28 protein-coding genes are annotated in these 41,361 nt (G+C 71.5%); 14 read left to right on the top strand and 14 right to left on the bottom strand.

Annotated features, from left to right (window positions below; translation table 11 throughout):
* Positions 1 to 1,334 (bottom strand): IclR family transcriptional regulator domain-containing protein (locus IEJ02_RS43935; protein ID WP_191069908.1); only part of this gene is annotated, 1,334 nt, incomplete at its 3' end.
* 185 nt (positions 1,335 to 1,519) lie between these two features.
* On the opposite strand from IEJ02_RS43935, the gene IEJ02_RS43930 reads away from it, so the two are divergent.
* The 4 genes from IEJ02_RS43930 to IEJ02_RS43915 all read left to right on the top strand — a co-directional run bounded on the left by IEJ02_RS43930 (position 1,520) and on the right by IEJ02_RS43915 (position 6,547).
* The gene (locus IEJ02_RS43930) at positions 1,520 to 2,701 is read left to right on the top strand and encodes a 4-hydroxybenzoate 3-monooxygenase (RefSeq protein ID WP_191069907.1); all 1,182 of its coding nucleotides are present in this window, start codon (positions 1,520 to 1,522) and stop codon (positions 2,699 to 2,701) included.
* Complete coding sequence (locus IEJ02_RS43925) at positions 2,698 to 3,537, top strand: IclR family transcriptional regulator (protein ID WP_223865425.1); 840 nt, start codon at positions 2,698 to 2,700, stop codon at positions 3,535 to 3,537. Before IEJ02_RS43930 ends, IEJ02_RS43925 begins: the two co-directional genes overlap by 4 nt.
* Positions 3,538 to 3,661: 124 nt before the next feature.
* Complete coding sequence (locus IEJ02_RS43920; RefSeq protein WP_191069906.1) at positions 3,662 to 5,113, top strand: MFS transporter; 1,452 nt, start codon at positions 3,662 to 3,664, stop codon at positions 5,111 to 5,113.
* Positions 5,114 to 5,155: 42 nt separating this feature from the next.
* The gene (locus tag IEJ02_RS43915) at positions 5,156 to 6,547 is read left to right on the top strand and encodes an FAD-dependent oxidoreductase (protein WP_191069905.1); all 1,392 of its coding nucleotides are present in this window, start codon (positions 5,156 to 5,158) and stop codon (positions 6,545 to 6,547) included.
* 567 nt (positions 6,548 to 7,114) lie between these two features.
* Here IEJ02_RS43915 and IEJ02_RS43910 read toward each other — a convergent pair.
* Both IEJ02_RS43910 and hemE read right to left on the bottom strand, forming a co-directional pair.
* Positions 7,115 to 8,650: a hypothetical protein gene (locus tag IEJ02_RS43910; RefSeq protein WP_223865424.1), complete on the bottom strand. Its 1,536-nt coding sequence runs from the start codon at positions 8,648 to 8,650 to the stop codon at positions 7,115 to 7,117.
* Positions 8,651 to 8,693: 43 nt separating this feature from the next.
* Positions 8,694 to 9,800 (bottom strand): uroporphyrinogen decarboxylase, encoded by a 1,107-nt coding sequence (hemE, locus tag IEJ02_RS43905; protein WP_191069904.1) that lies wholly within the window; start codon positions 9,798 to 9,800, stop codon positions 8,694 to 8,696.
* A gap of 91 nt (positions 9,801 to 9,891) precedes the next feature.
* On the opposite strand from hemE, the gene IEJ02_RS43900 reads away from it, so the two are divergent.
* From IEJ02_RS43900 to IEJ02_RS43880, 5 genes are all read left to right on the top strand, one after another.
* Positions 9,892 to 10,623, top strand: a complete 732-nt coding sequence (locus IEJ02_RS43900) for a DUF3000 domain-containing protein (RefSeq protein WP_191069903.1) — start codon at positions 9,892 to 9,894, stop codon at positions 10,621 to 10,623.
* Between the two features lie 193 nt (positions 10,624 to 10,816).
* Positions 10,817 to 11,476: a response regulator transcription factor gene (locus tag IEJ02_RS43895; protein ID WP_014175686.1), complete on the top strand. Its 660-nt coding sequence runs from the start codon at positions 10,817 to 10,819 to the stop codon at positions 11,474 to 11,476.
* A 114-nt stretch (positions 11,477 to 11,590) separates the two neighbouring features.
* Complete coding sequence (locus tag IEJ02_RS43890) at positions 11,591 to 12,868, top strand: ribonuclease D (protein ID WP_191069902.1); 1,278 nt, start codon at positions 11,591 to 11,593, stop codon at positions 12,866 to 12,868.
* A gap of 169 nt (positions 12,869 to 13,037) precedes the next feature.
* Positions 13,038 to 14,255, top strand: coding sequence for a thiolase family protein (locus IEJ02_RS43885; RefSeq protein ID WP_191069901.1), 1,218 nt, complete (start codon positions 13,038 to 13,040; stop codon positions 14,253 to 14,255).
* Positions 14,252 to 16,381, top strand: a complete 2,130-nt coding sequence (locus tag IEJ02_RS43880) for a 3-hydroxyacyl-CoA dehydrogenase NAD-binding domain-containing protein (RefSeq protein ID WP_191069900.1) — start codon at positions 14,252 to 14,254, stop codon at positions 16,379 to 16,381. The genes IEJ02_RS43885 and IEJ02_RS43880 overlap by 4 nt, the downstream gene beginning before the upstream one ends.
* Positions 16,382 to 16,805: 424 nt before the next feature.
* On the opposite strand, the gene IEJ02_RS43875 is transcribed toward IEJ02_RS43880, so the two are convergent.
* Entirely contained in the window at positions 16,806 to 17,861 is a 1,056-nt protein-coding gene (locus IEJ02_RS43875; protein WP_191069899.1) for a PLL family lectin, read from the bottom strand.
* Positions 17,862 to 17,931: 70 nt separating this feature from the next.
* Here IEJ02_RS43875 and IEJ02_RS43870 point away from each other — a divergent pair, with 70 nt between their 5' ends.
* A complete protein-coding gene (locus tag IEJ02_RS43870; RefSeq protein ID WP_191069898.1) occupies positions 17,932 to 18,339 on the top strand; it encodes a PIN domain-containing protein in 408 nt (135 codons plus the stop codon).
* A 560-nt stretch (positions 18,340 to 18,899) separates the two neighbouring features.
* Here IEJ02_RS43870 and IEJ02_RS43865 read toward each other — a convergent pair.
* The 9 genes from IEJ02_RS43865 to ngcE all read right to left on the bottom strand — a co-directional run bounded on the left by IEJ02_RS43865 (position 18,900) and on the right by ngcE (position 31,204).
* Positions 18,900 to 20,372 (bottom strand): amino acid permease, encoded by a 1,473-nt coding sequence (locus IEJ02_RS43865; protein WP_223865427.1) that lies wholly within the window; start codon positions 20,370 to 20,372, stop codon positions 18,900 to 18,902.
* Between the two features lie 231 nt (positions 20,373 to 20,603).
* Positions 20,604 to 22,568, bottom strand: a complete 1,965-nt coding sequence (gene dxs / locus IEJ02_RS43860; protein WP_191069896.1) for a 1-deoxy-D-xylulose-5-phosphate synthase — start codon at positions 22,566 to 22,568, stop codon at positions 20,604 to 20,606.
* Between the two features lie 180 nt (positions 22,569 to 22,748).
* Positions 22,749 to 24,065, bottom strand: coding sequence for a sugar ABC transporter permease (locus IEJ02_RS43855; RefSeq protein ID WP_191069895.1), 1,317 nt, complete (start codon positions 24,063 to 24,065; stop codon positions 22,749 to 22,751).
* Positions 24,062 to 24,850 carry an ATP-binding cassette domain-containing protein gene (locus tag IEJ02_RS43850; RefSeq protein ID WP_137979915.1) on the bottom strand — a complete coding sequence of 263 codons (789 nt, stop codon included), beginning with the start codon at positions 24,848 to 24,850 and terminating at the stop codon, positions 24,062 to 24,064. The genes IEJ02_RS43855 and IEJ02_RS43850 overlap by 4 nt, the downstream gene beginning before the upstream one ends.
* A 139-nt stretch (positions 24,851 to 24,989) precedes the next feature.
* Positions 24,990 to 26,090, bottom strand: a complete 1,101-nt coding sequence (locus tag IEJ02_RS43845; protein ID WP_191069894.1) for a substrate-binding domain-containing protein — start codon at positions 26,088 to 26,090, stop codon at positions 24,990 to 24,992.
* 249 nt (positions 26,091 to 26,339) lie between these two features.
* Positions 26,340 to 27,539: an ROK family transcriptional regulator gene (locus tag IEJ02_RS43840; RefSeq protein ID WP_137980979.1), complete on the bottom strand. Its 1,200-nt coding sequence runs from the start codon at positions 27,537 to 27,539 to the stop codon at positions 26,340 to 26,342.
* A 243-nt stretch (positions 27,540 to 27,782) separates the two neighbouring features.
* Complete coding sequence (locus IEJ02_RS43835) at positions 27,783 to 28,730, bottom strand: carbohydrate ABC transporter permease (protein WP_174890214.1); 948 nt, start codon at positions 28,728 to 28,730, stop codon at positions 27,783 to 27,785.
* A 61-nt stretch (positions 28,731 to 28,791) separates the two neighbouring features.
* On the bottom strand, positions 28,792 to 29,709 hold the full coding sequence (locus tag IEJ02_RS43830; protein WP_191069893.1) for a carbohydrate ABC transporter permease: 918 nt from the start codon (positions 29,707 to 29,709) through the stop codon (positions 28,792 to 28,794).
* A gap of 58 nt (positions 29,710 to 29,767) precedes the next feature.
* The gene (ngcE, locus tag IEJ02_RS43825) at positions 29,768 to 31,204 is read right to left on the bottom strand and encodes an N-acetylglucosamine/diacetylchitobiose ABC transporter substrate-binding protein (RefSeq protein WP_191069892.1); all 1,437 of its coding nucleotides are present in this window, start codon (positions 31,202 to 31,204) and stop codon (positions 29,768 to 29,770) included.
* Positions 31,205 to 31,546: 342 nt separating this feature from the next.
* On the opposite strand from ngcE, the gene IEJ02_RS43820 reads away from it, so the two are divergent.
* From IEJ02_RS43820 to IEJ02_RS43810, 3 genes are all read left to right on the top strand, one after another.
* Complete coding sequence (locus tag IEJ02_RS43820) at positions 31,547 to 32,080, top strand: hypothetical protein (RefSeq protein WP_191069891.1); 534 nt, start codon at positions 31,547 to 31,549, stop codon at positions 32,078 to 32,080.
* A 213-nt stretch (positions 32,081 to 32,293) separates the two neighbouring features.
* Entirely contained in the window at positions 32,294 to 36,151 is a 3,858-nt protein-coding gene (locus IEJ02_RS43815) for a GH92 family glycosyl hydrolase (RefSeq protein WP_191069890.1), read from the top strand.
* A gap of 18 nt (positions 36,152 to 36,169) precedes the next feature.
* A complete protein-coding gene (locus tag IEJ02_RS43810) occupies positions 36,170 to 36,733 on the top strand; it encodes a PIG-L deacetylase family protein (protein ID WP_223865422.1) in 564 nt (187 codons plus the stop codon).
* An 86-nt stretch (positions 36,734 to 36,819) separates the two neighbouring features.
* Here the strand turns inward: IEJ02_RS43810 and IEJ02_RS43805 are convergent, their stop codons facing one another.
* Positions 36,820 to 40,101: a GH92 family glycosyl hydrolase gene (locus tag IEJ02_RS43805; RefSeq protein WP_191069889.1), complete on the bottom strand. Its 3,282-nt coding sequence runs from the start codon at positions 40,099 to 40,101 to the stop codon at positions 36,820 to 36,822.
* Positions 40,102 to 40,332: 231 nt separating this feature from the next.
* Between IEJ02_RS43805 and IEJ02_RS43800 the strand changes: the two genes are divergently transcribed.
* Positions 40,333 to 41,214, top strand: coding sequence for a GNAT family N-acetyltransferase (locus IEJ02_RS43800; protein ID WP_191069888.1), 882 nt, complete (start codon positions 40,333 to 40,335; stop codon positions 41,212 to 41,214).
* The last annotated feature ends 147 nt before the right edge of the window (positions 41,215 to 41,361 follow it).

Here is a 41,361-nt window from a genome sequence, read left to right as displayed (position 1 = left end):
GCCCCGCCCGGGGCCGCCCCGCCCGGGGCCGCGCCGCCCGGCGTCGCCCCGCCCAGGGCCCGCAGCACGGCCAGTCCGCGCGCGAGGGATTGGAGAAAGCCCGCTCCCAGCTCGCGCTTGGCCATCCGCGCGGGGTCCTCGCCGACGGCCGACGTCCCGCCCACGGCCGCCGAGGCCGCGCCCGCGGCGCCCCACGCCCGGCCGCCGACCGGGACCCGGGCCGACGGGCCCGATGACGGCGCACCCAGGGCCGACTCCGTGCGGGTTTCACCCACCACGGGCGGCCCTCCCTCGGCGGCCGCCGCGGCCGGGCCGGGCGGTGTGGTGCCCGCCGCACCCGCGCCACCGCCCGCACCGGCTCCCCCACTCGGCGCGCCCGGAGCCGATCCGGGCACGCCGAACGCCCCCACGGCCCGCGGGACCGGAACAGCCGAAGCGGCCGAAGCGGCTGGAACAGCCGAAGCGGCCGAAGCCGTTGAAGCAGCCGATACCGCAGGCCGCCGCCGCGGAGCCGCCAAAGCCGCCTCCATCGCGGGAACTTCCGCGCCCAGCGGCCCCAGCACCGCCGCCCGCAGCGAGTCCACGTCATGGCGGCTGGTGTGGCTGACCACGTTGACCGCGCAGACGATGCGGCCCGAGGCGTCCCGCACCGGAACGGACACCGCCACCAGGCCCGGTTCTATCAGCTGGTCGTCGACGGCCCAGCCGTCGCGGGCGGCCTCCTTGACGCGGGCCTCGAAGTCCTCGCCGTCCTCGCCGGTGGCGGGCCGGTGGCGGGCCGGTACGGCCGGGAAGGCGGTGTCCAGGGGGTCGTCGGCGCGGCGGGCGCGCCAGGCGGCCCAGTCGGCCCCGGACCACTCGGTGGCGAAGAGCGCGCCGGGCGAGCAGCGCTCGGCGGGGAGCAGATCGCCGATCCGGAAGGCGAGGGACATGGTGCGGCGGCGGGTGACCTGGACGACGAAGCGCACCCCGACGCCGTCGGGGACGGCGACCGAGACCGACTCGTCCAGCCCGTCCGCGAGCCGCTCGGCGAACGGGCCGAGCGCGGCGGGCAGTCCGCTCGCGGCCAGATACGCGTTGCCCAGCTCCATCAGCCGGACCGCCAGACCGATGTCGCGGCCGTCGAGCGTGACGTAACCGAGCTGTTCGAGCGTGCCCACGACGCGGTCGACCACGGACCGGGCGAGCCCGGTGCCGCGCACGAGATCGCCGGGCCGGACCGTCGTCCGTCCCTCGTGCGCGGCCAGCCGGGTCAGCTCACGCAGCACGGCGAGACCGCGCTCGAGAGGCCCGACGGGGCCATTGACAGGTGGTGACACCGGGCTGAAACTCATCACCAGCCGATTATGAACGAAGTTTCACTCAGCGAACAAGCGGGCGGAGAAGTACCGAAGAAGTAGCCGACCGCAGACACCACCACCGCCCTCGGACCGCAGCCACCACCGCCGCCATCGGGCCGCAGGCGCCACCACCGCGATATGGACCAGCAGACGGACCACCACAGCAAGGGGACGATGTGATGCGCACGACCGTCGGCATCATCGGCGGCGGGCCCGCCGGGCTGCTGCTCGCCCGGCTGCTGCACCGCGCCGGGATCGACTGCGTGGTGCTGGAGAGCCGGGACCGGGCGTATGTCGAGCGGCGCCAGCGGGCCGGGATCCTGGAGCAGGGCACCGTGGATGTGCTGCGGGAGTGCGGCGCCGGTGGGCGGCTGGACCGCGAGGGGCTGCCGCACCGCGGCATCGAGCTGCGCTTCGAGGGCCGCGGCCACCGCGTGGACTTCCCCTCCGCCACCGGCGGCAAGTCGGTGATGGTCTACGCCCAGACCGAGATCGTCAAGGATCTGATCGCGCTCCAGCTGGAGGAGCCGGGCGGTCCCCCGCTGCTGTTCGAGGCCGAGGCGCTGGCCATCGAGAAGCCGGACTCCGCCGCGCCCGTCATCCGCTTCCGCCACGAGGGCCGCGAGCAGACCCTGAGCTGCGACTACGTGGCGGGCTGCGACGGCTTCCACGGCATCGCCCGGCGCACGATCCCCGCCGACCGGGTGCGCACCTTCGAGCACGCCTACCCCTACTCCTGGCTCGGAGTGCTGGCCGATGTGGCGCCGTCCTGCGAGGAGCTGATCTACGCCCGCCATCGGCGCGGCTTCGCCCTGCACAGCATGCGCTCCCCGCACGTCTCCCGGCTCTACCTCCAGGTGCCGGGCGGCACCGACCCCGGCGACTGGTCCCATGAGCGGATCTGGGACGAGCTGTCGGCCCGCTTCGCGCTCGACGGGGACTGGACGCTGGAGCGCGGCCCGATCACCGCCACCTCGGTCACCCCGATGCGCAGCTTCGTCCAGGAGCCGATGCGCCACGGCCGGCTCTTCCTGGCGGGCGACGCGGCGCACATCGTGCCGCCCACCGGCGCCAAGGGGCTCAATCTGGCCGTCAGCGACGTGATCACGCTGGCCCGGGCGCTCATCCACCACCAGGAGACCGGCTCGCCCGAACTGCTGGACGGCTATTCGCGGACCTGTCTGCGCCGGGTGTGGCAGGCCGAGCGGTTCTCCTACTTCATGACGGACACGCTCCACCGCCGCCCGGACGAGAGCCCGTTCGAGGAGCGGGAGCGGATCGCGCGGCTGGAGCGGATCGCCTCCTCCCCCACCGCCTCCGCCGAGCTCGCCGAGAACTACGTCGGGCTCCCGCTCTCATGACCGCCTCCGGCCCCCTCACCCCCATCAGCCCACCGGGCACCCGCGCCACCGGCGACCGGGACGGCGGCCGCTCGGTCGCGGGCCGGATGCTGGCGGTCCTCGACGCCTTCGACGCCTCGCACCGCTCGCTGTCCCTCACCGCCCTCGCCCGGCGCGCCGGGCTGCCGCTGGCCACCGCGCACCGGCTGGTCGCCTCGCTCACCCGCTGGGGCGCCCTGGAGCGCGACGCCACCGGGGCGTACCACATCGGGCTGCGGCTGTGGGAGGTGGCGACGCTCTCGCCGCGCGGGGTCGGGGTGCGCGAGGCGGCCCTGCCGTTCATGGAGGACCTGTACGAGGCCACCCACGAGAACGTCCAGCTCGCCGTGCGGGACGGCCTGGAGGTGGTCTACGTCGAGCTGATCTCGGGGCACTCGGCGGTCCAGGTGCGCACCCGGGTCGGCAGCCGCTGGCCGCTGCACGCGACCGGCGTCGGTCTGGTGCTGCTCGCGTACGGGCCGCCACGGCTGTACGAGCGGGTGTGCGCCCGCCCGCTGCGCCGCTATACGGAGCTGACGATCCAGGACCCGCACCGGCTGCGGGCCACCCTGGCCGAGGTGCGGCGCACCGGGATCGCCGTCAGCGACCGGCAGATCACCATGGACGGGCTGTCCATCGCCGCCCCGGTGCGCGGACCGGGCGGGGAGGTGGTGGCCTCGCTGTCGGTGGTGGTGCCGGCCGCGGAGGGGCGGGCCCCGGGGCTGATCCCGGCCGTACGGGTCGCCGCCCACGGCATCTCCCGTACCCTCGCCGCCGCCCTGGGGCAAGACCCCGTCGCGGAGGCTTCCGGTCCGTGAAAGACCCGCGAACGCGCCTTGCCGCGCCCGATGTCCGGCCACATCCTGTGTGGCACCGAATTCCGTGTGGCACCAACCGCGCCGCCGAGCCTGAACGCCCAGGCCCGAGAGGGGACATGGAGACATGCCCGAAGTGACCGCAGAGCCCACCGCGCAGGGCCGGGAGGCGCCCCGCGGCGGCTGGCAGCCGTACCACACCCTGTGGGCCATGCTGCTGGGCGGCTGGCTGTTCAGTTACGCCGACCGCACCATCACCGGCCCGGTCGTCACCTGGCTGATCGAACACGACCACGGCATGCTGGGCTCCGCCAGCCATCCGCACGCGCTCGGCGGTCTGATCGGCAGCCTCTTCTTCGCGGGCTACATGCTCACCCAGTTCCCCGGCGGCTACCTCGGCGACCGCTTCGGGCACCGCACCATGCTCGCGGTCTCGCTGCTGTGGGCGGGGGTCGCGACGCTGGCCAGTGGCCTGATCAGCGGGTTGATCGCCTTCGTGGTGCTGCGGGTGCTGACGGGGCTCGGCGAGGGCGTCTTCTACTCCAACGACCGCTCGCTGATCGCCCAGCGCACCCCGCCCGCCAAGGCCGGTCTGGGCATGGGCGTGGCCATCACCGGGCTGTCCATCGGGCTGACGGTCGCGACCATCAGCGCGCCGTACCTGATCGACTGGGGCGGGGAGGTGTTCGGCGAGGAGGACGCCTGGCGGATGCCGTTCCTGGTGCTGGGCGCCGCGACGCTCGCGTTCGGCTGGGCCACGGCGGTCTATATGCGCCGCATCGGCGGCCCGCTCAAGGCCACCGGCTCCACGCTGCGGCTGCTGGGGATCTCGGCGGTGCTGTGCGCCGCGGTCATGGCGGTCTATCTGATCGCCGACGGGGCGGGGATGCCGAGCTGGGGCGTGGCCATCCTCGAGTGCGTGCTGGCGTTCGTGCTCATCGGGGCGATCTTCGCCCGGCGCAGCGGCCGGCTGGGCGCGGTCTCGCGGAACCGCAATGTGCTGCTGCTCAGCTTCGCCTTCATCGCGGTCATGTGGAACCTGTGGTTCTTCAGCTTCTGGTCGGTGTCGATCGTCGCGGACGCCGCCCACAGCTCGTTCCAGAACGCCGCGCTGGTGGCCACCTTCAACGCGGGCGCGGGCATCCTCGGCTTCCCGGCCGGGGGCATGCTCTCGGACCGGGCGAAGGCCCGCGGGTGGGGGCGGCGGCCGCTGCTGATCGCGTTCACCGTGGTCCAGGGGGTGCTGGTGCTGGTGTTCGCCGCGTATCTGCAGACCCATGAGAAGCCCTCCCTCTGGGTGATGTCCGTCCTGCTCTTCGTCACCAGCCTGTTCTTCAACGCGCTCCAGCCGATGGCGCACGCGCTGCTGAACGATGTGGTGGACGCGGCCGAACGCGGTGCGGCCTTCGGCCTGTTCAACCTGGTCGGGGAGATCGGCGCGGTGGTCAGCCCGGCGCTCAGCGGCACCCTCTTCGACCACTACGGCAGCTGGACGCACGCGGTCTACATCGACGGCGCGCTGATGCTCGTCAGCGCGGTGCTCTACATGCTCATCCGGGAGCAGACCTCGCGCGCTTAACTTGGTGCCCCATAGCCGGACATCAATGGCGGAGGGGCATACATGACGGCGGCACGACGCATGGTGGTCATCGGAGGCGACGCGGCGGGCATGTCCGCCGCGTCGCGGGCGCGCAGGCTCAAGAGCCGGGGCGAGCTGGAGATCCTCGCCTTCGAGCGCTCCCCGTTCACCTCGTACTCGGCCTGCGGCATCCCGTACTGGGTCGGCGGGCTGGTGAACGGCCCCGACGAGCTGGTCGCCCGCACGCCCGAGACCCACCGGGGCCGCGGGATCGACGTACGGACCCACACCGAGGTCGTCGAGATCGACCTCCCCGGGCAGCGGGTCCTGGCGCGGGACCTCGATCCGCGCGGCGAGGGCGAGCAGTGGTACGGCTTCGACGACCTGGTCATCGCGACCGGCGCCCGGCCGCGCCGCCCCGGCATGCCCGGGATCGACGCCCCCGGCGTCCACGGGGTGCAGACCCTGGACGACGGGCGGGCGCTGCTGGAGTCCCTGGAGGCCACCCCGGTCGAGCGGGCGGTGGTGATCGGCGCCGGGTACATCGGGGTGGAGATGGCCGAGGCGCTCATGCGGCGCGGCTCCCAGGTGACCGTCCTGGAGCGCGGCGAACAGCCGATGTCCACGCTCGACCCCGACATGGGGCGGCTGGTGCGCGACGCGATGTCGGGGCTCGGCATCGACACCGTGACCGGCGCCGAGGTCACCGAGGTGGTCACGGGCGAGGAGGGCCGGGTGCGGGCGGTGGCCACCAAGGTGAGCGAATACCCCGCCGACCTGGTGGTCCTGGGCCTCGGGGTGGCCCCGGAGACCGGGCTCGCCCAGGAGGCGGGGCTTCCGGTGGGCGAGTACGGCGGGCTGCTGACCGATCAGGCCATGCGGGTGCGCGGTTACGACAACATCTGGGCGGGCGGTGACTGTGTCGAGGTCCTCGACCTGGTGTCCGGCCGCACCCGGCACATTCCGCTGGGCACCCACGCCAACAAGCACGGGCAGGTCATCGGCTCCAATGTGGGCGGCGACTACGCGACCTTCCCCGGTGTCGTCGGCACGGCGGTCAGCAAGGTCTGCGATCTGGAGATCGCCCGCACCGGGCTGCTGGAGGCCGAAGCGGCCGCCGTGGGGCTCCAGTTCGAGGCGGTCACGATCGAGGCCACCAGCCGCGCCGGGTACTACCCGGAGACCCGGCCGATGACGGTGAAGATGCTCGCCGAGCGGCGCACGGGACGGCTGCTCGGCACGCAGATCGTCGGCCGCGAGGGCGCGGGCAAGCGGGTCGACGTAGCGGCCGTCGCGCTGACCGCCGGGATGACGGTGGAGCAGATGACGGCACTGGACCTGGGCTACGCCCCGCCGTTCTCGCCGGTGTGGGACCCGGTACTGGTAGCGGCGCGCAAGGCGGCGGCGACCGTAAGGGCGGCAGAGCACCGCTGAGCCTGCCGTGCGCTCTTCCAGGGTGTCCGACGGATCNCGGCAGAGCACCGCTGAGCCTGCCGTGCGCTCTTCCAGGGTGTCCGACGGATCGTGCCGCCTGCGGCGGGCTGCTCCCCTCCCCGCCCCTCCCCACAACCGGGGCTCCGCCCCGGAACCCCGCTCCTCAAACGCCGGAGGGGCTGATTGGCAGCGCCCCGCCCCTTCCCGCGGCGCCGATATGCGGCTCCGCCGCGAGGGCAGGGGCTTCGCCCCTGGACCTCGGGGTCTGGGGCGGAGCCCCGGTGGGGGCCGGGGGCGAAGCGCCAGCGAGGCCGGGGGCAAGCCCCGGATAGGGGCCGGGGGCAAAACCCCGGATGGGCTGTGGGGCAAAGCCCCAGGAGGGGCCTGGGGCGAAGCCCCAGATGGGGCCCGGGGCGAAGCCCCGGACGGGGCCCGGGGCGAAGCCCCGGACGGGGCCCGGGGCGGAGCCCCGGATGGGGTCTGGGGCGGAGCCCCAGTTTCGGGAAGGGGCGGGGAGGGGAGCAGCCCGCCGCAGGCGGCAGGCCCCGTGACCCCCCGCGTCGCCGATCAGCCCGCGCCGTCGATGATCCGCAGCGCAACCCCCACCCGCCCGGCCACATGGCGGGGGCAGCTCCACGCCTCCGGATCGAAGTGCGGCTCGGGCGTGGCGTACTCCCCCGGCGCGTACAGATGGTTGAGATGGGCGCCGTAAGGGTCCTCGTGGAAGCCGAAGTGACGGCGGCCCGCCAACTCGGCCAGCACCTCCCAGGGGTGCGCCTCCCCATGCGGACAGGACCCGGCCGCCGGATCGGTCCGCACCGCGCCGAGGATCGCCCGCAGATCCCGGTGGACGGCCTCGGGCGGGGCCTCCTCGCCTGAGGTCACCGACCAGCAGGCCACCAGCAGCAGCACCAGCCGCTCGCGCGGGTCGGACGGACCCGCCGCGAACCGCCGCGCGGCCCACAGCCCGGCGTCCTCCGCGGCCTGCCCGTCCCGGCAGCGGAAGCGCACGGCGTGGGTGAGCCGCTCGATGTCGAGCCGGCCGTCGGGGCGCAGCAGCACCTCGTCCAGGTGGGTGGTGTCCCGGAGGCCGAAGAGCCGCTCGCGGCCGGCGCGCAGATGGTCCAGCGCCTCGCGGGCGATCGCGGCGAGGAACGCGGGGCACAGCCACGCCTCCAGCGGCGCCGTCTCCAGCTCCTCGCGGTGCCAGTGGCGGTAGACGCCCCGGCCGCCGGGGCTGAGCAGATGGATGCCCACGGTGGCCTGTTCCGCGGTGTCCCGGCCGACCTCGGGGTGCTCGCCCTCGCCGTGCGCGCAGGACGCGTCACCGAGGCCGGGCAGCACCGCCTCCAGGGCGTCCACCATGGTGTCCAGGACCCGCCGGTCGCGGATCCGGCCGCTGGCCGCGTACCAGCAGGCGGCGTGCAGGACGACCACGAGCCCGGCGCGGTGGTAGCCCAGGGGGTTGGCGACCAGGTTCCTGGCGTAGGCGGACAGCTCCTGGGCGGGGTCCACCGCCGCGCTCGGGTAGTCCCAGACGATCGAGCGCAGATCCTCGGCGCGGCGCGCGTCGCGGACCGGGAGCCGCGGCGGGATGCCGCCCACGCTGCCGGGGGCGATGATGTCGATGGCGACCCGCGCGTACCCGGCGATGTCGCGCGGGCACAGCCACTGCTCCTTGGTGGCGTCGTCCTCCCAGTCGGGGTCCTGGTCCTCGGCCAACCCGTTGGTGAGCAGCGGCAGATCGTCCACGAAGTGGTCGATCCGGTCGTCCAGATCGCCCTCGTACGGATGCGTCCGGTGGGCGCAGGGGGCCTCACGCAGCCGCCGGTCGGTGGCGTGGAGCGCCGCCAGGGCCGCCGCCGCGACGTCCTTACGGGAGAACCGGCCGATGTGCGCGGCCATCATGACCAGCCCGAGCGTCCAGGCGTACGCCTCCTCGCCCGCGGGATCGGCCGCCAGCCGCCTGGCGCAGTCCAGGACGACCCGGTCCGAGTCGCCGCCATGGGTCTCGTGGAGGATGCCGTCCCAGTCGTCGACGAAGTGGACACACTCCGGCGGCTCCTGCGGGGCTGACAGCGCGGTGGCGGGCATGTCGGTCATGCCCCTCACGACGCCACGGGAGGCACGCGGGTTCCCGCTTGGTTCAGACCTTCACAGAAGGTGCGCGCGATGCGCTCTGGGTGTGCACATACTCGACGAGCCGGGTGAGCGCGTCCGGATCGGTGCTGGGCAGCACGCCGTGGCCGAGGTTGAAGATGTGCCCCTCCACCCCCCGGGCCGCCTCCAGCACCTCGTCCGCCTTGGCCTCGACGGCCGTACGCGGGGCGAAGAGCACCGCGGGGTCGAGATTGCCCTGGAGCGCCTTGCCGGGGCCGACCCGCCGGGCGGCCTCGTCCAGCGGCACCCGCCAGTCGACGCCGACGACGTCCGCGCCCGCCTCGCCGAGCAGTCCGAGCAACTCACCGGTGCCCACGCCGAAGTGGATGCGCGGCACGCCGTATCCGGCGACGGCGGCGAAGACCTTCGAGGAGGCGGGCAGCACGCTGCGGCGGTAGTCGGCGGGGGCCAGGGCGCCCACCCAGGAGTCGAAGAGCTGGACGGCCGAGGCGCCCGCCTCGATCTGCACCTTGAGGAAGGCGGCGGTGATGTCGGCGAGCCGGTCCAGCAGCGCGGCCCAGAGCGCCGGGTCGCCGTACATGAGCGCCTTGGTGTGCTCGTGGTTGCGCGAGGGGCCGCCCTCCACCAGATAGCTGGCGAGCGTGAAGGGGGCGCCCGCGAAGCCGATGAGCGGGGTCGCGCCGAGCTCGCCGACGAGCGCCCCGATGGCCTCGGTGACGTACTTCACATCGTCCGGGTCGAGCGGACGCAGCCGCTCCAGATCGGCGCGGGTGCGGATCGGCCGCTCGACGACCGGCCCGACCCCGGGCTTGATGTCGAGGTCGATGCCGATGGCCTTGAGCGGTACGACGATGTCGCTGAAGTAGACGGCGGCGTCCACCCGGTGGCGGCGCACCGGCTGCAGCGTGATCTCGGTGACCAGGTCGGGCCGCATGCAGGACTCGAGCATCGCGATGCCCTCGCGCAGCTTGCGGTACTCCGGAAGCGAGCGCCCCGCCTGCCGCATGAACCACACGGGTGTATGGGGCACCGGCTCCCGGCGGCAGGCCCGCAGAAAAGCCGAATCGGCTGTGGCACTGGCCGCGGCACGGCCGGTCTGCTGCTGGCCCGAGGGCCGCTCGTTGGCGCTCATGCCCCAGATTTTCGCACGGGCCGAACGAGTGACCCGCCATCCCGGGTGTTCCTCCCCGGTTAGGGCCCTCAGTGCGCCTAGTCTTCCGGGCATGGCAGCGGTTCAAGGACACCTCTCGAACGGTGCTGACGGCCCTGACGGCACGGACGCGGGCGGTGAGGACACCCCTCCCGCCTTCCGGCATGCCGTCGCCGCGCTGCGCGGTGTGCGGGTGCGGCCCGAGGTGGAGCTCGATCCGACCCCACCCCCGCGTCGGCTCGCACCCTACTCGTACGCGCTGGAGGCGGTGGTCACCGGCGCGGCGGGCGATGACGAGGAGCTGGCCGAGGGGCGGCTGATCCTGCTGCACGACCCGGCCGGGCACGACGCCTGGCGCGGCACCTTCCGCCTGGTCACGCTGGTCCACGCGGACCTGGAGCCGGAGATCGCGGCGGATCCGCTGCTGCCCGAGGTGTGCTGGTCCTGGCTCACCGGCGCGCTGGAGGCGCGCGGACTGCCCTACGGGGAGCCCAGCGGCACGGTCACCCGGGCGAGCTCGCACTACTTCGGCGCGATGGGCGAGCGGGAGCCGTCCACCCGGATCGAGATCCGCGCCTCCTGGACCCCGTCCGACCACCCGCCCCCCGAACCGGCCCACCCCGGCCCGCGCCGCCCGGAGCCGGCGGGAGAGGGCGCCGCCGAACGGCTGGGCGTGCCGGACACCGCGGGACACCTGGCCGCGTGGTGCGACCTGCTGTGCCAGATCGCGGGCCTGCCCCCGGCGGGGACCACGGAGGCGGGGGTCGTCTCGCTGCCGCAGCGGAGGGGACCTCAGGCGCGCTGAGCCTCGAGATGTTCGGGATGTCCTAAAAATGACGCTGAGCTTCCGGATGTCCTGAAAAAGATCAGGCACGATCGATCAGTCGTCCTAATTGCCCGAATTGTTACTCACCAAATCGTGATCATTCTCTAAAGCCCGGCCGTATCGGTGCCGAAGGACGTGGTGACCCGTCCCACCACTTCCCCAGGAGGACCTGGTGTCTGTTCTCCTCGAGCAACCGTCCAGCCTGGTCGCCTACCGCCCCAACAAGCCGACGGCCATGGTGGTCGTCGCCGACCCCCGCGTTCGTTCCACCGTCACCCGCCACCTCTGGGCCCTCGGGGTGCGCGACGTCATCGAGGCGTCGTCCATCGCGGAGGCCCGTCCCCGCATCGGCAATCCGCGCGACATCTGCGTGGCCGATGTCCACCTCCCCGACGGCTCCGGCCTCACGCTGCTGTCCGAGACCCGCGCCGCGGGCTGGCCCAACGGGCTGGCCCTGTCCGCCGCCGATGACATCGGCGCCGTACGGAACGCACTGGCCGGCGGCGTCAAGGGCTACGTCGTCACCGGCACCCGCACCAACCTCGGCATCCCGGGCCGCCCCGGCGCCGCCCCGCTCGGCGCCGCCGCCCGGATGCACCGCCGCCCGCCGGGCGCCCCCGGCCACCCGGGCGGCTACCGGGAGCTGTCGGGCCGCGAGGTCGAGGTGCTGAGGCTGGTTGCGGAGGGCCAGTCCAACAAGGCCATCGGCGTCTCGATGGGCCTGTCCGCGCTCACCGTCAAGAGTCACCTCGCCCGGATCGCCCGCAAGCTGGGCACCGGGGACCGGGCGGGAATGGTCGCGGTCGCTTTGCGGACCGGAATCATCCACTGACCCGTACCGCCCGCCCGGCCACCACGCCGCCGTCCACCACCCCCCGCGCCCGTCGACGGAACGTTCCGTCGACGGGCGCCCTGCGTACTCGCCGCACACAGCTACCCTTGACAGGTGACCGACGCCCAAGAGACCGCAGCAGAGACGACACTGCGAACCACCGGGGGCGCTCCTCCGGACGACCTCCCCCCGGCGCCGGTCCCCTTGCTGGAGCCGCGCGAGGGCATCCCGCCCGTCACCGCCGACGCGGACACGCTGGCCGAGGTCATCGCGACCTTCGCCGCCGGCCACGGCCCGGTGGCCGTCGACGCCGAGCGCGCCTCCGGCTACCGCTACGGACAGCGGGCCTATCTGGTCCAGCTGCGCCGGGCCGGAGCGGGGACCGCACTGATCGACCCCGTCGGCTGCCCCGACCTCTCGGGTCTGGGCGCCGCGATCGCCGACGCCGAATGGGTCCTGCACGCCGCGACCCAGGATCTGCCCTGTCTGCGGGACATAGGCATGGTCCCGGCCCGGATCTTCGACACCGAACTCGCGGGCCGGCTGGCCGGATTCGCCCGGGTGGGGCTCGGCGCCATGGTCGAGAACATCCTCGGATACGCCCTGGAGAAGGGCCACTCCGCCGTGGACTGGTCCACCCGTCCGCTGCCCGAGCCCTGGCTGCACTACGCCGCGCTCGACGTCGAACTGCTGGTGGACCTGCGCGACGCGCTGGAGGACGAGCTGGAGCGGCAGGGCAAGCTGGAGTGGGCGCACCAGGAGTTCGCGGCCATCGCCGCGGCCCCGCCCGCCCCGCCGCGCAAGGACCCCTGGCGGCGGACGTCGGGGATGCACAAGGTCCGGCGGCGGCGCCAGATGGCCGTGGTGCGCGAGCTGTGGACGGCCCGGGACCGGATCGCCCAGCGCCGCGATGTCTCGCCGGGCAAGGTGCTGAGCGACGCGGCCATCGTCGAGGCCGCGCTGGCCCTGCCGGGAGACGTCCGGGCGCTGGCCGCGCTGAACGGTTTCGGCCACCGGATGAACCGGCGCCAGCTGGAGCAGTGGCAGGCCGCGGTGGACCGGGCCCGGGCGCTGCCGGAGGCGGACCTCCCCCAGCCGGGCCAGCCGGTGGCCGGTCCGCCCCCGCCACGGGCGTGGGCCGACAAGGACCCGGCGGCCGCGGCGCGGCTCTCCGCGGCGCGTGCGGCCGTCACCCAACTGGCCGAACAGCTGAATCTTCCGCAGGAGAACCTGATCGCCCCGGACACCGTCCGGCGGCTGTGCTGGGAGCCGCCCGCCGAGCCGACGACGGATGCGATCGCCGCCGTTCTCGCAGGTCACGGCGCCCGTCCCTGGCAGATCGACCAGGTGACGCCGGTGCTGACGGCCGCCTTGCTGACGCCCCCGGCGTGATGTGACGCGCGTGGACCGGCGGCCCCGCCGCCGGCCCGCGGCTGTGACCTTCGACCCTGGCGGCGGTGAGGACTGGGCAGCTTGGTTACTCATAAGTAGCATGAGGGTGTGACGGCGCGCCCCCGGCGTGCCCGCAGCAGTGCCATCCCGCACCTGGAGGAGAGCCAACGTGCCTCGTACCGCTAGGGACGTCGTCTTCGTCGACGGCGTCCGGACCCCATTCGGCAAGGCGGGCCCGAAGGGCATCTACCACGAGACCCGCGCCGACGATCTGGTCGTCAAGTGCATCCGGGAGCTGCTGCGCCGCAACCCGGATCTGCCGCCGGAGCGCATCGACGAGGTGGCCATCGCCGCGACGACGCAGATCGGCGACCAGGGCCTGACCATCGGCCGCACCGCGGGCATCCTGGCCGGGCTGCCCCAGTCGGTCCCCGGCTACGCCATCGACCGGATGTGTGCCGGTGCGATGACGGCCGTGACCACCACCGCGGGATCCATCGCCTTCGGCGCCTACGACGCCGTGGTCGCGGGCGGTGTCGAGCACATGGGCCGCCACCCCATGGGCGAGGCCGTCGACCCCAACCCGCGCTTCGTCTCGGAGAAGCTGGTCGACGAGTCGGCCCTGTTCATGGGCATGACGGCGGAGAACCTCCACGACCGGCTGCCGCACATCTCCAAGCAGCGCGCCGACGAGTTCGCGGTGCGCAGCCAGGAGAAGGCCGCCAAGGCGTACGCCAACGGCAAGATCCAGCAGGACCTGGTGCCGATCTCGGTGCGCCGCACCTCCCCCGAGGGCGGGGAGCTGGGCTGGGGCCTGGCCACCGCCGACGAGCCGATGCGCCCGGGCACCACGCTGGAGGGCCTGGCCACGCTGAAGACCCCGTTCCGCCCGCACGGCCGGGTCACGGCCGGTAACTCCGCGGGGCTCAACGACGGCGCCACCGCCTCGCTGATCGCCTCCGAGGACTTCGCCCGCGAGCTGGGCCTGCCGGTCAAGATGCGCCTGGTCTCGTTCGCCTTCGCGGGCGTCGAGCCCGAGGTGATGGGCTACGGCCCGGTCCCGGCCACCCAGAAGGCCCTGGCGAAGGCCGGTCTGTCCATCGAGGACATCGGCCTGTTCGAGATCAACGAGGCGTTCGCCGTCCAGGTCCTGTCGTTCCTGGACCACTACGGCATCGCGGACGACGACGAGCGCGTCAACCAGTACGGCGGCGCGATCGCCTTCGGCCATCCGCTGGCCTCCTCCGGTGTCCGCCTGATGACCCAGCTGGCACGGCAGTTCGAGGAGCACCCCGAGGTCCGCTACGGCATCACGACGATGTGCATCGGCTTCGGCATGGGTGGCACCGTGATCTGGGAGAACCCGCACTTCGAGGGGAACAAGTGACCAACACCGCAGAGCTTCTCAAGGGAGCGGCAGAGCTCTTCCCGGGCGAGGTCGTGACGCAGGCGCACGTCCGCCACCTCGACCTCCCCCAGGACGCGGGCCGCTTCGCGCTCATCACGCTGGACAACGGCCTGGACCACACCAAGCCCACCACCTTCGGCCCGGCCTCGCTCGCCAACCTCAACGCGGCGATCGACCAGGTCGAGAAGGAGGCCGCGGACGGCGAGATCACCGGTGTCGGCGTCACCGGCAAGCCGTTCATCTTCGCCGTCGGAGCCGACCTCAAGGGCGTGGAGCTGCTGAAGCGCCACGAGGACGCGCTGGCCATCGGCAAGGGCGGCCACGACGTCTTCAAGCGGCTGTCCACCCTCGCCGTGCCCACCTTCGCGTACTACAACGGCGCGGCGATGGGCGGCGGGGTCGAGGTCGGGCTGCACTGCTCCTACCGCACCGTCTCCGCGGCGCTGCCCGCCTTCTCGCTGCCCGAGGTGTTCCTCGGCCTGGTGCCCGGCTGGGGCGGCTGCACCCTGCTGCCGAACCTGATCGGCGCCGACCGCGCGGTCTCCGTCATCATCGAGAACTCGCTCAACCAGAACAAGCAGCTCAAGGGCGAGCAGGTCTACGAGCTCGGGATCGCCGACGCGATCTTCGAGGGCGCGGACTTCCTCGAGCAGTCGCTGATCTGGACCGCCGCCGTCCTCAAGGGCGAGATCGAGGTCGTACGGCCCGAGATCGACCGCGGCGACGCCTGGCACGAGGCCGTGGTGCGCGGCCGCGCCATCGCCGACGGCAAGGTGCACGGGGCGGCCCCGGCCGCCTACCGCGCGCTGGAGATCATCGACGCCGCGCGCAACGGCGACCTCGCCCGAGGCTACGAGGCCGAGGAGAAGGCGCTCGCCGACCTGATCATGGGCAGCGAGCTGCGCAGCGGCATCTACGCCTTCAACCTGGTGCAGAAGCGCGGCAAGCGCCCGGCCGGTGCCCCGGACAAGTCGCTGGCGCGCCCGGTCTCCAAGGTGGGCGTCGTGGGCGCGGGTCTGATGGCCTCGCAGCTCGCGCTGCTGTTCGCGCGGCGTCTCGAGGTGCCGGTCGTGCTGACCGACATCGACCAGGAGCGGATCGACAAGGGCGTGGGCTATGTCCACGGCGAGATCGACAAGCTGCTGCTCAAGGGCCGGATCAACCAGGACAAGGCCAACCGGCTCAAGGCCGCGGTGACCGGTTCGCTGGACAAGGCCGCCGCCTTCTCCGACGCCGACTTCGTCATCGAGGCCGTCTTCGAGGAGATGGGCGTCAAGCAGCAGGTGTTCGCCGAGGTCGAGGCGGTCGTGCCGGAGCACGCCATCCTCGCCACCAACACCTCCTCGCTGTCGGTGTCCGAGATGGCGTCCCAGCTCAAGCACCCCGAGCGGGTCGTGGGCTTCCACTTCTTCAACCCGGTCGCGATCCTGCCGCTGCTGGAGATCGTCCGCGGTGAGAAGACCGATGACGCGTCGCTGGCCACGGCCTTCGGCGTGGCCAAGAAGCTGAAGAAGACCGCCGTCCTGGTCAAGGACGCCCCGGCGTTCGTGGTCAACCGGATCCTGACCCGCTTCATGGGCGAGATCCAGAACGTCATCGACGAGGGCACCCCGGTGGACGTCGCCGAGCGCGCCGTCGAGCCGCTGGGCCTGCCGATGTCCCCGCTGGTGCTGCTGGAGCTGGTCGGCCCGGCGATCGGCCTGCACGTCTCCGAGACGCTGCACGGCGCGTTCCCCGACCGCTTCACGGTCTCGGAGAACCTCAAGCGCGTGGTCGAGGCGGGCAAGCGCGGCTTCTACGTCCACGACTCCGGCAAGCCGGAGCTGGACCCGGAGGTCGCCGCGCTGCTCCAGCAGGGCGACACCGTCCTCACCGAGGAGCAGGTGCGCGCCCGCGTGCTGGACGCGGTCGCGCAGGAGATCGGGCTGATGCTCGAGGAGGGCGTCGTCGCCGAGGCGCAGGACATCGACCTGTGCCTGATCACCGGCGCTGGCTGGCCCTTCCACCTGGGCGGCATCACGCCGTACCTGGACCGCGAGGGCGTCTCGGAGCGGGTGAACGGGAAGACGTTCCTGGCGCGGGGCGTCGCGAGCGTTCCCGCGTAGCGCGCCGGCGGCGCATGGCATACCCGGGTGCCGGGCGGGCGAAGACCCGCCCGGCACCCGTGCGTTACGGGACTCACCGCCCCGGCGGGGTGCCCCGGCGCCCCGGCGGGGCACCCCCGCCCGCGCCACCCGCCACGACCGGGCCACCACCCGGATGGCGAGCACCCGCCACGCGCATCGGGGGCGGGTCACTCCCGGCGGCGAACCCGCCACGCGTATCCGGGGCGGGTCACCCCCGGCGGCGAGCACCCGCCACCCGTACCCGGGACGGGGCACTCCCGGCGGTGAACACCCGCCACCCGTACCCGGGACGGGGCACTCCCGGTGGTCGGGTCAGGTCCGGGGCGGGAAACGGGTCGGCGGTGCCTGCCGCGGGCGTGGGGCGGCCGCGTCGAACGGGCTCTCAGTGGGGCTGTGGCGCCGCTCAGCCGCTTCCCACGCGGGTCCAGGCCTGGAGTGCCAGCCCGCGTTCGTCGGTCTTCTGACGGGTCACCAGGAGCTTTCCGTCCAGCGCCAGCGCGGCCAGCACCACCCGGCCCTGGCCGTCCAGCGCCAGGGCCGGGTTGTGGGCGCCCTGCTCGCCGGAGGGCGTCCACCACACCCCCGCCGCCTCGTCCTCGCAGGGGTGGGCGGCGACGGCCAGCCCACCGGACGCGGGGTCCTGGTGGGCCAGGACGGTGCAGTCATGGCCGTCCACCACGGCGCGCACCGCGGCGACCGGGCCGGTGCCCGTGGCCCCGCCCAGCGGCGCGGGGGCCGGGGAGTCCGGCCGCCAGGCCATAACCTCACCACTGCGGGCGTCGCGCCAGTAGTGGGTGAGGGTGCCGGGGCTGCTCTCCACCATGGACGCCGAATCCGGCCGGGCGTCGGCGGGGACGTCCTCGCCCCGCTTGGGAGCGGCCCCGGGCTTGGGCTGGTACCAGCGCAGCGCGGCACCCTTCCCTGCCGGTGCGAGCAGTTCGAGACGGCCGTCGGCGGTCGCGGCCGCTGACATGCCGCCCAGGACGTGCATGCCCTTCCAGTCGGTCCAGCGCTCCCAGGTGCCCTTGGGGTCCTGCCGCCGGGCGCTCACCCCGCCCCCGGCGTTGCGCACGAAGACGCGGAGGGCGCCGGAGGAGTCCACGGCCGCGGCCGGCGGGCCGGTCCGCGCGGCCTTGCGGGGGTCCTTCGGATGCGGGGTGCCCAGGGAGTGCCACGCCGTCAGCGGGCGGCCGGACTGGAACTGGGTGGCGTGGATGATGTCCACGCGCGTCGGCTCACCGGCGCCGCCCGGCCGGTGCCGAAGCCCCACCAGATGGGCATAGCCCTCAGGGCTCTGAACGACGGTCAGCCCGGCCAGGCGGCCGGACACCTCGATCAGCCACGGCCCCGTCCACTCCGCCCCGCCGGGGCGGTCCTCGGTCCAGCGGGCGACACCGCCCGTCACCGGTGCGTAGGCCGTGAGCCTGCCGTCCTTGCCGCGGAGCAACCGCAACGCCATGGCCCGCTGCCAACCCTTCCCCGAGCCCTTCCACCTGTTCGAACGATGACCATAGTAATTTGCCTGGACTATGGATGGGGTTGTGGTCGTGGACGCCGCCAATGTGGTCGGTTCGGTTCCGGATGGCTGGTGGCGTGACCGGCGCGGCGCCGCCGAGCGGCTCCGCGACCGGCTGGCCGTCCTCGCCGGGACCGGGCTGCCCGACCGCCCGGGCGTGCCCGGCTGGGCCACCGACCCTCCGGTGGACATCGTGATGGTGGTCGAGGGCGCGGCGCGGGGCGTCGAGCCGGTGGCGGGCGTACGGGTGGAGAGCGCGCCGGGCAGCGGCGACGACCACATCGTGGCCGTGGTGGCGGCCCGTGAGGAGGGCCGCCCCTGCCTGGTGGTGACGGCGGACCAGGGGCTGCGGGCGCGGGTCACGGCGCTGGGCGCCGAGACAACGGGCCCCCGCTCGGTCCGCCCGAACGGCTCGCCCTAGGGCCGGTCAGGGCCCATGAGGTGTCCGACGGACGGTGCCGCCTGCGGCGAGCTGTTCCCCTCCCCGCCCCTTCCCACAACTGGGGCTCCGCCCCAGCCCCCGGCCGCACCCCAGGTGGCCCGGTCGGGACGCCGACGCGGCGAGAGCCGCTCCTCGCCTCTCGATGCCCAGGGGCGGAGCGAAACGGCCCCTCCACCCCGGACCCCCAGCCGGACAACGCCGTTGTACACGGCCATCCGCCGCCTCGGCACGCCAGCCGCAACCAGCCGACAGACACGCGTTCACGCCCTCACCGCCCGCCCCGCGGACACCCTGGCCCCCTGTCCCCCGCTCACCAGGCAGCCGCTCGACCACCGCACCCCAGGTGGCCCCACCGGTGAGCCGAGCGCGGCGATCACCGGCTCTTCGTCGCGCGATTCGGATGTGCGCGGGCGTCCACCCGGTCATCCGCCGCGCCGACGCTGACCGCCGGGGTGACGGTCGGCCCATCAACCCCCGGGGTCCAGGGGCGGAGCCCCTGGTAGCGGGAAGGGGCGGGGAGGGGATAAGTCCGCGGGCCTCTACCCCGTACGCGTCCCCGCCTCGGTCACCCGGCTGTGGCGGCGCCCGTAGAGGAAGTAGACGAGGAAGCCGACGACCATCCACACCCCGAACCGCACCCACGTCTCGGCGGGCAGATTGAGCATCAGCCACAGCGACGCGGCAACCGACAGGAGCGGCAGCACCGGCACCCAGGGCGTGCGGAAGGCGCGGGGCAGATCGGGCCGGGTGCGGCGGAGGATGATGACGCCCAGCGCGACCACGACGAAGGCGAAGAGCGTACCGATGTTCACCAGGGCCGCCAGCTGGGAGATGGAGGTGAACCCGGCGACCACGGCGATGACCACGCCCAGCACGATCGTCGAGCGGTACGGCGTGCCGAAGCGCGGATGCACCCGGGAGAAGACCCTGGGCAGCAGCCCGTCCCGGCTCATCGCGAAGAACACCCGGCTCTGGCCGAGCAGCAGGATCATGGACACGGTGGTGAGCCCGACGGCGGCGCCGAAGCTGATGAGGCCCGCGTAGAACGGATGGCCGGTCGCCTTGAAGGCGTCGGCGAGCGGGGCGTCCACCGACAGCTTGGTGTACTTCTCCATGCCGGTGACCACGATGGACACCGCGACGTACAGCACCGTGCAGATGAACAGCGAGCCCAGGATGCCGCGGGGCATGTCCCGCTGGGGATTGCGGGTCTCCTCCGCCGCGGTCGCCACGATGTCGAAGCCGATGAAGGCGAAGAAGACCACGGCGGCGCCGGTGAAGATGCCCTGGACGCCGAAGGTCGTCGGCTGGTAGCCGAACATCAGCTGGATCAGCGGCGCCTTCAGCCCCGAGCCGGAGACCGTGCCCTGCGCCTCGGGGATGAAGGGGTGGTAGTTCTCCGGGTGGATGAAGAAGGCGCCCGCGATGATGACGAGCAGCACCACGGCCACCTTGATCGCCACCACCACGGAGGTGACCCGCGCGGACAGCTTCATGCCGAAGACCAGGACCGCGGTGATCGCCAGCACGAGCAGGAAGGACAGCAGGTCGAAGGAGAGGCCGTGCGCGGCGTCGGGCCCGGACAGGGCGTCGGGCAGATGCCATCCGGCGTTGTCCAGCAGCGAGCGGATGTACCCCGACCAGCCCACCGAGACCACGGCACAGGCCAGCGCGAACTCCAGCACCAGGTCCCAGCCGATGATCCAGGCGGGCAGTTCGCCGAGCGAGGCGTACGAGAAGGTGTACGCGGATCCGGCGACCGGGACCGTCGAGGCGAACTCGGCGTAGCACAGCGCGGCCAGGGCGCAGGCCACACCGGCCGCCACGAAGGACAGCGCGGTCGCGGGCCCCGCCTGCTCCTTGGCGACCGAGCCGGTGAGCACGAAGATGCCGGTGCCGATGATGACGCCGACGCCGAAGACCGTGAGGTCCAGGACGGACAGGGACCGGGTGAGGGTGTGCTCGGGCTCCTCGGTGTCCTGGATGGACTGCTCGATGCTCTTCGTCCGCAGGTAGCGCGGCCGGACTCTGCCTCCGGTGCCTCCGCCGGGTTCCGATACGTTCACCGGTGCCACCTCCACGCCTGCCGTGCGGCTCATGGTTCTGGTTACCGATCGGCGGCGAGGTATGCACGCTCGGGGCGGTCCCCGATTCACCCGATGGGGGCGGGCGGTGCGGCACACGCTGGGCCGGTCGGAGCAGGAAGCGCTCCGGCCGGCCCAGGGAGATAAGGGGGCGGTGGCTCAGTCGCGCACCGGTTCGGCCGTCGTCGGCCGGGTCACATCGGCGCCCCGGGAGCCCGCGTCCGCGGACTGGTGTCCGTAGCGGCCGCCGATCCTGGAGACCAGCCCGGTGACCTGCCGGGCGATGTCCGGCGCGGTCAGCCCGATCTCCGCCATGACCTCCTTACGGGAGGCATGGTCGAGGAAGCGGGGCGGGATGCCGAAGTCGCGCACCGGCATGTCGACGCCCGAATCGCGCAGCGCCTGGGCGACGGCGGAGCCCACACCGCCGACCCGGCTGTTGTCCTCGACGGTGACGACGACGCGGTGGCGCTCGGCGAGGGCGGGCAGCTCCTCGTCGACCGGCTTGACCCAGCGGGGGTCGACCACCGTTGTGGAAATGCCCTGTTTGTCGAGAAGGTCGGCGACCTCCAGGCACATCGGGGCCAGCGCGCCCACCGAGACCAGCAGCACATCGGGCCGCTCGCGGTCGGCCGCCGCGGGCTCCCGCAGCACGTCCATGCCGCCGATCCTGCCGACGGCCGCGACCGCCGGGCCCACCGCGCCCTTGGAGTAGCGCACCACGGTCGGCGCGTCCTCCACCGCCACGGCCTCGCGCAGCTGGGCGCGGACCTGGTCGGCGTCGCGCGGGGCGGCGATCCGCAGCCCGGGGACGACCTGCAGCAGCGACATGTCCCACATGCCGTTGTGCGAGGCCCCGTCGGTGCCGGTGATACCGGCGCGGTCCAGGACGAAGGTGACCCCGCACTTGTGCAGCGCCACATCCATCAGGACCTGGTCGAAGGCGCGGTTGAGGAAGGTGGCGTAGACCGCGAAGACCGGGTGCACACCGCCGGTGGCCAGGCCCGCCGCCGAGACGGCCGCGTGCTGCTCGGCGATGCCCACGTCGTAGACCCGGTCCGGGAAGCGCTTGGCGAACTCGGTGAGCCCCACCGGGTGCAGCATGGCCGCGGTGATCGCGACGATGTCCTCGCGCTCCTCGCCGAGCTTGACCATCTCCTCGCCGAAGACCGAGGTCCAGTCGGCGCCGGAGGCCGAGATCGGCAGCCCGGTGTCCGGGTGGATCTTGCCGACGGCGTGGAAGCGGTCCGCCTCGTCCTGGAGGGCGGGCTGGTAACCACGGCCCTTCTCGGTGAGGCAGTGCACGATGACCGGGCCGCCGAAACGCTTCGCCCGCTGCAGCGCCGACTCCAGCGCCTCGATGTCATGGCCGTCGATCGGGCCGACGTACTTCAGCCCCAGGTCCTCGAACATGCCCTGCGGGGTGATGAAGTCCTTCAGCCCCTTCTTGGCCCCGTGCAGCGTCTCGTACAGCGGCCTGCCGACGACCGGGGTGCGCTCCAGCAGGTCCTTGCCGCGGGCCAGGAAGCGCTCGTAGCCATCGGTGGTGCGCAGGGTGGCGAGGTGGTTGGCCAGGCCGCCGATGGTCGGGCCGTAGGAGCGCTCGTTGTCGTTGACGACGATGACCAGCGGGCGGTTCTTGGCGGCGGCGATGTTGTTGAGCGCCTCCCAGGCCATACCGCCGGTGAGCGCCCCGTCGCCGATCACGGCGACCACATGGTCCTGCTTGCCGAGCAGCTCATTGGCCTTGGCGAGGCCCTCGGCCCAGCCGAGGACGGTCGAGGCGTGGCTGTTCTCGATGACGTCGTGCTCGGACTCGGCGCGCGACGGATAACCGGACAAACCACCCTTGCTCTTGAGCTTGGAGAAGTCCTGGCGGCCGGTGAGCAGCTTGTGGACGTAGGACTGGTGGCCGGTGTCCAGCAGCACCTTGTCCCGGGGCGAGTCGAAGACCCGGTGCAGGGCGATGGTCAGCTCCACCACGCCGAGATTCGGGCCGAGATGGCCACCGGTCTTGGAGACGGCGTCGACGAGGAAGGAGCGGATCTCCGCGGCCAGCTGGTCCAGCTCCTCCGGAGTGAGCCGATCCAGATCGCGCGGTCCCGTGATGCGGGTCAGCAGCACCCGTGCCTCCTTGCTTCGAGCGTCTCCATGGAGCTTGCCGTCCGCCCGAGTCTAATGTTCCGCCCTCCGGCGCATGCCTCCCCCCATGCGATCTCCGTCACGCGTGTTCTTTTCAGACAGCCGCCCGGTGCCTTCCGTGGAGGCACCGGGCGGCCGGGTGAGCGGATCAGGCGTGCGGGGTCAGCCGCGACCCGCGGACCGCTGTGTCCTGCGCGACACCGAGTCGATGACGACGGCGGCCAGCAGCACCCCACCGGTGATCATGTACTGCACGGAGTTCGCGACGCCCAGCAGGTTCATCCCGGACGAGATCGAGCCGATGACCAGCATGCCGAGCAGCGCCGACCAGACCGAGCCCCGGCCACCGAAGAGGCTGGTGCCGCCGATGACCGCGGCCGCGATGGCCTCCATCAGCAGGTTGCCGGTGCCCGCCTGCTGGCTGGCGGAGCCGATCCGGGAGGCGATCATGATGCCGCCGCACGCGGCCATCAGCCCGGCCAGCGAGTAGACCGAGATCCGGATGGCGACGACGTTGATGCCCGCGCGGCGGGCGGCCTCGACGCTGCCGCCCAGGGCGATCACCTTGCGCCCGTAGGAGGTGCGGCGGACCACGAAGTCCAGGATCACCAGGACCGCCACGAAGATCACCAGGGCGAGCGGCAGGCCCTTGTACTCGTTGAGCCGCCAGGCCGCGGCGAAGACGATCACCCCGAGCACGGCCGTGCGGACCAGGATCTCGCTCAGTGGCCGCGAGGGTATGCCGACCGCCTTACGGCGCCGGCTGTCCAGGAACTGGGCGAGGAAGAAGCCCGCCGTCGCCAGCGTGGCCGCCCCGTACGCCGCGATGAGCTGGCTGAAGTAGTGCGCGGTGAGATCGCGCACGAAGCTGTCGTCGGCGATGCTGATGGTCCCCGTGGTGCCGAGCACCTGGAGCATCAGACCGTTCCAGGCCAGCAGACCGGCCAGGGTCACCACGAAGGCCGGGACGCCGATCTTGGCGAAGAAGAACCCGTGCACCGCGCCGAGGGCCGCGCCGCTGGCGAGCGCCGCGATCAGCGCGATCCCCTCGGGCACCCCGTGGTTGACGTTGAGCACCGCCAGGGTCGCCGCGGCCAGACCGCTGAGCGAGCCGACGGACAGGTCGATCTCACCGAGCAGCAGCACGAAGACGATCCCGACCGAGATCATGCCGGTGCCGCCGAGCAGGATGGAGAGGTCGGAGAGGTTCTTGGGCGAGAGGAAGGCGCTGTCCTTCGCCTGGAAGACCGCCCAGATGATGGCGATGCCGACGATGACCGGGACCGCGCCCAGATCGCCGCTGCGCATCTTGCGGCCGAACTCCGTCAGATAGCCCTTGAAGCCCTCCTGACGGACCAGCAGCCGGGGGTCGACGACGGTGACCGCGTCCTTGGCGACGGGGTTGGCGTCGGCCGGGCCGCTCGCCTTGTTGGCGCCGTTCGACGTACCGCCGCCTGTCTTGTCAACGTTCGTGGTCACTTCGCGACCTCCCCGCTACGCGCCTTGCGGCGGGTCACGGCGTTGTCCGTGGCGCCGGTGATGGCGGAAATGATCTCTTCCTGAGAGGTGGTCTTCACATCGAAGGTGCCGTTGTTGCGGCCCAGCCGCAGCACCGCGACCCGGTCCGCGACGGCCTTGACGTCGGCCATGTTGTGGCTGATGAGGATGACGGCGAGGCCGCGGTCGCGCAGCCGCTCGACCAGGTCCAGGACCTGCGCGGTCTGCTCGACGCCGAGGGCGGCGGTCGGCTCGTCCAGGATCACCAGCTTGGGCTCGCCGAGCATCGAACGGGCGATGGCGACGGTCTGCCGCTGACCACCCGAGAGCGAGGCGATCGGGATCCGCACGCTGGGGATGCGGATCGACAGGGTCTGGAGCAACTCACGGGAGCGCCGCTCCATTTCGACCTCGTCGAGCACCCCGGCGCGCAGGATCTCGCGGCCGAGGAAGAGGTTGCCGACGACGTCGATGTTGTCGCAGAGGGCGAGGTCCTGGTAGACGGTCGCGATGCCCAGCTCCTGGGCGTCGTGCGGCCGGGTGACCTGGACGGGCCTGCCCTGCCACTCGATGACGCCTTCGTCGGCGGGGCCGACTCCGGCAATGCTCTTGACGAGGGTCGACTTGCCGGCGCCGTTGTCGCCCACCAGGGCGACGACTTCACCGGCGTGGACCTCCAGATGGATGTCGGTGAGCGCCTGGACGGCGCCGAACCGCTTGGAGATCCCGCGCAACGCCAACACGGGTCCGTTCGGCACGATGGCCATCTCCGTTCCGGGCAGGGTGGTCCCTGCTGTGTGACGGAGGGGAGAGCGCGCTCTCCCCTCGATTGGGGGGTGAGTTGAGGGGGGCGGGCCGTCCGCGGGTACGGACGGCCCTGCTCCGCCAGGTGCCGGAGACCGGCCGTTACTTCAGACCGGCCGCCGCGCAGGCCGCCTTGACCTTGCCGGCGCAGATCTGGTCGATCTTGTAGATCCCGTCCTTGATGACGGTTTCCTTGATGTTCTTCTTGGTCAGCGAGACCGGGGTGATCAGCGTCGCCGGGATGTCCTTGGTGGTCGGGCTGTCGACCGTGTTGGACTCGTTGACCTTCTCGCCGCGGCCGAGCGCGATGGCCATCTCGGCGGCGGCGGTGGCCTCGTCCAGGTAGGACTTGTAGACGCTCATGTACTGCTCACCGGTGACGACCCGGCGGACACCCTCGAGTTCGGCGTCCTGCCCGGTGACCGGGGGCAGCGGGTTGAAGCCGCCGCTCTTGAGCGCGGTGATCGCGCCGCCGGCCATGCTGTCGTTGGCCGAGTAGACGCCGATGATGTTGTCCTTGCCGAGCGAGGAGATGGCGCCCGTCATGGCCTCGTTGGCCTTGTCCGCCAGCCAGCGGTCGACGTCGTAGGACTTGCCGACGTCCACCTTGCCCTTGAGGACGGACATCGCGCCCTTCTTGAACATGGCGGCGTTGGGGTCGGCCTCCCAGCCGTTGAGCATGACGATCTTGCCGCTCTTGGCCTTGTCGCCCAGCGCCTCGAGCAGGGCCTTGCCCTGGACCTTGCCGACCGTCTCGTTGTCGAACGAGGTGTACGCGGAGACCGGGCCCTCGGCGAGCCGGTCGTAGGCGATGACCGGGATACCGGCCTCATCGGCCTTCTTGACCGAGCTGGCGATGGACTTGGAGTCCACCGAGTCAAGGATGATCGCGTCGACCTTCTTGGTGATCATCGAGTCGACCTGCTGCTGCTGGACCGAGGGGTCCGACTTGGCGTTGACGTACAGGACCTTGCAGTCGGCGCAGAGCCCTTTGATCTTCTTGGTGACGAAGGGCCGGTCGAAGTTCTCGTATCTGGCCGTCTGATCCTCGGGCAGCAAGAGCCCGATCGTGAGCGGACCCGTCTTCTTCTTGTCGTCCTTGCTGTTGTTGTCGGCTTCCTTCGCCGAGCCACAGGCGGCGAGGGCTACCGTCATCGACATGACGGAAGCGGCAAGAGCGACGCGACGCATCGTTGCGTTCATTTGGGGGTGACCTCCCTGACGAGGCCGCGTCATTGCGGCCGAGGTGGCTGGAAGTCAACTCGGCCGCCCGCATGGCGTCAAGAAGTAAATCCTTAACGAGATGGCAACGGTGCCATTCGTTATCTGAGTGAACGCAGCCGGACAGGCCGGATAGACGGAGCGTGACCGGACAAAGCCTCTCAAGGCTTGCCCACGGCCCAACCGCCCTCGCCCGGCCGTCAGACGAGGACCGGCGCCCCCGCCCCGCGGTCAGGTGAGGGCCGGAGCCCCCGCCGAGAGCGCGCCGTCCAGCAGCGTCGAATCGCCCATCTCGCTGAGCACCAGCGCGAGCGCGCCCAGCACCTCGGCCCGGCCGCCCAGCGCCCCCGGCATCACCGACAGCTGATGGGCCGCGCTCGGGATCGCGTACCGCGCGACCGACTCCCGGATCGGGCCCAGCACCAGCTCCCCCGCCTCGGCGAGCTGGCCGCCCAGCACCATCCGGCTCGGGTTGATCAGATTGCAGAGGTTGGCCACCCCGCTGCCGATGTGCCGGCCGACGTCCCCGATCACCCGCCGGCAGCCCGGGTCGCCCTCGCGGGCCAGCTGCACCATGCGCTCCACGGTGAGGTCCGCCCCATGGCTGGAACGCAGCAGCGGCAGCACATAGCGGGCCGCGGCGAAGGTCTCCAGACAGCCGCGATTGCCGCAGCGGCACACCGGGCCGGACTCGTCCAGGGTGATGTGGCCGATCTCGCCCGCCGTACCGCCGGGGCCGCGGTAGATCTTCCCGCTGATCACCAGCCCCGCGCCGACACCATCGGCGACCTTGATGTACGCGAGGTCGCCGACCCCGCGGCCGGAGCCCCAGACCAGCTCGCCGAGCGCGCCGAGGTTGGCGTCGTTGTCCACGTGCACCGGCACCCCGAGCCGCTGGGCCAGGTCGTCGCGCGGATTGGTGCCCGCCCAGCCCGGCAGGATCGCGGTCGAGCCCAGCGTGCCGGTCTCCACGTCGATCGGCGCGGGCACGCCGAGGCCGACGCCGACCACCTTGTCCTGGCTCAGCCCGCTGGCCGTGATCAGCCTGCTGACCAGCTGCTCGGCCCGGTCCAGGCCCTGGGAGGAGGAGGCGTCCACATCCAGCGGCTCGGCCTCCTCGGCCAGCACCTGATGGGCGAGATTGCCGATGGCGACACGCAGATGCGTATGGCCGAAATCCACCCCTACGACGATGCCCGCGTCACCGCTGAGCGAGACGCTGCGCGCCCGGCGGCCGCCCGCCGAGGTGGGCGTGACCTCGACCGTTCCGCCGTCCTTGAGCTCGCGCACGATGTTGGAGACGGTGGCGGCGGACAGCCCGGTGGACCGGGCGATCTCCGCCTGGGTCAGCGAGCCCGCCATGCGCACCGCACGGACCACCCGCTCGAGATTGGCCCGGTGCAGCGACGACTGCGATCCCGGAGTCTCCACGCCCATCCACTCCCGCCTTCGCGGGCGGCACGACGGCCGCTCCGCAGACCGGACCGCAGCAGTGGGGCCCGGCTGTGTCTCCAACATGTGAACTCTAAGCTGAGCCGCCACGGTTGTCCCACGTCAAGTCCCCGACCGCCGTGGGACCGCTCGCGGTACCCTCCGCCGCCCACAGCGGCACGGCCCCGTCCTTTCCGCATAACGGAAAGGACGGGGCCGTGAAAAGCGCTCCGGCGGGTGCCCCTATTTGAGCGCGCCCGCGGTCAGACCCGCCTGGACCTGCCGCTGGAAGAGGATATAGACGGCGAGGACGGGAAGCATCGCCAGCACCAGACCGGCGAAAAGCGCCGACCAGTCACCCTTGTACTGCTGGCTGGCCGCGAGCTGCACCAGACCCTGGGTGAGCACCCGCTTGTCCTCATCGGTGTTGAGCACCGTGGGCAGCATGTACTGATTCCACTGCCCGAGGAAGTTGAAGATCCCCACGCTGATCAGCCCGGGCTTCGCCATCGGCAGCATGACCTGGAAGAACGTCCGGGTATGGGAGGCCCCGTCGATCAGGGCCGCCTCCGCGACCGAGGACGGCAGCGTCTTGAAGAACGAGGTGAGGAAGAAGACCGTGAACGGCAGCGAATAGGCGATATAGACCAGAATGAGCCCATGAAAGGTGTTGAGCAGGCTCATGTTCTTCATCACGAAGAACAGCGGCACCAGCGCCAGGATGATCGGAAAACTCATCCCGCCGACGAACATGAAGTAGATGAACCGCTTTCCCGGGAATTCGAAGCGGGCCAGGATGTACGCCGCCATCGAGCCCAGCAGCATCGTCCCGATCAGGGAGCAGCCCACCACCAGGATCGTATTGAGGAAGAAGTCGCCGATGTTCGACTTGCTCCAGGCCCGGGTCCAGTTGTCGAAGTGCAGGGCCGAGGGCAGTCCCCAGGGCGAGGTGAAGATCTGCTTGTCGGTCTTGAGGGAGCTCATCACCGCCCACAGCAGCGGCAGCGTGACCAGGAGTCCCCAGACCACCAGGATGCCGTGCGAGAAGACGTTGAGGACCTTGCCCTCGCTGCCGATCCGGCCCTCGGGGGTGAACCCCGGCGGCGGCTGCTTGCGGACGGGCCCGGTGGCCGGTGCCTCGTCCTCCTTGGTGACGCCCGGGAGCTCCGAGGGCTCTGCGTGCGAGGTCACTGTGGTACCCCCAGGTCGGCGGTCGGGCGGCGGTGGCCGGGTGCGGTCGGTGTGATCGGCATCAGTACTCCAGCCGTTCGCGCCGGCCGAGCCTGGTCACGATGACCGCGAAGATCAGGGTGACGATGAGCATCGCGACGCCGATCGTGGTGGCCCGTCCGGCCTGCCCGTCGTGGAAGGTCTTGGTGTAGACGTAGTAGCCCATGACCTGGGTGGAGTCGGCGGGGCCGCCCGGCCCCACGGTCATGATCTGCACCACGGCGAACGCGTCGAGCGCGATGATGCCCATATAGATCCAGCCGGTCTGGACCGTGTCCCACAGCAGCGGCAGGGTGATCCTGAAGAAGGTCTTGACCCGGTTGGCCCCGTCGAGCAGCGCCGCCTCGTAGAAGTCCTTCGGGATGGAGCTCATCCCGGCGGAGAAGAGGACGACGTAGAAGCCGACGTTGCTCCAGACCATCACCGCCATCAGGCACCACAGCGCCAGCTTCGGATCGGCCAGCCACTCCTGCTGGAGCGAGTCCAGGCCGACTCCGTCGAGGAAGGAGTTGATCGCGCCGTTGCGCGGGTTGTAGGTGAACTGGAACAGCAGGGCGACGATCGCGATCGACAGCACCTGCGGGAAGAAATAGATCACCTTGTACAGGCTCGACCCGCGCACCCCGGAGATCGCCGCGTTCTTACGGCCCCGGCCGCCCACATTGAGCATGAAGGCGAAGAAGAGCCCGAGGCCGAGCGTCACCAGCGGCACCACCAGCAGCAGCACGACATTGTGCCCGACCGCTTTCCAGAAGAGGTCGTCGTGCAGCAGCCAGTTGTAGTTCTTGAACCCGACCATCTGGAAGTCGGAGCTCAGGCCCGTCCAGTCCGTGAACGAGTAATAGATGGCCTGGACGAACGGCGAGATCACGAAGACCGCGTAAAGGATCACCGGCAGGGCCAGGAACCCCGCGATGAACCGGTACTTCCCATGCTGCATTTCTACCGACCTCGGTCTTCCCCTACGGATAATGCCGCCGGCGACGCGTGAAGCGGCATCAGACGTGCTTGTACTTCTTGACGGCGTCGTCCTTGGCCGTGTCATCGGCGAACTTCTGGCACTTCTTGATCGTCTCGGCGGGGGTCATCCGGCCGGCCATCATCTCGCCGAGCGCGCCGACGCCGATCTGCTGCTTCTGCAGCGTCACGTACCAGTCCTGGAGCCGCGGGTTGACCACGTTCTTGCCCGCCTTGGTCAGCGCCTCCTGCGCCGACGACAGGCCCGGCGGCAGGGTGAGACCGTCGGTGCCGCCGTTGAGGGAGGAGAGCGAGGAGACCTGCTTGATGAAGTTCTTGGTGGACTTCTCACCGAGCATGATCCGCAGCAGCTCCATGCCGCCCTGGGGGTTCTTCGCCGACTTCGGGACGATGAAGGGCTCACCGCCGGAGGCCCACAGGGTGCCGAACGGCATCTTGTCGCTCTTGTCCAGGCTGGAGGGCGCGGCCACCGCCATCTGGAAGTCCTTCGGGGTGGTCTTCTTCGCCTCGTTCTCCACCCAGGAGCCGTTCGGGATGAACAGCGCCTTGCCCTGGTTCCACGCGGTCTGGGACTCGATGTGGGTGAGGCCCGGGGTGCCCTTGAGGATGTAGCCCTTCTTGTAGAGCTCGTAGTACGCCTCGAAGGCGGCCTTGACGGCCGGGTGCTTCCAGGCGTTCGGCTCCAGGTTGTCGATCGAGTCCAGGACCTCCCGGCCACCGATCTTGGCGATGAAGGGGTAGAGGCTGAACGGCAAGTAGTAGGGGAACTTGCCGGGGTAGGTCCAGCCCGCGATGTTCTTCTTCTTGGCCTTCTCGCAGACCTTGAGCATGTCGTCCCAGGTCTCGGGGTACTCCACGTCGAGCTTGGCGAGGTTGGTCTTGGAGTACCAGACGCCGTAGACGGTGTAGGCGTAGTAGAGGATCCACACCGGCTTGCCGTCGAACTGGCCCATCTCCACGACACCGGGGCGCAGCGTCTCGCGGACCGTCTTGTTCGGGTCGTCGAGGGAGGGCGCGTCCAGCAGCGGGGTGAGGTCGGTCAGCTGGTTCTTCCCGACCAGGGTGCCGAAGTCCATCTGCTCGGCGCCGGAGTTGTCGACGAGGTCCGGCGGGGTGCCGCCGTTGAAGCGCGGCTGGAGGACGGTCTGGATCTTCTGGGTGGCGGAGTGCTTGATCTTGCCCTTGGCCTTCGGGAAGGCCGCGGCGTACTCCGCCTCGGCGTCCTTGGCGTACTTCTGACCGAAGCCGCCGTCGAAGATGACGACGTCGAGCGCGGCGCTCTCGTTGACCGCGAGCGGGTTCTTGGCGCTCTTCTTGCCCTTGTCGACCTTCTTGGAGTCGTCGTCACCGCCACTGGCACAGGCGGACAGCGCGCTCATCGCCGGCACGGTGATCAATCCGAGCGCCGCCGAGCGCTTGATCAGATCGCGACGGCCGACATCTGAGGTGGATCCCATGCTCAAGTCCTCGCCTTCGTCAGGACTCAGGCGGTGTAACGGTCTCCCGTACATGCTCGCCTCCGGCGAGGGGCCCCGACACCGCGGGTCAGTTGAAGCGTCAAGCGGAGTATTGCTGGGTGTACGCCGGGGAGCGCGGATGACCCGCCGAGGCCCTCCGATATGGGCCGCGGTGCGGCCTTCCCCCTGGGGCGACAGGTATAGTCCACTGGGCCTCATATGGGCAAGATCGAGAGGTCATCGGGTATCAGTCTTTCCCGAGTTGAGACCTGCCCGACATACCGTAAGGGGAGACATGCCGCGCGGCACGCAGCCGTGCGCGCTCCCCGAAAGGCGGTTCCCGTGTCCCGGAAGCAGCTCACCCTCGCCACCAGCATTGTCGTGACCGCGACACTCGCGGCCACCGCGGGGTGCGGCTCCGGCAGAGGGGGCTCGTCCGCCGGGGACAGCAAGGGCGGCGCGGCGATCGGCAAGGGCATGGCCCAACTGCCGGTCGAGCCCACCCAGGCGCCGACCGAGGAGCCCACCGACGACCCCTACGACGACCCGTATGACGAGCCGTCGGACTCCCCCACCGGCGGCTCCGGCCTGGTCACCCCGGACGCCAAGATGGGCACCTGCGGATGGGGTTCGGACGGCAAGCCCTACGCCAATGTGAAGATCAGCAACTCCGGTTCCGGCACGGCCTACTACTCGCTGCTGGTCGGCTTCGTCGACAGCTCCGAGGAGGTCGTGACCACCGGTGTGGAGTCCGACGCGCCCGTGGCGGGCAACACCGAGAAGACCATCAAGGTCACCGGCATCAAGGCGGACAGCTCCCACACCGCGAAGAAGTGCCGGCTGTCGCTGGCCACCAAGTCCGGCAGCGCGGGCTGACGACACGCCAGGAGCGACCCCAAGGGGCGCACGGAATCGCCCCCATGGCCGCGGGCCGTACCACCGTCGGCGGTACGGCCCGCGGCGTACCACCCGCCGCACGGGCGCCCATTGAGCGCTGTCCGCATCCTTGACACCACCCTCCCCCTGCCTCCCTACTTATCTCTGCCCGACCCAGTGGACAACGTTGTCAGACTCGTTGAGAGGCTGAGTATGCGACAGAGACGACCCCAGAGACGATGGCGTGGGATCGGACGGTCGGCCGCCCTGGTGGCGGCCGTCCTGCTGGCGGTGACGGCCCAGGGCGGCGCGGTCGCCGCCCCCGCCGGCCCGGACTCCACGCACCACGCCGACCGCACCTTCGCCTCGTCCTTCGAGTCGGGCGATCCGCAGCCCGACTGGCGGAACGCGGTCGAGACCGGCCCCGACGGCAAGAAGAAGGCGTCGGGCGTCGACGGGGGCTACTCCTCCGGGATCCCCGGCAATGTCACCGACAAGGTCACCGAGGTCCGCGCGAGCGGGGAGAACACCGACGGCGGGGAGATCAAGGAGAACCTCGTCGACGGCGAGGTCACCAGCAAGTGGCTGGCCTTCGACAACACCGCCTGGCTGGAGTTCGACCTGAGCGAGCCGGTGAAGGCCGTCCGCTACGCCCTGACCTCCGCCAACGACGCCTCCGGCCGGGACCCGAAGGACTGGACCCTCAAGGGCTCGGCCAACGGCTCCGACTGGACGACGCTGGACACCCGCAAGGACGAGACCTTCTCCTCGCGCCAGCAGACGCGGGAGTTCTCTTATCGCAACTCCACGGCCTATCAGCACTTCCGGCTGGAGATCACCCGCAACGCCGGGGACGACATCCTCCAGCTGGCCGAGGTGCAGTTCGCAAGCGGCGACACCGCTCCGCCCGCGCCCTCCGACATGCGCGCCCAGATCGACCGCGGCCCGACCGGCTCCCCCACCGCCAAGGCCAACGCGGGCTTCACCGGCACCCACGCCCTGCTGTACGCGGGCACCCACAAGCCGGACGGCCGGGCGTACTCGTACAACAAGGTCTTCGACGTCGACACGGCCGTCACCCGGGACACCCAGCTGTCCTACCGGATCTTCCCGTCGATGCCCGAGACGGATCTCGACTACCCGGCCACCCACGTCTCCGTCGACCTCGCCTTCACCGACGGCACCTACCTCAGCGAGCTGCCCGGCGCGGTCGACCAGCACGGCGCCCGGATGAGCCCGCAGGGCCAGGCCGCCTCCAAGACGCTCTACGTCAACCAGTGGAACCACAAGGAGTCGCGGATCGGCGCGGTCGCCGCGGGCAAGACGGTCGACCGGATCCTCGTGGCCTACGACTCCCCCAAGGGCCCCGCGAAGTTCCGCGGCTGGGTGGACGACATCGCGATCGCCCCCAAGGCGCCCGAGAAGCCGCTGAAGCACCTGTCGGACTACGCTCTGACCACCCGCGGCACCAACTCCAGCGGCAGCTTCTCGCGCGGCAACAACTTCCCGGCCACCGCCGTCCCCAACGGCTTCAACTTCTGGACGCCGGTGACCAACGCGGGCTCCACCGACTGGCTCTACCAGTACGCCCGCGCCAACAACGACGACAACCTCCCCACCATCCAGGCGTTCAGCGCCAGCCATGAGCCCAGCCCCTGGATGGGCGACCGGCAGACCTTCCAGGTGATGCCGTCCGGCGCGGCCGGCACCCCCGACGCCGGGCGCACCGCCCGCGCGCTCCCCTTCCGCCACGAGAAGGAGACCGCCCGTCCCTACTACTACGGGGTGACCTTCGAGAACGGCCTCACCGCCGAGATGGCGCCCACCGACCACGCCGCGGCCCTGCGCTTCACCTATCCGGGCGAGGACGCGAGCGTCATCTTCGACAACGTCAACAACGACGGCGGGCTGACCCTCGACGCCGAGCACGGCGTCGTCACCGGCTACTCCGACGTCAAGAGCGGAGGGTCCGCGGGCGCCACCCGGCTGTTCGTCTACGGCGTCCTCGACACCCCGGTCAGCGCGAGCGGCAAGCTGGACGGAGGCGGCGGCAAGGACGTCACGGGCTACTTCCGCTTCAAGCCGGGGAAGGACCGCACGGTCACCCTCCGGCTCGCCACCTCGCTGATCAGTGTCGACCAGGCGAAGACCAACCTCGACCGGGAGCTGCCCGCGTCGCGGTCGTTCGAGCAGGTCAAGCGGGCCGCACAGGCGGAGTGGGACGACATCATGGGCCGGGTCGAGGTCGAGGGCGCGGACCGCGGCCAGCTCACCTCGCTCTACTCCAGCCTCTACCGGCTGTACCTCTATCCCAATTCCGCTTTCGAGAACACCGGGACGGCGGCGAAGCCCCGCTACCAGTACGCGAGCGCCTTCTCGCCGGCCACCGGGGAGAACACCCCGACCCACACCGGCGCGAAGATCGTCGACGGCAAGGTGTACGTCAACAACGGCTTCTGGGACACCTACCGCACCACCTGGCCCGCCTACTCCCTGCTCACCCCGAAGCGGGCGGGCACGATGGTCGACGGCTTCGTGCAGCAGTACAAGGACGGCGGCTGGATATCCCGCTGGTCCTCGCCGGGCTACGCCGATCTGATGACCGGCACCAGCTCGGACGTCGCCTTCGCCGACGCGTATCTGAAGGGCGTGCGGTTCGACGCCGAGGCCGCGTACGAGGCGGCGCTGAAGAACGCCACCGCCGTGCCGCCCACCTCGGGCGTCGGCCGGAAGGGCATGTCCACCTCGCCCTTCCTCGGCTACACCAGCACCGAGACCCATGAGGGGCTGTCCTGGGCGCTGGAGGGCTATCTCAACGACTTCGGCCTCGCCAACATGGGCAAGGCCCTCTACGCGAAGACGAAGAAGGCCCGCTACAAGGAGGAGTCCGAGTACTTCCTGCACCGTGCGCAGGGCTATGTCTCGCTCTTCGACGACAAGGCGGGCTTCTTCCAGGGCAAGGACGCCAACGGGAAGTGGCGTGTGCCCTCCGACACGTACGACCCCCGGATCTGGGGCTACGACTACACCGAGACCAACGGCTGGGGCTACGCCTTCACCGCGCCCCAGGACAGCCGGGGCCTGGCCAACCTCTACGGCGGCCGCGCGGGCCTGGCCAAGAAGCTGGACACGTACTTCTCCACCCCGGAGACCGCCTCGCCCGAGTTCAAGGGTTCCTACAGCGGCGTCATCCACGAGATGACCGAGGCGCGGGACGTCCGCATGGGCATGTACGGCCACAGCAACCAGGTCGCCCACCACGCGACGTACATGTACGACGCGGCGGGCCAGCCGTGGAAGACCCAGGAGAAGGTGCGCGAGGTGCTCTCCCGCCTCTACACCGGCAGCGAGATCGGCCAGGGCTACCACGGCGACGAGGACAACGGCGAGCAGTCCGCCTGGTACCTCTTCAGCTCGCTGGGCTTCTATCCGCTGGTGATGGGCGGCTCGGAGTACGCGGTCGGATCGCCGCAGTTCACCAAGGTCACGGTGCATCTGGAGAACGGCCGCGACCTGGTGGTCAAGGCCCCGCGCAACAGCCGGGCGAACGTGTACGTCCAGGGCCTGAAGGTCAACGGCAAGGCGTGGAACTCCACCGCGCTGCCGCACTCGGTGCTCGCCAAGGGCGGCACGCTGGAGTTCGCGATGGGCGCCAAGCCGTCGGCCTGGGGCACGGGCGCGAACGCCGCGCCGTCCTCCATCACCAAGGACGACAAGGTGCCCACCCCGCGCCACGACCTGACGGTCCCGAGTGGCGGCACGGCGCTGCTGGACAACACCTCGGGGACGGAGGCCACGTTCGAATCGGTCGACCTGCCGGTCACGAAGCCGGGCCGCGCGGTCCAGTACACCCTGACCTCGTCGGACCGTGCGAAGGCCCCGACCGGCTGGGTGCTCCAGGGCTCTCAGGACGGTGCGAAGTGGCGGGACCTGGACCGGCGCAAGGGTGAGTCCTTCACCTGGGACAAGCAGACCCGCGTCTTCTCGGTGCGCGAGCCCGGTACGTACGAGCACTACCGCTTGGTGCCGGACGCCAAGTCGACCCTGGCGGAGGTGGAGCTGCTGAGCTGAAGTGAGCTGAGCGTTGCGGTGAGGGGCGCGGGCCGTGGCCGGGAGTTCACCGGCCACGGCCCGCGTGCCAACACGGCGCGGCGTGGCGGGCCCGCCCACCCGCCCCACCGTGCGGCGGAACGGCTGGCCGCGATCCTGCGCGAGGAGGACGCGGCGATGCTGCTCACGTACGACGCCAACGGCGGCTACGGCCACCGCGACCACCTCAAGGTCCACGAGGTCGGCCACCGCGCCGCCGAACTGGCCAAGACGCCAAGGGTCCTTGAAGCGACGATCCCCCGTGACGCCGTCGAGCGCCTGCTACGCCTCGCACAACTCCTGCGCATCCCCCTGCGCCACGACCCCGCCGAGCTGACCAGCCGCTTCAGCCCCCGTTCGGCCCTCACCCACCGCTACGACGTACGCCGCTACGCCCGCCAGAAGCAGGCAGCCCTGGCCGCCCACCACTCCCAGGTGAACGGGACCGGCCGGATGAATCCCGTCATGCGACGAGTGATCCGGCTACCGGCCCCGCTCTTCGGCCTGCTGCTGGGCCGGGAGTGGTACATCGACGCCTCCCCCTCCCGGCCCGCGCAGCGCTAACCGTCGACGGAGATCTCTCGTGCGGAAAGACGAGGGCAAGTGCCGGTGGCACTTGCTCTCGTTTCACTCGATCGTGTGCGCCGGACTCAGCCGCGGGCGACCGCGAAGACGTGGAGATCCGCGTTGTCGGGCAGGGTGACGCTCTTGATCGTCTTGCCCTCCGGCGCACGGAACGCCTTCGTGGCGAAGATGTAGGCGTCGACCACGTCCTTGTCGCCGCCGCTGATGTTGCGGTACGGGGTCTTGGCGACGGTCACGTTGCCGTACTGGACCGTTCCGCCGCCGCCTCCCACCGTCCAGTCGGTGAAGGACAGGTCCGCCTCGTCCGAGCTGCCGTCCGTGTAGGTGACCTTGGCGGTGGCCTTCTGGTTGCCGTTGACGGCGCTGCCGATGAAGGACATGGCGGTGGAGGCAGGGAGGGTGATGGTCTGGCCGTCCGCGGAGGCGTTGTCGGGGCGGCCGGACGGGGAGGCGGGCCAGGTGTAGTCCAGGCCCTGGGTGGTCCCCTTGGCGCCCGGCTCGAGGCCGGCCGCGGCGAGGGCCTGGCGGGAGTAGCTCCAGCCGCCGCCGTCGTAGTCGCCCTCGTCGTGCTCGCCGGCGTCCTCGGTCGCGCCGACGTTGTTGTACGCGGCGAGCAGCGAGCCGGGGGCGGCCACGGTCAGCGTGATCGGCTGGACGACCTCGGTGCCCTCGCTGGTCACCGTCACCTTCGCGTCGTAGAAGCCCTCGGCCGTGTCCTTCCCCGCGCGCAGGGAGATCTCCGCCGTGCCGTCCGGGTCCACCGTCCCGGAGGCGGGTGAGGCGGTGATCCCGTCGGGGGCGTCGGTGGTGAAGCGCACCTCGGGGCGGTCGCCCTCGCTGACCGGGACGGCGGCCACCTTCACGGTCAGGCTGTCGCCCGGGGCGAGCGTGCCCGTGGTGGGCCCGACCCCGATCTGGTACGGCTGCTCGCCCTCGCGGAAGGAGGGCGGGGCGTCGGACGGGGCCGAGCCCCAGGCGCGGTCGGGGGCGTCGGACAGGGTGTAGTCCAGCGTTCCGCCGTGCGTCACGAAGGACTCCGGCAGCCAGGGGCGGTCGCTCGCCCGCCCGTTCACCTTCAGCGCCTGGACGTACGGCGCGCCGGGCGCGGCCTGCGGGGCGCGGATGGAGATGTCCCGGCCGCCGCGGTCGATCTCGATCCGCGGGAAGAGGGGCGAGGCCAGGACCAGTTCGGCGCGGGAGGGCACCTGCGGATACATGCCGAGGGCGGAGAAGACGTACCACGAGGACATCTCGCCGAGGTCGTCGTTGCCGGGGATGCCGTCGGACTTCGTGGTCCACAGCCGGCGCATCGCGGCGCGCACGGTCTCCTGCGTCTTGTACGGCTGCCCGGCGTAGGCGTACAGATAGGGGACGTTGATCGACGGCTCGTTGTCCAGCTCGGACTTCTCGCCGCCCGCCCCCGTGAGCGCCCAGCCCCCGTCGGCGTCGTGGAAGAAGGCGTCCAGACGCTTCACCGCGGCGTCCTTACCGCCCATGGCGGCGAAGAGACCGGCGGGGTTGTGCGGGACCATCCAGGTGTACTGGGCGCTGGTGCCCTCCACGAAGCCGTTGCCGGTGGCCGGGGTGAAGCCGGTGACCCAGCTGCCGTCGGCCTTACGGTTGGCGGCATAGCCGCCGGTCTCCGGGTCGGCGGCGGCGTTGAAGGTGTTCTGCCACCACTGGGCGCGGCGCGCGAAGGTCTCGGCGGTGTCCTTGCGGCCCGCGGCCCGCGCCAGCTGGGAGAGGGCGAAGTCCGCGCCGGACATCTCCAGGGTCTCGGCCGCGCCGCCCCAGGCGTTGGAGACGGACGGCATGTAGTGCAGCTTCAGGTACCTGTCGAGGGAGGGCCGCTGGCCGACCGACATGATGGGCTTGCCCGCCGGGCTGAGGTCCTTCTCGGTCGGCTCGGTGGCCGCCTTGACGAGCGAGTCGAGGGCGGCGTCGAGGTCGAAGTCGTCGCCGCCGAAGGCCCGGATCCCGGCGAGCGCGGCGGCCGACGGGTCGCCGTTCATCACATGCGTCCCCGAGGCGCCCTGGAGCCAGCGGTCCCAGACGCCGCCGTTCTGCCGGGCGAGGTTCAGCAGGGACTGGGCGATGTCCGAGCCCTTGTCCGGCTCCAGCAGGGTGAGCAGCTGGAGCTGGGAGCGGTAGACGTCCCAGCCGGAGAAGGTGCCGTACTGGGCCCGGTGGCCCCGGCTCACCCGGTGCACCTCGCCGTCGCTGCCCCGGTAGCGGCCGTCGGCGTCGCTGATGACGTTGGGGTGCAGCAGCGAGTGGTAGAGCGCGGTGTAGAAGGTGGTGCGGTCCGCGTCCGCGCCGCCGCCGACCCGGATGGCGGACAACTGTCGCCGCCAGGCGTCGTACGCGGCGCTCCGCACCTGGTCGAAGCCGCGCCGCGGCGGGTTCTCGGCCGCGAGGTTGGCCCGGGCGCCCTGGTCGCTGACGTAGCTGATGCCGACCTTGACGCCCACCCGGCGGGTGCCCGGGGCGAATTGGAGATAGCCGCCGGAGCCCTTCCCGGCCACCGGGCGGCCGTCGGTGCCATAGCCGCCGGAGCCGCCCTCGGCGCTGGTGGTGCCGGGCCGCAGGGTGCCGTCCCGCCAGGTGCCCTGGGTGGTGAACGGGGTGTCGAACGTGGCGGTGAAGTGCAGCGTGTAGTAGCTGCGGCGCCCCTCGGGGTCGAGGTAGCCGCAGAAGTTGCCGCTGGTGACCGAGCCGGAGACGGTGCGGTGCGCCGGGTCGATGGTGAGGTCGGCGCCGGTGCTGCCGACCTCCGAGGAGGAGGTGCGGATCAGCAGGGAGGCGGTCTTGCCCTCGGGGTAGGTGAAGCGGGCCGAGCCGGTGCGGGCGGTGGCGGTCAGCTCCGCACCGGCGCCGGAGGCGAGGGAGACCTTGTAGCGGCCGGGTTCGGCGGTCTCGTCGGAGTGGCTGAAGTCGGAGGCGTAGACCTGGTCCTTGGTGTCGGCTGCGGGTGAGGAGGTGACCTCGCCGACGTGGGGGAAGAAGGGGATGTCGCCCGCGCCGCCGGCACAGCCGGTGCCGGACATATGGGTGAGGCTGAAGCCGCGGACGCGGGTGGCGTCGTAGTGGTAGCCGCCGGGCGCGGCGGTCCGGGTGGCGTCGCCGCGGGTGTTCTCCGGGCTCCACGACAGCATGCCGAAGGGCGCGACGGCGCCGGGGAAGGTGTTGCCGCCGGCCGAGCTGCCGATGAGCGGATCGACGTACGCCGCCGGGTCCTTGACCAGCGTCGGCGCCGGGGCGGCCGACGCGGGCGCGGTGGCCGCGGTGGCGAGGAGCCCCGCGGTCAGGGCCGCGGCCGCCAGGGCGGCCAGGGGTCTTGAGGGCATTGCGGTCCCACCTTGTTCGGAAGGGCCGCGATCGCCGGGTCGAGCAAGCCGTGGGGACCGTACCGCACGGGGGCCGTCGGCCGTAAGGGTGCGGGGACGGTCTTGACAGGGACACCCGGTTGGCGGCGTACTGATCGTTACAGTCAGCCTGACAACGTTGTCGCGTTCGCCGGTCGAGCAAGCCGCTTCCGCGTACCGACAATCGCCCATCGGACGCGCCATCATGGGCGCATGATCCTCCGCCAGCTACGTGACACCGACGAGGACGCCGAGGCGGCATGGGAGGTGGTGGCCGCCGCCTTCGGGGACTCCGCCGCCCTCGCGGGCAAGGACGGATGGCCGCCGGGGTACGTGGCCGAGGTCCATGAGCGGAACCGCCATCTCGCCCGCACCGACCCGGGCGGCTGCTGGCTCGCCCTGGACGAGGCCGGGATGCCGCTCGGCGTGGCGCTGTCGGCCCGGCGCGAGGGCACCTGGGGGCTGTCGATGTTCGCGGTGCTGCCGCGGGCCCAACGCCAGGGCGTGGGCAGGGAGTTGCTGGCCGCGGCGCTGCTGTACGGGCGGGGGTGTCTGCGCGGCATCATCTGCGGATCGGAGGATCCGCGCGCGGCGAGCACCTACCGGCGCGCGGGGTTCGCGCTGCATCCGGCGATGCGGCTGCGCGGCACGGTCGGACCGGAGACCAAGGAGCGGCTGTCCCCGCCGGACGGCGCGGTGCACGAGGGCGTGGCCCGCCACCGGGACCTGCTGGACTCGGTGGACCGCCGCACCCGGGGCGGCGCGCACGGCGCCGACCACGAACTGCTGCTCACCCAGCGGCGGCTGCTGGTGGTGGACGACCTGGCGGGCAGCGGCTACTGCTACGTCGGCGAGGACGGCAAGGTCGAAATGCTGGCCGCGACCTCCCGGCGGCTGGCGAAACGGCTGCTGACCGCCGCGCTGTTGTGCCTTCCGGAGGGCGCCGACGCGCGGGTGCCGGGGCTGACGGCCGAGCAGCAGTGGGCGGTGGACGTGGGGATCGAGGCCGGGCTCGAGCTGTCCACGAGCGGCTATGTGTGTCTGCGGGGGATGCCGCCGCCGATGCCGTACATCCCTTCGGGGACGTTTCTCTGACCGCGTCTGTAGCTCCCGGGCCGCTCACGGGCCGCATACCGCCCCTCGCCGCTGTCGCCCGGCGCGGAGCGCCGGCGGGCGGCCGCCGCCGAGTGCGGCGGTGGGCGGGCGGCCGCGCTGCGGGTCGTGCGGGCGGCGACGAGGGCG

The organism is Streptomyces sp. 5-10 (assembly GCF_014712245.1).
Classification (GTDB): domain Bacteria; phylum Actinomycetota; class Actinomycetes; order Streptomycetales; family Streptomycetaceae; genus Streptomyces; species Streptomyces violaceusniger.
The sequence above is the reverse complement of the archived record's forward strand: the minus strand, read 5'-3'. Positions and strand labels throughout refer to the sequence as shown.

Excerpts from the sequence above, each read along its gene's own strand:
- IEJ02_RS43920 (WP_191069906.1), top strand. The coding sequence starts at position 3,662 with ATGCCCGAAGTGACCGCAGAGCCCACCGCGCAGGGCCGGGAGGCGCCC.
- IEJ02_RS43900 (WP_191069903.1), top strand. The coding sequence starts at position 9,892 with ATGGCAGCGGTTCAAGGACACCTCTCGAACGGTGCTGACGGCCCTGAC.
- IEJ02_RS43815 (WP_191069890.1), top strand. The coding sequence starts at position 32,294 with ATGCGACAGAGACGACCCCAGAGACGATGGCGTGGGATCGGACGGTCG.
- IEJ02_RS43915 (WP_191069905.1), top strand. The coding sequence starts at position 5,156 with ATGACGGCGGCACGACGCATGGTGGTCATCGGAGGCGACGCGGCGGGC.
- IEJ02_RS43850 (WP_137979915.1), bottom strand. The coding sequence starts at position 24,850 with ATGGCCATCGTGCCGAACGGACCCGTGTTGGCGTTGCGCGGGATCTCC.
- ngcE (WP_191069892.1), bottom strand. The coding sequence starts at position 31,204 with ATGGGATCCACCTCAGATGTCGGCCGTCGCGATCTGATCAAGCGCTCG.
- IEJ02_RS43930 (WP_191069907.1), top strand. The coding sequence starts at position 1,520 with ATGCGCACGACCGTCGGCATCATCGGCGGCGGGCCCGCCGGGCTGCTG.
- IEJ02_RS43800 (WP_191069888.1), top strand. The coding sequence starts at position 40,333 with ATGATCCTCCGCCAGCTACGTGACACCGACGAGGACGCCGAGGCGGCA.
- IEJ02_RS43805 (WP_191069889.1), bottom strand. The coding sequence starts at position 40,101 with ATGCCCTCAAGACCCCTGGCCGCCCTGGCGGCCGCGGCCCTGACCGCG.
- IEJ02_RS43925 (WP_223865425.1), top strand. The coding sequence starts at position 2,698 with ATGACCGCCTCCGGCCCCCTCACCCCCATCAGCCCACCGGGCACCCGC.
- IEJ02_RS43910 (WP_223865424.1), bottom strand. The coding sequence starts at position 8,650 with ATGACCGACATGCCCGCCACCGCGCTGTCAGCCCCGCAGGAGCCGCCG.
- IEJ02_RS43830 (WP_191069893.1), bottom strand. The coding sequence starts at position 29,709 with ATGCAGCATGGGAAGTACCGGTTCATCGCGGGGTTCCTGGCCCTGCCG.
- IEJ02_RS43845 (WP_191069894.1), bottom strand. The coding sequence starts at position 26,090 with ATGAACGCAACGATGCGTCGCGTCGCTCTTGCCGCTTCCGTCATGTCG.
- hemE (WP_191069904.1), bottom strand. The coding sequence starts at position 9,800 with ATGAGCGCCAACGAGCGGCCCTCGGGCCAGCAGCAGACCGGCCGTGCC.
- IEJ02_RS43875 (WP_191069899.1), bottom strand. The coding sequence starts at position 17,861 with ATGGCGTTGCGGTTGCTCCGCGGCAAGGACGGCAGGCTCACGGCCTAC.
- IEJ02_RS43870 (WP_191069898.1), top strand. The coding sequence starts at position 17,932 with ATGGATGGGGTTGTGGTCGTGGACGCCGCCAATGTGGTCGGTTCGGTT.